The sequence below is a fragment of the Bacillus sp. GW823-FHT06A10 genome (assembly GCF_058795375.1).
The window spans coordinates 2,069,032-2,125,460 of sequence record NZ_JBXAHT010000001.1; the positions used below are offsets into that span (position 1 = coordinate 2,069,032).

Here is a 56,429-nt window from a genome sequence, read left to right on the forward strand (position 1 = left end):
GAATTTAATGAAAGTAGAACATTTGCTAATTCTCCATTTAATACATCAATTTTGAAAATTTTGGTGATTCATCCTGTATCGCTAACCTCTAAAGCTGCAAAAAGGACTAAATTTTCATTAGTCCTTTTTCACATTTATATAAAATTGAATTTCTCCATTTATAGAGGAAACTCCATATTCAAAACCATGTCTTTCTAAAATACTTTTCACTATCGCTAGTCCTAATCCTGTACCTGATTTTTCTTTACTACGAGAAGATTCTAGTACGTAAAAAGGCTCCCAAATTTTCTCGGTATCTTTAATTTTATCCGTATGAATGCCATTTTTTATTTGAAAATATATACTTTTATTTCTATCTTCTAAAGTAATTATTATGCTTTGATTTGCTGTATATTTTATTGCATTAGAAATTAAATTTTGAAATACCATTCTCATTTTATTTAAATCTGCATAAACGATTGTATCACCCGTATTACAGTTTACTTGTAAGTCAATTGCTTTCGAATCCAGGTCAATCTGATGCTTATCTAATATACTCTGGACCAGTGGTTCAATGGAGAATTCTTCTTTTTGTAAAATATCTCTTTCTAGTTTAGAAAATCGTAATAGTTCTTCAATTAAGTTTGATATTTGATCTGTTTGTTTAATAATTGTATCTACATAAGTCCCATCATCTAATCCATCTTTAATCCCCATAGAGTATGCTTTTACTAATGCGATCGGTGTCTTTAATTCATGCGTTACATCACCCATAAATCGTTTTAAATGTTCATTACGATCAGTTAAGTCTTGATGTGCCTCATGTAGTTTTTCACTCATGATATTAATACTATTGGCCAACTCTCCTATTTCATCATTCGTTTTCACTTTCGTTCTTTTAAACTGCAAATGTGAAATATCCTGAGCCACATCACTTAGCTCCTTAAGTGGCGTCGTTATTATTTTTGAAAGTATCCACACAAGTAAAATAATAAGAAGGAGCGAGAAACATACGATGTATAAGTAAAATGTATTTAACGTATTTATAATTTCATTTGAATTCGCAATGGAAGTCCCAATTAAAATTATCGTATCATCTTTCGCAATATATTTAGCAAAAAAACTCGCTTTTACCTTTCCTTGATCGTACAGTTTATTCGATTGCCCTTCCGTCTTCACTTTCATAACTTCGTCTTTCGTAATCCAAAGCTTATTTAAAGTTACTTTCTTTTTCGTAAGTTGCATGCGTAACGCTTCGTTCATAGCATCTTCTGACTGATTAATTGGCGTATACGCAATTGTAACGTTATTTTCACTTTCAACTGTATGAATAACATCCTCTATATTTTCCACTGTTGTATTTTGTATCTGTGTTGTAAATTTATTTAAGTTTTCACGTGTTTTATAAATATTATAGTTCGGTAAGAGATTGTTAATGAATAATAATGAAATCATAAAGATGAGAATAACAGTTGCAGAAATACTTAAAAATAACTTTTTCCCAAGTTTATTCACTTTGTTCCTCCAAACTATAGCCCAGCCCGCGATGCGTCTTAATAATATTTTCTCCAATTTTTTTACGCAGCCTTCTTACATGTGTATCAACCGTTCTCTCTTCTCCAAAATAGTCAAATCCCCATACAATATCTAGCAATTTTTTACGAGTTAAAATCGTTCCTTTATGATTTAAAAAGCATTTTATTAATTCGAGCTCTGTTTTTGTAATTTCTAACTCTATATCATTTTTATATACTTTATTTTTGGCGAAATTTATCTTTACATCTTGTACTTGAATAATATCATCATGCTGAATAAGCTTTTTCGCTCGCGTAATTAGTACTCCTGGATGAAATGGTTTTTTCACGTACTCATCTGCCCCGCTTTGAAGTGCTGCTAATTCATCTTCACTTTCACTTTTCGCCGTAAGCATTAATACTTTTACGCTTGAATTCTTTTTTATTTCCTGACAGACAGTAATACCACTATGTTTTGGCATCATCCAATCCAAAATAGCTAAATCAATTTTTTCATCATAAAATATTTGAAGTGCTTCCTCTCCGTCTTTCGCTAATAAAACTTCGAAGCCTTCTTTTTCAAAATAAGCTTTTAAAATTCTTAACATATCTTGTTCGTCATCTGCAATTAAAACTTTCATATTTTTTCCTCCATTGCTTTTAAACAAAAACCAATTGTATCATACAACATCTTTGTTACATGAATGTGACAGAAAAATATTTAAAGCTTTTGAGGGGATAGTAATGGTGAGGTGTTGTATTATGATAAAAAAAATCGGGGTCATTTCTCTTCTTTTATTTCTATTATCAACAAATGCATTAGCAAATACAAATCAACAAATTGAAGTGTTTGATTGTCAAAAAGAAATGGTCATTCAAAAACAATCTTTAGATCCAATAGTCCAAAAAGAAGCAGTTCAATACGCTAAAGCAATTACTGGTCCATTTAAAAACTTAAATGTCGTTCCAAAAGATGGCTATATGATAAAAATCCCATTATCTAAGCCGGTTTCTATTACTAATCAATGGTTACACACTACAATAGACGAAGTACTTATACTGCTCCCACTAAATGAAAAGCCTTATATTATGCTTTATGATGATGAAAATAATCCGCATTTTTATTATGTAAAAGGTAAACCAGGATTATTATTGAAACAAATGAACGTTAAAACGTAATTGACTGAAAAGGAGTCACCTTATAAGCTAAATTTTAAAAGCTAAGGTGCTCTTTTTTATAATAACAATTTAGTAAATGAAATTATAAAAGTTGGTTTTTAATATAAGGATCGCAACTTCATATATCAGCGATTTTTAAGATATATCGATTTACCAACAAAAAACCTGTTCGTAGCTATTATTTGGATAGCAATCTCTATAATAGTTTGTAGTGACTCGATCCCTTATATAATCCCCCTTTTACAAATCCATTCGCAGTATAAAACACATCCCCTTGCTTCGTGTCAGTATGTAAAACAATCACTTCAAAATACTTTTCCGCATGACATAATAGTTGGTTTAATAATAAGTTCCCTAACCCTAAACGCCGATAATCCCTTGAAATATAAAATCTCCTTAACCGCCCAATCTTATTGTCTTTTGTGTACGGATCCTCATTTAAACCTCCAACTCCAATTAACATATCACCTTGAAAAATACCATATAAACATTCTCCAGTTTTATTGAATGTATTTATTTCGTTTTTATATTCACTTATTAGCCTTATAAGGAAATTAAAACCTTCTTCTTCACTGTCTTGAACGAGATGACTGAATTCATATCCCATTAAATTTTCTATTTGTTGAATATGTATATCTTTCAAGTCCATTCCCCCTAAGTACGAAAATATATAAAATGCTCGAGAATCATTTATTCTGAGCATTTTTATGGTTGTTACTTTATGTAATTTATAGCGTGCGTATTCTTCACTTCATATCTAAACCGATAATACAGTTGATTAATTTTATTATGAAAATATAAGAGCCTTGCTACAATCTAGTGTGTGATAAGGCTCTTTAAAGTTGTTTAATTCTTATCGAATTAAAGCATGTGTTTGTTTAAGTGTATACATTCACCATTTATAAATTCTCTCAAATATACTATAAGTTTATATATTTCTCATTCTTCTCTAACAGGTTCAAAATAAATTGTAATTTGTTAATCGATATGTTTGTGTAACCACTGTTCAAATATCTTTAACTGTTCTTCAGTATGAAAGTAATGTTCACCCGTCTCCATAACTTCTAATTCACAACGATGTTTTTTTGTAAAATAGTTAATAGTTTCAAATTCGCACAGTTCATCCTTGGCTCCGTACATAATATATGTATCTATATTCCATATATTAATAGGATGTTCTTTTACATAGCATAAATAATCCCAATATAACTTTTGACCAATAGGTGTCTCTATAATCATTTCTTTTTGCAAAAGCTCTGGTGTTACATTAAACCATTTCATCATATTTTCGATAATTCGTTCCATATTAACTACTGGTGATAAAAATAATGCCTTTTCTACCACATCATTTTGATAAGCTAAAAGGCTAAAATACGCTCCCATACTACATGCAAACACGTTTATTTCTTTCCAATGTTCTTTTGCATAATTCATAATTATAGATAATTCACTAACACAAATCTGTACTTTGCAAGGAGTATTATCATCTTTTCTTTCTCCATGCTCAGGTAAATCAAAGCTTAATACTTGATAACCTTTTTGTTTGGCTTCTTCAGCTAATATTTGAATAATTGTATCTTCCTTATTTGACATATTTCCATGTACTGCAATAAAAATTTTATCACTCTTATCTCCCCATAAAACCGCAGGAATATTACTAATTTTAAAATTATTTTTAATCATATTCCCTCCATAAACTAAGACATATAGGACTTGGCAAAAAACGCACACACTTTATTTACCTCTGTACAGCAGGTAATATCCCCTTCAACTCCATTAAATCATCTATTACTACATCAGCCTGAGCAAGTTCATCTTCTTGCGCAAAATCAAAATTACACCCAATTGCAAGTAAACCGTTGTCTTTCGCTGCATTTATATCAGATAGCCGGTCACCAACTACCGCTGCCTCTTTTATATCATATTTGTTCATAATACTTTTAACTAAGTCACCTTTATTTAGCGATTGTATTTGTTCAATACTAAACGTTTCAATCACCCACTTGTCTAAAGCATAATAAGTTACGATTGCTCGTAAATATTCTTTCAAACCATTACTAGCAATGTAAATGGAACAATTATTTTCTTTTATATATGTAAATATTTCTTTTACATTTGGATATAAAGCGCCTTTTCCGCTTTTTATGTTTTCAATAAGTCTCTCTAAAAAATATGCATCTGTTTGTTCTCTTATTTCAATAGAATGGTCTGGTAATAAAGCTTCCCAAACTTTCGGTAACGGCACACCCATAATTTCTCTATATTTATCAATTGGTGTTACTGTATCCCATAATTGTAATGATCTTAAGTGATCAAAAGTATCATCTAATGATAATTCTAAAATTTTATCTGTTTGAAATAACGTACCATCCATATCAAAAATTAATGCTTGTAACATCCCATTCTCTCCTTTTGAACTATAGTACAGTTTTACTCGTTATATTTTTAAGCATCTCAATAATAATTTCTGAGCAATAATTCGCAGCAGTTTTCGCGAAGTCATCATAAGAAATTTGAGCTTCATCATCTGCGCTGTCAGAAATACATCTTATAATGAGAAACGGTATATCATTTATATAGGCAACATGTCCAATTGCTGCCCCTTCCATTTCTGTACAATGAGGTGCGTATTCGTCTATTAATTTCGCCTTTAACTTTGAATCTTCAACAAAACATTCACCGCTGACAATTCTTCCTTCATGAACTGCAATCTGTAAACTACTACTAATACAAGCTTTACGTGCTAACTCTACCAATTCCTTACTTGCAATAAATTCCTCTTGGAACGGAAATAAGTTTTTCATTTGAGTTTTACTTACATCATGATGAGTAACATTCGTTGAAATAACTATATCGCCGACTTTTACATCTGAATGTAATCCGCCAGCAACGCCCGTATTAATGATAGAGTCTACATCAAATTTATGAATTAATGTTTGCGCGCATGCAGCTGCATTTACTTTCCCTACACCAGAACGTGTAATAATTACTTCTATTCCCATGAATTCTCCAATATAAAAAGGCATTCCCGCTATTGTCTGTTCCTCTTGTATAACTAGTTTTTCTAAAAGTAAATCTATTTCAATTTGCATTGCTCCAATAATGCCGATTCTGTTCATGTATGTAGTCTCCTCTTTATTTATAAGTCGGCCAATATATTATGTAATACACCATAATTTTCAGCTATCCAATTCATTTCATCTGCAAAGCGTGAAGGTGGTACACTATGCTGATCCATATTGGCATGGATCCACCAAGTACTCTCCATGTACCAAAGCATTTGAATTGCCCGAACAATATTCCCTACTGGAAAGTCTACTTCATTTCGGTACCCTTCTAAAAATGATGCAACAAGACTCTTATTTAATACTCCGTCACTTAATGCGCACGATATAACTACACGGCCAATATCTAACTCTACATAATCGTAATCCATGCGATCAAAATCAAGAATCGCTGATACTTTATCATTAAGAAACAAGAAATTATCTACCCATAAATCACGGTGCACCCATCCCCGTTGGCTATTATGAAATTGTTCTGTGTTTACCAATTGTGTTGCTTCTTGCTGTAATTTTATATAAGAGAGAATGTGCTCTTTTCCTAGCTTCTCTACTTCTCTCATTTTTTCTTCCCAATGTTTCAATCTCGCCTCTTTAGTAGGTGGAACAAATTTAGGATTTTCTCCTTTTATTAAAGAGCCATCATTTAACAAGTTATGCATATAACCTATCGTCTGACCAAGAGAGTGAATTTCCTTTTGATTCACTTTTCCTGGTGAAACTAAGCTACCTTCCTTATGTTCTAATACTATAAATCTTTCATCACTTTTTGATATATGCATTACATTATTTTTATAAATTAATACTCTTGGACAACTTACACCATTATTATGTAATCTTTGCTGTTGTTGTAATGCTTGTATTAAAAGGTCTGAGTTATACATTTTGTACCGTTCTTGATTATATTGCTTTAATACAAAATCCCCTGCATCCGTTTCGAGTTTCCACTTCAAATTTAGCCAACCACGATGAATAGGTATTGCATTTCGAATTTTAAATTCAAATAAAGTTTCACATTCTACTTTCAGCTCTTGAAAAATCATTGTAGCTTTTTCATTAGATAACGGCTCTATCATCTTACTTGTCCTTTCTTAGCTTGGCATTCCTTTCACTCTCTCTAACATAACCGACAATAAAAATTTCGGAAGTACAAGTTGCCTCTTCAATCTTTTCGGCTGTGAGAGTAACCTATACAGCCATTCAGTTCCAGTATCCCTCATCATTTTCGGTGCTCTTTTTACAGTACCAGATACTATATCAATCATGCCTCCGATACCAATAGATAGCGGAACGTTTAATGTTTGTATGTTTTCATAGATGAACTCTTCTTGTTTTGGTGAACCTAGTCCTACGAGTAGTAAATGCGGCTTGAATTGCTTAATTTTTATTTTTATTTTTTCTATTTCTTCACCATTTACAAATCCATGCTGTCCTTTAAACTGTGCTCCTGGGAACTGCTCATTTAATTTTTCTAATGCCTTTTTATTACTTTCTGGAGCGGCTCCAAAAAGAAAGACACGATATTCATTGTCGTTACAATATTTTATTAAATCGTGAGTTAAATCCGCCCCAGTAACACGTTCTTTCAAAGTTCCTTTTAATATTTTCGAGCCAATTATGACACCAATCCCGTCCGCTGTTATTAAATCCGCAGATAGTAATATCTTTTTAAACTGCTTTGATTTTTCCGTATTTTCCTTTGCAGACATAACAATTTCAGGATTTGCAGTTACTACAAACCTTGGTTTCTCTTGTTGTTCATGTATCCAACCTTTTAATAAACTTATAGCTTTTGCATATTCTAAAGTTGAAAAAGGTATACCTTTTATAAACTGTTGATCCACTATACTCTCCCCTTACATAAGCTGCAAATATTCATCAATGTCTTTAGAAATTTGAATAAAAGCCTTATTCCAAAATTCATAATTTCTTATATCTATTTCAAAATATTTTTTCATAAGCTCCTCTACTGGAGCCTTTCCTGTTTCTCTTAAAAACTCTTTATATTTCGGATGAAAAGTACTTTTACTTTCTTGAGCTATTTCTAATAAACTAAAACTTACTAAATATCCAAATGTGTATGGATAATTGTAAAAAGGAACATCTGCTATATAAAATTGAATATATTTCATCCATACAAACGGCTGGTATTCACTTAAAGAATTTCCATATGCTTCTTTTTGTGCCATTATAGATAATTTCTCAATTTCATCAGCACTTAATGGACCCTCTTTACATTTTTCATAAAATGTTTTTTCAAACTGATACGATGCTCGTATTGCCATTACATAATTAAAACTATTTCTTATTTTCCAGCTAAGCAATGCCTTTTTCATATCTTTACTATCAGTTGTTTCAATTAGATAATTTAAGAGTACCGTTTCAAAGAAAATAGATGCTGATTCAGCCGTACTCATCGGCAAATAATCATCTAAAAAAGATGTAGATTGTTCAAAACTCATATTATAAAAATGCCAAGCATGTCCTAATTCATGAGCGAGCACTCTTACACTATCTATACTCCCATCATAATGCATGGAGATTCTCGATTCTTTCTCACTGAAAAATGGAGCACAAAACCCACCTGGTGGTTTATTCTCTCTCGGTTCAGCATCTATCCATCCACTTTCTATCGCATTACGTGCAAATACTGCTAATTCTTCATCAATATTCTTACATGCATCATAAACGTTTTGTACTGCTACTGAAAAAGGAATAGTAACCTCATTACTTTCCTTTACTGTCATAAGTTCATGCCATGTAATCGAAGCTTTCCCTTTCTTATACACGCTTAAAGCACTTACTAATTTATCAAGGTTTTCTTCTGTCACATTCCACATTTGTAATAATACAGTTTCTGAAATGCCATTCGCATGAAAAGATTGTGTTAAAATCTCTCTATCTTCTATTTCATTACTCTTTATATTACGTAATCTCCCTATTTGATTTAATACAGTAGCAAAGATTTCTTTTTCTTTATTTAATGCATTTGTAAGTAACTCGAATAATTCTAATCTTTCCTTTTCATTATCACTATTCATTGCAATGTTATTTGCTTGTCCAAATGATAATTGTTTGTTATTGTGCGCTATTTCTATCCTATCCCGTAATTGTATGTACATATTTTCCCACGCATTAAGTTCATCTTTTATTAACTTAGTATTATCTGAAGTTTCCACTTCATTATGTTTTATTACTTGCTGTACTTCACTTTTTAGTTCCTTCACTTTCACAGTCAATTTAGTAAGGTCAGATGAAACACTTTCTTCAACCGATTGACAGTACAAATAGTATTCTGCTTTTTCAATAACTTGTATAAGCTTTGAAAGAATCTCTACATCTTTTGTTACAAAATATTGCTCTTTCAACTCCAAAATCGGAAATAGAATATCCTCATTCAAATACAGTCGATTTAAATCCCATCTAGCAATTTCTTGCATTTTTATAGCCGCCTCCTATTTTTACAAATAGTTACAGATATTTCTCCCTACACAATTATATATGAAATGACAAAATTTCGATATCATTAAATATTCAGATTCCTATAAATACATTCTTATTTATACTCTTTTCTTCTACCATTAAGTATCATTCCACATATAAAAAATACTCCCTCTACAAGATTGCATTTGATATAGGAAAACTTCAAAGGTTTTATCTTCATCAATACCATAACGACCGATTATCACAGATTAAAAAATAAAAAAGGATTGATCAAAAGATCAATCCTTTACTCTACTTCATTTAAGAAAAATAACGTTATAACGCCAGGTCCTGTATGTGCTCCGATTGCTGCACCAATTGTATTTACGATAAATACTTCACAGCCAAATCTTTCCGTAATTAATGCTTTTAATGCTTCAGCTGTTTCTAAATCGTCACCGTGAGTCATACCGATTGTTTGACCTTTAAGGTCTTTACCACGCTCTTCCATAATATCAACAATACGGCTTAATACTTTCTTTTTTCCTCGTACCTTTTCAAGTGGTACAAGTTTTCCTTCTTCCACGTTTAAGATCGGCTTAATGTTTAGTAAACCACCGATAAAACCAGCTACTTTACTTAAACGTCCACCTCTAACAAGGTACTGTAAGTCAGCTACAGTGAAGATGTGCTCCATATGGTTCATTAGAAAAGCGACACGGTTTAAAATATCTTCTTTTGATGCGCCATCTTTTGCCATTTTAGCAGCTTCTAAAACGACAAGACCTTGACCAAGCGAAGCACATTTCGTATCAATAATTTCTAAATCTAAATCTACATATGTTTCTTTTACTTCCTCTTTAATGACAACTGATGATTGATATGTACCAGACAGTTCAGATGAAAAAGCTAAATATATACAAGGATTACCTTCTTTTGCATAAGAAACAAATTTTTCTTGGAAAGTTTCAAGTGAAGGCAATGACGTTCTATAAACAGCGCCTTCTCTCATTTTTTGCAATAATGTAACTGACTCTAATGTTACTCCATCTAAATACTCTGTTTCTGCTTCATCATATACACGGAGTGGAATTAAATCAATATCATATGCTTGCAGCAATTCTACTGGTAAATCCGCCGCACTATCCGTAATGATTTTAACACCCATTTTTAAACCTCTATTCTGTTATAAATATAAAATAATAAAATAAAAATAGTACTTTTAAATTATATACGTAAAACTTAAATGAAGAAAGGAAAACACTTTATATTGTATGCACTATTCTTCAAAACTTGAACTATTAATGAAAATGATTCTATTTTAAACACCTTTTTCTTATTATTTTTCTATAACACGAATAATTTTATAAGTATTTTGTATCATTATATTTTGATTCTTTATCTTAATATAATCTTTTCAAATTCATACTGTTTAAAATTTAAAAGCCAAATCCAATAAAGGAAATGGCTTTTAAATTTTCATAAAATAACCAAAATTTATTTTCCATCACATTGTTCTCATTATTATTTTGGCGATGTTAAATATTAGTCCAGTTATGATTAATATTTATAGCCTGTACTATAATTAAAACAGTGAATATTCACCTGTAAGAATCACTAGATAAAAAACAAGTTAAACATTTTATAAAATATTTAATTTTACTAGTAAAGCTAATAAAATTTGGAGAAGAATTTGAACATTTACTGCTATGTCTGTATCCGTAGTCGTAACTGTAACATTTCTAGAATTTCTAATAACAGTTTCTTGTTTATTAATTTGTTTAATAGATGATTTTTGAAACAATTCTTGTGCTACACGGTCAGCTTTTTCACTGTCTGCTATAGAAACACTTATTATAACCACAATAGCTGCTTGTAATGCTGCTTGAATAGATAAAGCAGCTTTTGTATCTGTAGTAGTAACTTCTACATCTGCTGAATCTACAATTGTAATAGATTCTTCAGAAATTTGGTACGTTTTACTTTCTTGCGCAGCTGCTTCTGAAACGCTAGCATTTTTAAAAGACGGATGAGGATTTGAGGAATCTAATGCACTCCACTTTTTATTTTCATCTGAATGACATGTTTTGTCCATACGTTCACCCCCTTTCAATCTAAATAATTATTAACTTGTGATTGTATTTCAGAAACAATACTTTTAATTTGCTGCTTTTTTTCTGGTGATAAATTTTTTAGTTTTTCTTCATTGATTCCATGCCTATTAAAAATATCTGAGAGTAAAAGGTCTATAATTATATTCTTTTGATCCTTATCAAACTTAAAGGAAGAAAATTTATTTAAATCATCCATTTACAATGTTCACTCCTATCAGTTTCCTATAAAAATTTCAAATAACTACCAGCATTATATGCATTTAAATAAAAATTGCTTGGACAAGTAACTTAATCTTCTATTTTCACTTCTTTTTACTAATAAAATCAAAAAGCTGTCTTCTAATAAGAAGACAGCCTTCCTTTACTTCACATATATAAGTTTTATTCAATGTTAAATTATAAGTTCACCTTTGTTATTGTGTAGTTTTCCACACTTAATTTCCCATTAATCTTGAATATTAATTCAGTCATAATGAGAAGTCCAAGCTTGTACCACATATTACAACAAAAAAATATTTACTTAGAGTGAACCCTTATAGCTAAATATAAATGGGATAGACACTTTATAAAATATTTAATTTAACTAGTAACGCTAATAAAATTTGAAGGAGAATTTGAATATTCACTGCAATATCTGTATCAGTAGTTGTTACGGTTACGTTTCTGGAATTTTTAATAAATGTTTTTTGTCTATTAATTTGTTTAATAGATGATTTTTGAAACAATTCTTGTGTTATTTTATCTGCCTTTTCACTATCTGCTATAGAAATACTTACCACAACCACAATAGCTGCTTGTAATGCAGCTTGGATAGATAGCGCAGCTTTTGTATCTGTAGTAGTAACTTGTACATCTGCTGAATCTACTATTTCAATATATTCCTCAGAAATTTGATCGATTTCATCTGTTTGTATAGCTTTTTCTAAAAAATTTGCATTTTTACTAAATGAATAATAATTTAATGATTCGCAATCTTCTTTTTTTGATTCACAGTCCTCTTTTTTTGGCTCACAATCCTCTTTTTTTGGCTCAGGAACTCGTTTTTTCGGCTCAAACTCCCGGTTTAATGGATCCCGATTTTTCTTTCGTCTACAAACTTCACATTCACACATAAAATCACCCCTTTTAGTCTTAAAAATTAGCAATATTAAAATATTGACTAACTAATAGCATTTTATGTATTTTTTTAAAATTTGTTTGGACAAGTAACTTAATCTTCTACTTCTTTTTCTAATAAAAAAAGCTGCCTTCTAATAAGAAGACAACTTTCTTTGTGACTACTCTAGAATAGATTTCATACAATATAATTGTTCCTTCCTTATAACCTGAGTTCGTCACTTTAGTTATAAAAATGTGGGTATATCCTATAACCTTTTTTAGGGATCATCCATAATTTATTTCATAAAAAGTGCTTTGTTTTACTGAAAGGTGGTTGCGGAAACAACCGCCTTTTTATTCGGAACAAAATAAAACTTTTATATAAAAGGCCCATAATTAAATACACTAAACTTCATATGATATATTGCATCCTTTCTTTTTAGAATGAGTAGTCGTTACTGAAGGGCACTTTTCGAAGTGCTCTTATCTTTAATCTCCCTCTTTTTCAGGAAGAGTTTTTTACTAAATCCTAATATGATTTGTATCAATAAGGCTGGCGATTACCACATTTCCTTAATAGCTTCAATGAATACAGTAGCTACTAATTAAAATACCCCTATGATTTTCTCTACACTTAAACAATCGTGCGTTATCGAACACATGAACTATTTTTTATTTTGACTATGTAACACTAAATTCACAACATTATTATCCTATATTTGGTGAAGCCTACATTTCAATGCCAGCAATCCCAAACTTTTAACTAATAACTTAAACAAATGTGCTATCTCAAGGTTCTTTTGATATAGTATGTTATGTTCTATATAATGAAGAGAGCGCTAGTATTTCCAAGGAGGATGTATATGAGTATTCAATTGGCCACATCTAACGATTTAGAATGGGTTAATAATCAATATGACTCAATAGGATTTGTAAGAAGTGATTTAAAGAGAGATAAAGTTGCAATTATTACATATAACAATGAGTATGCAGGTGTTGGACGATTAGTCCAAATAGATGCAGATACTTTAGAAATGGGTGGAATTTTTATTCTGCCTCAATTTAGAGGGCTACAATTAGCTGGTGAGCTTGTTTCATTTTTAGTGGAAACTGCGAGAAAATCACAAATACAAGATGTATATTGTCTTCCTTTTGAGGAATTAGAAAACTTTTATAAGAAATATGGCTATACTGAAGTCGATACTACGAAAGAAGCAGTCCATCCAATTATTATAAAAAAATATAATTGGTGTTTGGAGAACTACGAAAAACACGTTCTACTATTTAAATTGTAAATGTAATAAAGCGAAACTTTAATCAGTGGGGGTTTTACTGCCCGTTAATGCGGGATAACAAAGTATATTCTCAATCGTTTTTCTATTAGTACTCCTAATCGGAACCTAAGGATTAATTAAAGATATTTTATCTCTCCTTTTATAAATGGCTGATTAAAACTTAATGTTCCGTCAATACTATAGGTAACATGATTGTATTTCTCCATTCTCCCTTGGAGAGGAGCAGTAAGCTTTTGCTAGCTGCTCCTTTATTTTTTCAAAAAGTCACATAAATATCTTTAATTCCAAACATTCAAAAGATAAAATGTGATAAGATTGTTATGAAGATATTTACCAACTAATAAATGCGCCCTAGACTTACGTACTAGGGCGCATTTATTTTTTAGTATGTAATTCCTTCACTCATCTATTATCCACAAAATAAGTATCATACGCTTTATCAAAAACATATCCTAACTTTTCTGCTAGGTTAGCAGATGTAGTATTCGCTGCGTCCCAGTTTGGATACTTTCCATTTTCTAAGCAATCCAATATAAGAGCTGCACTAACTACAGTTGCCAAACCTTTTCTTCTATGATTGTGATCAGTCGCAACTTCAATTTCAATTCCATCATTATAAATACTATACGAGGATGCACCGCATACAACTTCTCCGTTATATAAAATGCTATAACCTATACCACGGTTTATATAATCTTCTACCGACTGAAATTGACTTGTAAAATCTTCGGAGATCTTATGTAATGTAGGGCTATTTGCGATATGCTCATCTATTCTTTTTAACTCATATCCTTTTGGAAGTGTTGATATAAAAGATTGTAATTTTGAACGATTAAAAACTTCTGGATTTCGTTTGAATTTATAACGTAAAAACTTATCTATTTTTCTTTCATGGAATGTTTCTAGGCGTTGTTTCCACTCTTCACTATTTACGATAACTAAAATTCTTTCTGGAATATTACGTAATAACTCTTCTGTTTCTTGCACATTTGGGTCTCCAGCGTAAAATGTGAAAATTCCTACCGTAACTTGTGCTACTGTTGGATTTTCAAGATCATTTACCCAAGCAGTACCCATATGTCCTTGTAAATAAGAAAGTAAAACAACGTTATTGAAATCATCAAACATAGAAACTAGTTTTTTTCTTGTACGTATATTCGCTTCATATATCATTTACATTCCCGCCTTCTTTAAAATCAATCGTATTCTAAATATTTAAGATTCAATATATATAATTTTTAAATAAACCACTTACCATATAAGCAAACACCTATTAAACTAAAATTTTATATAATTATAAATTATTCACAAATATAAAATTATTATAACATCTAATAAAAAAAGAGTATCTCACTTTTTAAACTTTAGAATATACATCGTGTATGTATAAACCCTCAACATAATGTATGAGGATTTATCAAAAAATGCGTTATAACTCCTTCTTAGAAATAAAAGATTCCGTCTCACCATTCTTATATACCTTAGTCAATTTAACAACCGATTTGTACGTGTTATCGTCATCCTTTATCATTTTTTTCAGCTCTTCTATTTCGATATTACCAGTTCCACTCTCTACTTTTAAACAATTTGAAATGTTTAAGTATCCACTAGATGCGAAAAGAATAATGAATGTAATATCAGGAAAATTAATGAATAGTATTCCAAACTTCAAAGGGTTCGCAGCAGTATCCGATAAAACTAATCGAAAATCTAACAGTTCAGGTACTTGAACAAAATCCTTAGAAACAATTGCTTCACCTACGATTGCAACTTGCTTTACTATATTCCCAAGTTCATCTGTAAATTCAGTACATATAGGTGCATCAATTGTTTTCGCTTGTAAAGATAAATTTAATTCTGGATCATGAAAATCGAAAAAGATTGTGCTCCCCTCTGTTAAACATTGCGGGCACACATTTCCTAGCAAGCTAAAGTCCTCTTCAATATATTTAACTTTCGATTTGCAACTACAAACTTTTCCTATTCGAATTGCATCAATTTTTGAGCAATCTACAAATATAACCTCACTGTCTTCTTGTACAAATGATACAATCCCTTTCATCACATTAAACGAAAGAAAATAGGATACAACGATTTCGTTTCCTGCTATTACAATACTTTCAACTTTAGTATACGGTTCTAGACTTTGTAAAAATTCACATATACTATTTTGGCAACATCCACAATCACGTTTCGGCTCACAATCCACTTACACTCCATCCCTTCTTTATATAGAATAGCTAATACATATATATGAAAGGAAAACAAAAAAGCTTGGACAATATAACTTTAACGTAGGAATATCGTTACCTATTCATAATATTAGTAAGGGAATTACACCAATAATGAGTAATAACACATAATTTTTACTATAAATACATATAACAATTTCATCTTTCATGAAAAAAACGTTATAATGAAGTGTAGCCTCTACGATTACGTTATAAAGGAGATTAAAACAATGGCTAAAATTAAAGTATACCAAGTAAAAGAAGAAAATATGGAAGCAGTAAAAAACATCATTGATGTTGAGGAACAAAACCCAACTGCTGAAAACTTACAAAATCTATACGCATGTGTATTAGAAACTGAAGATATGGCATTGCCTGAATCATACATTGAAGAAGATATCTTAATTGATTCTATGGAAGTTATGGTTAACGCTTCTCAAAGCAAAGTAAGAGACTTAGGTGCATACGATGTAATCGAAGTTCAAAACAAAGGTAAGAAAACACAAATTTTATTACTTGCAGACGAAGAATACGAAATTATCGAAGGCTAATCTAACACCATACATATGAAAAAGCTCCTTTCCAATTGGAAAGGAGCTTTTTCATTACGCTTTTGATGTTTCGCTCTTTTTATTCTTTTGTTGTTTCTTAATTACCATGCGCTCATTTCCCATAAAGAAAATGAATATGAATGCTAATCCAGCTGGTACCAATGCCCACATGAACGTTTGAACAATTGAACTAGAAAGAGCATCAATAATCTTATCTAATATTTGCGGAGGGATTTGAGATCTTGCCGATTCTGATAAAATGGCTCTTGAATCCCCTAATGTGTTTGTATTCATTCCCCCGCTCATACCTTTAAATGCTTCTTCTAATTGATCTTGGAAACCTGTTCTTTGAATCATTCCGAAGATTGTAATACCAAGTGTCATACCTAATGAACGAATGAAATTACTCGTCGAAGTCGCAGATCCGCGCTGTTCCATACCGAAGTTGTGAATAGCTGCCATACTTAGTACAGAGAATGAGAAACCGACTCCAAATCCGATAATGATCATATACACTGTTAATAATGCACGACTTGTTTCTGGCGTTAATGTGCTTAATAAAAATAGTCCAATTAGCATAATAACCGCAGAAATGATCATAATGTTTCGGTAGCTAAGCTTTGTCGTTAAAAAACCACCTAACTGCGCTGTTACGACTGAGCCTAACATCATTGGTAAAAGTAATAATCCTGAGTTTGTTGCAGTGCCACCGTATACACCTTGAATAAATAATGGAATGTATACAGTTGCTGACATAAATGCAGCTCCGTAACATAAAGCAATAATTGTACTCATTCCGAACAAACGTTGTTTAAACATCTCAAATGAAATGATCGGTTCTTCTACTTTACGTTCAATAAAAATGAATGCAATAATTAAAATAACGAATCCACCAAATAAACTTAAAATAAAGTTAGAATCCCAATCATACTTTTGTCCGCCAAGTTCAAGCGCAAACATTAAAGAAACTACTGCACCAACTAAAGTAATTGCGCCAAACCAATCAATTTTTTGCTTTCTATGAACTCGTGACTCTTTATAAAAGAATGTAATAAAAATAAGTGCTAAAACGCCAAGCGGTAAGTTAATATAAAATACCCAGTGCCAGCTTATGTAATCTGTAATATACGCACCAAGCAACGGACCAAAAATACTCGATAAACCAAATACTGCTCCGAATAAACCACCCATTTTCCCGCGCTTTTCAGGAGGGAAAATATCAAAAACGATAGTAAACGCGATCGGCACTAATGCCCCGCCGCCAATACCTTGAATGGCACGATAAATCCCTAACTGTGTAATATTTTCAGCAGTACCACAAAGCGCCGAACCAATCATAAAGACGATTAAACCGAAAATAAAGAACCTCTTTCTACCATACATATCTGATAGTTTTCCGAATATCGGCATACCTGCCATTTCTGCGACCATATAGGCAGAAACGACCCATACAAAGTTTTCAAGGCCTCCTAAATCACCAACGATTGTTCCCATCGATGTTACGACAATGGTATTATCCATTGATGCCATTAAAATACCTAGCAATAAGCCCGCTACAACAAAGCCGAGCTTATTATTCTTTTCAACCATAACCTTGCTCTCCCTCGTACTACTTATATTTGTTTATGTTCCTTTACGACTGCATTACCTTTTTGATTAAAACTAGTATGATATTCTACAACACTAATTTCACATCCGGGACCAATTGTAACATTATTTCCCCTTACTACTTCAGCAATCGTATGCTCTAAATAAATCTCATCTCCTTCAATGATAGACGTTTGGAGGCTTCCAGCATGATTTGTAAATGGAATAAATCTCGCTTTTTTACGAACGGTAATCTTCTTACCGCCAATTTCTCTTACTTTGCTACCTTCATAACGAAGTGAAATTTCAATATTTTCAGCATTAAGTAATCCATCACTTTCAAGGCCACCAGTTAGTGACAGTTCTTCAACTTCAATATCTCCTTTTACATTTAAAGCGCCTTTCACATCTACGAAATCACCAGTTAATTTCCCCTTAACTTCTATCATACCTCGTACTTTTATTTTTTCAATATGAGCATCACTATGCATTTGTGTATTTCCGTATACTTTTACATATTCCGCATCTACATTTCCTTGTACTTCACTATCTCCATACACGACATAACTTTTCACTTTCATATTACCGCACACTTCACTCGTGCCGTACGTTTTAAATTCATTACAGCTCATGTCATTAGAAATCGTTCCTTCACCGCGAATCTTCACTTTATTATAATCTCCGCCTGCTGAACTACCAGAACCATTAACAGTAAGACTATGTTGATGTTCCATATCATTTTCTCCCTTCCATTAAATCTGCTTCATTTCTTTTACATTTGCGCTTTTATCAACAGTAAGAACACCCGTATATTCGATCAGTTCAATCTCACAGTTCGGTCCTACCGTAACATTATTTCCTCTTACCGTTCTTATGTGAGCATAATCAATATCGATATTGTCACCTTCTAATAGTTCAGCCTCTAATTGCATACCAAATACTGATTTAAACAGCCTACTAAAAGTACTTAGTCTATGTTTTACTTTAATCGTTTGACCACCAATTTCTTTCGCTCGACATGTACCGTGAATATTAATATTTATTTCATCAGCGCTTAGTAATCCACCAATTGTAAATTGTCCTTCTGAAGAAAACGTATCCACTTCACAATTACCATCAATTGTCGCTTGACCATTGACTTTAAATTCTTCACCAGTGACATTTCCACCTACCGTACCTTTTCCTGCAATTTTCAAACTGTTTGCCTTCACATCTTGCGTAATTGTTGCTTTTCCATCAATTCGCATCGTTTCAGCATGAACTGTACCGTCGATTTTACCTGATCCACTAATTCTTGCATTGCTACTTTTCAAATTTCCAGTAACGGCACCGTAACCGTTACATTCAAATTGGTCACATTCAACATTTCCATTCACAGTACCTTTTCCGTTTAGTTGCACTTTATGAAACTCGCCACCATTCGATGAACCGTAACCATTTATAATCAAATTATCTGTACGCATACTTTCTCCTCCACTACAACAATTTCGTTTTTAATGCTTCGGTATATTTCATAATCGCTTCGCGTAAAACGATTTTAGTGCCTTTTTCAAAAATTAAATCTTCCACGTTTGAAACTAATAAACATGTAGAAATCCCTAACTTTCGTACAATGATTAAATCACAATTTTTATGTTTAATTGCTTCATAATTTTCACGTAAAACTTGCAAGACCATTTTTCCTTCTTCTAAACTAATATCTCCCGATTGTAATAATTCTTCTAACATGTACACATAAAGAATATCTACAAATTGAAACTCTGCTGTTTTATTCGTTTGTTCTATGAAAAATTGTAAAACTGGTTCTGATGCAATCCCCTTACGTAAAATGTCTTCCTTTGTTAAAAGAATTTCTCTCACACTCGGTGAAAACATATTCGCTAGTTCATCAAGTGATAAATCCTCTTTCATCGTTTGGATTTTATCAATACGCTCTAATATCTTTTCTTTCGGAAAAAATGTCTCTTGACCCGTGAATGTTGACTTTCGTACAAACCAATCTTCCGGTATTAAATTTTTTCTTTTCCACCTATATAACTGTCCGTATGAAATGCCAGTTAGTTCTAATAAATCTTTTTTTGAAATCAAATCTGTACTCAACTGTATAACACTCCTTCCTGATAACAATGTAACATAACACTGTTACGCTGTAAATAGACTTTTATCACAAGTAGCGTAACAATGTGTAAAACAAACCTATTCCTACATACAAAAAAGACTCTTACACATCTTATGAAAATGCGCAAAAGCCCTTATATATCAAGATTTAAACCAAATATTATAAAAATCAATCCAACCTTGTGAATTAATCATTATATTTTGGACTTTTTCATGTGTACTTACCTCTTGTTTATTACGATACAAAGGAATAATATGAATTTGACGTAACAAAGTATCCTCAATATCGCGTAACAATGTAACTCTTTTCTCTAATTCTTCTTGTTTAAAATAAATAGACAACTTTTCATAAAAGTCAATGTTGCTTTGTCCATGAATAAAACTATTTTTTGTAAGAAACATATATAATAGACTATCTTCTATTCGTTCGCTTATTGTGGCACTATCATGCATCATATCAGCCTTTTGTATCGTACTTACTTCCAATAGCTCTTCTATATCAAGAAAATTATTTTCTACACGAATCCCGTACTTCGCACACTCTTTTTGTATCCATTGTGCATCTTCAACATGATCTCGTCCTGTAAATGTGTAGAGCTGTAGCACTTCATTATGATAAGTACTCCTTTTAATTAAACTTTCTACATCTTCCTCAATCTCTACAATGCTTTCACCTGCTAATATTAGTTTCTTTGCCACTTCTCCACGTTCTCCGCCGAGTTCTTGAACGATTGTATAACCATGAATGATTTTATATAACGCTTTCCGAAATAACTCATCTTGCATTGGTCCTTCTTTCGTAAGATTACATGTTATATATGTCACGTTCGACTCAAGCCGAGACAATTCTTTATTATGTTTTTCTTTATCTTTATACTGCGCCTTTACTAAAATATCGTATGTACTTACACCTTGTTCTACATTCCACAACTCAACACGATCTAAAAAAGGTCTTTCACGAAAATATAAAGGATGACCTTCTAAAATGAACAGATTTTCATTACTTTTATATAATTGAAAAGACCCTGTTCCAATTAGCTCTCCTGCTTCATCTTCACTCACGATAGAACACTGTTCTGCACTTATCATATGTAAAAACATTTTATTTTCCGTTTGTAATTGAATTTCGACAACGTAGTCATCCACTGAACGGATACTTTCAACGTGTTGTAACATCCATGCATGTGCATTATTTTCCAGATTCATAAATCGATTCAATGAGTATATAACATCATGTGCAGTAAGTTGTTTTCCATTATGAAAGTGAACTCCTTTTCGTAAATAAAACGTCCATATTTTTTCAGCGTCATTATATTCCCAGTGAAATGCAAGTCTTGGCTCTATAATGTTTGTATTACCGTCTACATACACGAGTGTGTCGAATATATGTTTTACCATATGACATTCTGAACGCATTGTAGCGTATACAGGATCTAATGTGATATCTAAATTCATTTGTACTTGCAACCGGAGTACATCTCTTCTCCCTTCAGATGTCATTTCAATCTTATGACCAAATATTGAATCTACCCAGCAGTGATATTCTCCCTTTACTGACGGAAAATGTGAGCTATAGCGTTCCACAAATATGCTTCCGCTTTTCACATCCCCTTTTTTCGTTATTTCTTTTCCTCTATCTAAAATTAAAGACATCGGGTGCTTTTGAAATATTAACTTGGAACGATTTCCCCTGCCGCGACCTGGAAACCACTTGATCCAATTTAACTCATCTAATTTTTTTATAATTAATTTACTATTACGCTCTGTACAAAATAATGTTTCAGATATATTTTGCACTGTTACTTCCAATCGTTCTCCCTCTTTTTTCCCTTTTCCATAAGCAATCCATAGTTCAATATATTGATCTAAAATAAACATCATAATCCCCCTAAAAGGTGAAAAATACTCCCTATTGTTTCTACCCTTTTTCCAATTCTTCTTTCATCTTATCATTTCAATATAGAAAGGAGGAATTAATATTGAATTATCTCTTACTTCGTTACAATAAACCTATTTTTATTAGACTGTGTGGTGAATTATTAACCCGAACGACTGAATCTATGCTAGCTATCATTATGATTATTTACGTTAATAAAATGTTAAACGGCAATGTAATAATAACTATGCTGATTTTCGGATTACAGCCACTTTCAGACATTTTATTTACACTTATTGCTGGAGGAATTACTGATAAATATGGCCGGAAAAAGATTATGTTACTCGGCTTATTGCTACAAAGTGTTGCAATCGGTAGTTTCGTTTTCGCTCAATCCGTTTTTATATTTGCACTGTTATATGTCATTAATGGCATTGGCCGTTCCTTATATATTCCGGCTCAACGTGCACAAATTGCTGATTTAACAAAAAAAGAGCAGCAAGCAGAAATTTTTGCTCTCCTACAAACGATGGGAGCAGTTGGATCCGTGATCGGCCCTTTAATCGGTGCAAGTTTTTATAATACTCACCCAGAATATTTATTTATCGTGCAAAGTGTAACCCTTACGATATATGCCGTTGTTGTTTGGACCCAGCTCCCAGAAACCGTTCCGACTATAAGTAAGACGAAACAAACAATTGAGGCAAGTTCACCAAAGCAATTTGTTTTTAAACATTACGCCATATTCGGTCTTATGTTTTCTACACTTCCTATTAGCTTTTTTTATGCACAAACTGAGACGAATTATCGTATTTTTGCAGAACATGTATTTCCTAATCTCGTATTCATACTCGCATTTATTTCAACATGCAAAGCCATTTTGGAAATCATTCTACAAATCTTCCTCGTAAAATGGTCTGAACGATTTTCTATGGCGAAAATCATCCTTATTTCTTACGCCTGCTATACGATAGCTGCAGTTGGCTTTAGTTATTCAACGACGATATTGTCGTTATTCTTCACCTTACTCTTTTTAGTCATTGGAGAAAGTATTGCTCTAAACCATTTATTGCGATTCGTTTCAGAAATTGCACCTCATGATAAACGTGGTTTATATTTTTCAATTTACGGTATACACTGGGATATATCTCGAACGTGTGGACCTGTTATTGGTGCAGTTTTATTAAGTAAATTAAATGGAAGTATGCTGTTTTATATTTGTGCTAGTTTCTTATTAATTGGAGGTATTGTTCAAGCACTGTTTGTTCAAAATTTAGAACGTAAAAAAATTATGAACCAGCCTACACATAATTTATAGGTTACTACTTTTTCAGTAGATCAATATTTCTTATTGGATGAATATTAAAAAACAAAAGTGAAGTATTTCGCATATGAAAGTATGTTTTATATGGCAGGAGACGTTCCTTATTTACAACTAAAAACACCTCACTTCAATAAAGTGAGGTGTTTTTGAAATCACTTAATTTCTTATCCTGCCATTTTATTAATACTATCCTCTGGTGAAAATACAGAAATATGATCTACCTTACCATTCGATTTTGGAATGACAAATTTCAGCTCATACTGGTTATTTACTTTGTATACATATATTTTATCTTCACCATTCTCTTTAACTGAAGATGGTTTTCCCAATGCTTTTTCAATTTCTTGTAATGTAATCAATTTTAGTTCTGCATGATATGAGCGTACATCAAAAACTTGTGACCCTTTATTAAATCCGAAAACAACATTTTTATTTGTAAAAGTTGCGTACATACCATTCCCTGTATATTCGGTTTTATTTGCTTGCCCCCACGCTTTTTCAATTTCTTCAATATCCCCTGTATGGGCTCCAAATGGCACATTAGGTACCTTTCCTTCTTTTGCTAGTTCAAACAAATCTTTAACGTGGTTAATTGATTTTTGATTAAGTGTTCTATTTTTCGAATCTGGCTCAGGTGATGGTTTTGTTGTTTTTTCATTACTTGGTTTTGCTTCAGGATTTTTCTGTTCTTCTGAAGAATTGCTTTGCTCATTTTTATTATTTTCCAAGGTTGGATTTGTTTCCTTTTTTTCGTCTGTCCCATTACATGCTGCTAGCGTAAACATACATGCTATAGCCAAAAACAACATAACTATTTTCAAATACCCTTTCATCATTTTCCCCCCCTATTGCATCTTATTCATTTCGATAACCAACCCATTACACTACTTTTCAAATTATGTTTGTTCCAAAAAGTCAGTGCTTCATTCTCTCCAAAGGCTTGTACAAAATATGTTACAAAAGCTGTTCCTAAAAAGTAACCAAGTCTGTTATATCCGAAGTAACTACCTCCTGATAAACGGAACCATTCTTTCTCTTTTTCATCTGTCCATCCTTCAACATAATCTTGTAAAAAACGTTTCTTTATTTTCTCTTCATTTTCTTTATAATATTGTAGCCATAGATCACCGTCACTATTATATGAGTAGTAAACAGACTCATTTAAATCTTTAACGATTTTTTTTGATAAATAAGTTGCAACACCTTCACGATACAAACTTACCGACGCATCGGTCCATTCAGCCCTAGTCCAATCCATTCCAGTATTTTGTAGCATAACATTATGATATATATGACCTATTTCGTGAGCAGCAATAACACGAAGATGATTCAAATCTGGAGATAATTTTTCTGCCGCAAAAAATATGTCTCCAATGATTTCCCTTTCTACAAATGCATTTGAACCAAATCCTCCAACGAATACATGGAATTTCATATTTACATCAAAGTTATATTTATTACGATATTCATTTGTTACCTCTTGAATAATGATTGGTAATGATTCTGCAATAATATGAATATCTTCTATTTTTGCGGGATATTGTTTAATGGCATTAGAAAGACGTTCTTTCGTTTTAGGACAATGATACTTAAAGTATTCTTCAAATATCTCTGAATGCGAAGTAAAGTAGCGATTAAGGAGTTCTAATTCTAAATCGTCACTTTCCCATAATTTCAAAAAACTTGGAATTATATTGTTAATCACTGTATTCATCTCCTTATTTAAACCTTCTCTTCTCAATGATAATATCCTCTATCTATAGCTGAAAATATGCCGTCACAACAGCTCCTTGAAACAGAAAAAAACCAGTAGGAAGTGATTACTCTTTTCCTACTGGTTGAAATGAAATTAAACGGTAAATCTTAGTTTCTTAAAAAATGTAGCGATAGTGCTTTTTACAGTTTCAAAATTATAAGCAAATGTATTATCTCCACTTAATGATGAAATACATGTTAAACCTGCAGCTTTAATAAAAGCTTTTACATCTACAAGCATAGAATTAGCCTCCATGAATTTAATTACAATCATTATAACAGGTGTTTTACGATACTAACATGAAAGTAATAAATAATCCTACTTAATAAATAAATTTCTATTATTAATTTATCCCGCTATTTGCCGGGCAGTAAGATCCCCACTTCGAAGCAAAGAAGTTAGATGGGGGTAAGGGCTGCCCGTAAAAGCCCGATTGGTAGGGCTAATAATCAGTGGGGATGAACCACCCACTGATTAAAGCTTCACTTTATTTAGCTCAAAGTACACCATTTCAATGTCATATAAAAAAGCTGCCCAAAAGGACAGCTTTAAATATGTATATTACACTTCGATTGACTTACCGTCTTCAACAATATGATAAAGTAAGTGAGCTAAATGATGAATTGGACCATATTCTTCCTCTTCCTCATCTGTTTCACCTTGGTATTCCAGATCATTTAAGTATAGTGCTAAAAATTGATAGTATAGTTTTAAATCAAATCCATAACACGCAGTTGGTTCTTCATGATCTCCTTCATATTGTAACATTAAGTATTGATCATTTCCTTCTGCATCTTCTGCATCAAAGAATACGAAGAAGCCAACGTTTGTATCTAAATCAAATAAATGACGAGTACCTTTTTCAGTTGCTTTATTGAAGTCCTCTTCACTTAATTTATGTACTGTTGTCGCTTTAGCATTATCTTCTTGATGGAAATTTACTGTGAATGTTTTCAATGCTGACACCTCCTGATTGTATAATACTAGCATAACATATAAAAAGGACTGCTTACAAATGTAAACAGTCCTTACATTCATTTTCGCATTGCTCGTAATAAGAAGCTTACGATGAAAATTAAAATGATCGCACCGATTAAAGCTGGAATAATTGCATATCCGCCAATGACTGGACCAAAACTACCAAGTAATTTCGAACCAACCCAAGAACCGATAATACCAGCAATAATATTACCAATTACACCACCTGGTACATCCCTTCCAGTAATTAAGCTTGCAAACCATCCTAATAAACCACCAACGATTAAAGACCAAATCATATAATAACCTCCTTTATATTTAACCAATCAAAATATAATTAGAAACAATTGCTTACCATTAGTTATGTGACATTTTTCATAAGTTATTCATACTGCTCAACTATAAGATTTTTGAGAATAATACACACCGATAAACTATTTTTCGAACTAACGATTTATCCGACTTTTTATTACACACATTAAGGACAATCTGGCTTCAATATTGTTCGCATAAACTCTTCTTTAAAAGCAGGATAGTTAAAACCAACAGCAATTCTTTGAATCGGCCGATCATCAAACCTTGTTGGTTCAGCTATTTTTCTAAAGTCTGCTACACTTTGGCCCCTAGTCACATCATTTGTCGTACTAATCCACACTGCCGATTTTTTATATTCGAAAATACTATCGTTTATAAACGAGACAAACGGTAGTAAATCGTGTATGGGACTTCCACCAATACCTGGATATTCTTTTTTATAAAAATTCTCATAATAAAAATCAATCATTGGTTTAATGAGTTTCGCCTGTCCAGTTCCTTGTTTATCTATTATATTGGCCATTTCAGGCGTAATAAGCGCACCCTGTGTTACATTTAACGGGTATATAGTAGCGTTTTTCGCATATTTCATAACAATATTTGCTGCAATTGGATCACCATAAAAATTCGCTTCAGATACTGGTGTAACATTACCTGGAAATAGGAAAGCGCCGCCCATTATATAATACGAACAAATACGATCCATTATATTTGGATACAATAAAAATAACGTAGCAAGCGTCGTTAGTCTTCCTGTCGCCACAATTATAATATCTTCTGGACAAGGTTCGATTAATTTGATTAATTCACAAAAATTTTCTCGTTTACAAATTCTCATTTCAGGTGGAATAATAGGACCTAAACCATGATCCCCATGGATTTCAGGGAAAAACAAAGGTTCTTCAGCTGTCATCGGCCTACTCGCACCTTCAATAATTTTCACTTGTGTAGCATAGTACCTTTCTAAAAAATAAACATTTTCCGTAACGATATCTCGTGATACATTCCCGTACTCTGCAACAATACCTAGAATATCTAATTTACATGTTTTATTTGCATAAATTAACGCTACGGCGTCATCAATACCAAAGTCTCCAAAAAAGATGATTTTCTTATTAACTATTCTCACCCCTCTTCAGCATAATCTACTATTATTATTATGTGAAAAAGACAAGGCGGTGAAACAGTGCAAACTAAAAAAGCCGCCTATTTATTGGCGACTTCAATCTTTTTATAAGACAAATATGCTAGTACATTTTTACTTGAATCGTATTTCGGGTTATTTCCTTTTCTTGGCTCTCTCATATGTGTCTTTTCAAATCCAGGAATGTCTGGCATTTTCCCCATAAATTCAAGCATTTCTTCCTCAGTACCTTCAATGCGTACACGAATCATAATAACTATTCCTCAATTCACAGTTTCTCTGTACTAAGTATATCGTACTTCAGAAAGACTGCAACACATTTATCTTTTTAATGTTGTACTTTTTTTACATATAAACATAGCCATTTCAGTATAGAACGAATCTACTTTATTATTTTTAAGTTGAATATTAAAATATTCCTTCATTTCGTTTGGTGCTTTCATCATACATTCTGTTAATTTTTCACGCTTTTGTACAGGGACATCCATCATATTACACCACCAGTCAAAATCAAACCTCTTATCAAAAGTAAGACATGACTGCATTTGCAAACCGTTTTTTTCTAATAAAGTAAGCCATTCTGTCTTTTTTAGAGCTCGTTCATGACTTGGGTCCCGCTTCTTTTCTATAAAATTATAAAATGTATCATATTCATTATTTTCTGGCGAAACATTATCTATTAAGATGAATAATCCATTATCCTCCAACGTACGATTTACTTCATAAATAAATTGAGCCGGATTCGTAAAATGATGGGCTGCAATCCGGCATGTAATTGTATCAAAAAAATGGTCTGCAAATGGTAAATTCTCTGCATTTCCTGCTACAAAAGATACATTTTCATGACCATTCTGCTTTATAAAAACTTTTGCTTTTTCTAACATCTGTTCTGTTAAATCAAGTGCAACTACTTCTTCAAACATAGGTGCTAACATATTTGCCACATGCCCGCCACCAGTAGCAACATCAAGAAGACGATTATTATGACGAGACTCAACTTGTTGAACTACATATTGTAAATCCAGTCCTTTAGCATGTATTTTACTATTTACATATTTATCTGCATTGCTGCCAAACTGTTTTTTCACAAGCTCTTCTTTACTCATATTATCATCTTCTTTCTATTGTTATTTACATATACGACTCATATAATTACTACAATTCTCTTAATGTATTTTCAAATCCTCTTTTCATCTCACTTCTTATCATATTTACCTTTCATTAAAATAATATAATTTTCCACTTTATTATTAAACAAAAAAAAGACTATGGGAACTTCCCCCCTAACCTGAATAAATATTTACTACATTTTTATTTCTTCGTATATATCTATATAATATAAATCCTCTTTCAACTTCATAATAACATCTACTTCGTTATAAGTAGCCTCACGAGCATGTAAACCAAATTGATCCATACCAATCCATATCCACCCAGGTGTAAGATATAAAACATCTATATTAAAATAATCTAACTTAGTAAGCTCGGCTGTAATAAATTTATCTTTATTAGCGATTTGTTTATCTATTAAACCGTATTCTTTCCCATTTTCAAATAGCGATATAAATTTCCCTACAATCGGATGTTCACGAACAATAAAATGATATTCTTTTTCCTCTATATTTACCACAATCAAACGAGAAACAGATAAATCAGGCCCTGAATTCGACATATTTGTTTATTCACCTCCTTATATAGGCTTCTTAAATATGATAACAAATGAATATTCAAATTAAATTAATATAATGTAAAAAATAAAAAAGCTGATTTCCCTTTAGAAATCAGCCTTTATAATTTGATCAACTTTATTCTTTTACAAATTATTATAATGTTTCTTTTTCCTCATCATTTCCAGAAACTAAATTTCCTATAGCATCCGCTGTTACTTCCACTACAAATTCACAAATACCAGCTACAACTTCTCCAATTATTTCATCCATCTTTTTACCCCCTTATTTTATGTAACCTATTTGCATTATAGAAGAAACTGGTAAATACAAACTATCGAAAAAGGTGACATAAACCTTACAGAATTGTAAGCTCTTTCATCCCTTTACTTATCCCCTTTGAAACTCCAAGTATTTTTAGCAGACATATAGGCCATCATAATATGAAGCAAGTAATAATCTAGTGTCAGGAGGCGTTTAATATGTATTACGTAAAATTAATTAAAGGTCAATCTTTCTACGCTTTTGATCATCGTTTCTTAGTGTCTGAAGAAGAAGAGGTTTCAGAGAAAATTTATAATTACTTACGACGTAATGAATTTTTTGAAGTACGTAAAGAAGAATATTCTGCTTAATTACAAAAAGCATTAAGAAAAATATCATCTTATTGTGATATATTCTTAATGCTTTTATGTGAATTTCTTCTTTTCAATAATTATTGTTGACTCTATTAAATAATCTAGTATTTGTCCAAACTAATTATTCACTATTTTCATATTCTAGTATATGAGGAGGTGAAGAATATGACTCATATCATTGATTACCAAGCTACTCAGCCTATAAGTAAAACTGGTGAAACAACTTTTGCAATCCCAGCTTCTCCAAATAAAGCAATTTTAGCAAATTTGAAATTGCGAATTTCAAGTAGAGATTCACGTAATAATCGAGTAGAATTAATCGCTACAATTGGTGTAGAAGGTATAACTGAGACTTCACAAGTTTTATTCCGAATTTTCCGTGATAATATTGAAATTTTTAATGCGCAAGTAGGTATTGAATCTACAGATTCTGAACAATTCTACGTACAAACATTTCAAGCTATAGATCAAAACGTTAGCAGTGGAACACACGAATATTCATTAACTGTAGAAAACCTTACTAGTGGTGCAAGCGCAGAAGTTGTTGGCCCACTATCTTTTAGCGCTTTAGCTATTGGACAAGAGCGTAAATGTTGCTAAGTGAATCTAATATTTAATTTTGTACTTGAGAAAAGCGAGGCGTAGTTATACGTTCTTGCTTTTTTATATGTACCCTTACTTTCTATTAGCTTTAATCATAAATTTTTTATGTTTTAATTCACTTATTTCATCAATTAACGCATCAAATTTTTGACAAATCAAAAAGATTGAAATCCAATTATGAAACACGTAATATAGACTCTGACTCTAAAAAAGTTCGTATAAAAATACTACATAAATAAGGAGGTTTTATATACGAGTTTTTCATTTTAAAAGACGGAGAGGTTTTATGTTATGTGGCGTAATAAAAACGTTTGGATTGTTTTAATTGGGGAGTTTATTGCAGGTCTAGGATTATGGCTTGGTATTCTTGGCAACCTTGAATTTATGCAAAAATATGTCCCTTCTGATTTCATGAAATCAGTTATATTATTTATCGGACTATTAGCCGGTGTTCTAGTTGGACCTATGGCTGGCCGTGTCATCGATCAGTATGAAAAGAAAAAAGTTCTTCTTTACGCTGGGTTTGGTCGAGTTTTAAGTGTTATTTTCATGTTTTTTGCTATTCAATTTGAAAGTATCGCATTTATGATTGCATTTATGGTTGCTCTTCAAATTTCAGCAGCATTTTATTTCCCTGCATTACAATCTGTAATTCCACTCATCGTACGTGAGCATGAGTTATTACAAATGAATGGTGTACATATGAATGTTGGTACAATCGCTCGTATTGCAGGTACTTCACTAGGTGGAATTCTTTTAGTTGTGATGAGTTTACAGTACATGTATGCCTTCTCAATGGCAGCATACGCCTTATTATTCCTCTCGACTTTCTTCCTACAATTCGAAGACAAGAAATCAACAACACCAAGTAAACAAGCTGCAAAAGATAATAGCTTTATGGAAGTATTTCGTATTTTAAAAGGAATTCCTATTGCTTTTACAGCACTTATATTAAGTATTATCCCTCTATTATTTATAGCTGGGTTTAATTTAATGGTTATTAACATTAGCGAAATGCAACATGATCCTACGATTAAAGGGTTCATATATACAATTGAAGGTGTCGCATTTATGTTAGGTGCCTTCGTAATTAAACGTCTATCTGATCATTTCAAACCTGAAAAATTACTATATTTCTTCGCAGTTTGTACTGCTTTTGCACACCTTTCATTGTTCTTTAGCGATATAAAATGGATGGCTCTTACATCATTTGGTTTGTTTGGGTTTAGCGTTGGCTGCTTCTTCCCTATTATGTCGACAATTTTCCAAACGAAAGTTGAAAAAAGTTATCACGGTCGCCTCTTCTCATTCCGTAATATGTTTGAGAGGGTTATGTTCCAAATCGTCTTACTTGGCACAGGGTTCTTCTTAGATACAATTGGGTTACAATATATGGTTCTCATCTTCGGAGTCGTTTCATTATTGATTATTTCTATTTCCCTTTCTAAGCAGAAACATTATGAAAAACAGCATTCGCAATCTGCGAATTTATAAAATAAACAAAGAAGTATGGATATAATATTGAATCCATACTTCTTTGTTTTATAATACGCCTATTTATTACGTTTATTGAAATTATCTAAAGGAGTAGCCCTCTTTTATTTCGAATAGATTATAAAGAGTACTCTTTATAAAAGGAGTGGTAAAATGTCTGATGGCATCCAAGTATTTATTGTCCTGCTCTTTGCAATTGCTCTGTTTAGCATCCTAAACTTTTTAGCCATTTCCTTATCTGGACATAGTTTTAAAAAAAGAATCGTGGCAGGTTTCATATTTTTACTACTGACTCCCATTATCTTTTTGACTATCGCAACATTTGCTTCTATATTCGATAAAGCAGGATTTGGCGCAGGTACGTTAGCCTTTATGATCGCAAGCGTATATATAATAAATGGAATAGTGCTTCTGCTTTCCTCTTTATATATCCTCAAAAAAGACATAACATAGGCTATAGTACTAGCATGAATCTGACTTTACACTAGATTCATGCTTATTTAATTTCTCCTAAATTTTTATATGAAATTAAATAATTCTTTAAAAAAATTTAAACTTTATTTATTATAATATCCCTATCGTATTCGCACGTTTATTCAAATTTAAAAGAAAGGAGCACAAAATGAAAAAGGTTCTACTTACAATTCCTATACTAATCATCCTACTTAGTGGATGCAGCAATAACGATATATACGGTTCTTGGGAAGTCGTTGACAATAAAAATGGTGAATGCCCTGTATATTATAAATTTGAAACAGTTGTCAAAAAAGAAAATAAAGAGGAAATTGTGCAAAATTTAGTAGAAATGCAAACCACAAAGAATAAAGACGATTTATATAAAGGCTCATTTGTCAAAAATTCTAATGTATATCACATTGATTATGGTAATTCATTTACATCAGAGCAAACTTTAAAAGTTGCCGACGGTACATTAAATGTATACTTTTTGACAGCTGAAAAATTATGCACGTATAAAAAGAAATGATTACATTTCAGAGGAAACGCAGAAAATATTTTCTGCGTTATTTCACTTTAGAAATCTTCCACAAATACTTAATAAAAACTATAAAATAACTTAAGTTATATAAAATGAATCCTATAATAGACATTTCAATTAACACGTCTACGCTATTTACATCGATACTTTTCAAAATAGGCTAATCCTTCCTCTAAATTTGTCAATCGTTTTAATTTTCATAAAAAAATGATAAAATATAAACATGTGTTTTCAGAATAATTAAAAACGCAGAATGAAAGCACTGTTTTAGGAGGGGTTTTGATGACTTACACGTTAGCAACTAGAATGAAAGCATTCCAATCTTCTATATTTAGTGAATTAGGAGCCTATAAAAAAGAAAAAATTGCAGCAGGTCATAACATGATTGATTTGAGCATCGGAAATCCTGATATGCCGCCCGCTGATTTTGTAAGAGAAACAATGGTACATACAGCGAGTGAGAAAGAGAGCTACGGGTATACATTATCAGGTATTCAAGAATTTCACGAAGCTGTAACTGAATATTACAACAACACTCATAACGTTTTATTAAATGCGGATAAAGAAGTTTTATTATTAATGGGTTCACAAGACGGGCTCGTTCATTTACCTATGGTTTATGCAAATCCAGGTGATATTATATTAGTTCCTGATCCAGGATATACAGCTTATGAAACAGGTATTCAAATGGCTGGTGCAACATCTTACTACATGCCTTTAAAGAAAGAGAATGATTTCTTACCAGACTTAGGAGTCATCCCTGAAGAAATTGCCGATCAAGCGAAGATGATGATTTTAAACTTCCCAGGGAATCCCGTTCCAGCAATGGCTCATGAAGATTTCTTTAAAGAAGTAATCGCATTCGCGAAAAAGCATAATATTATCGTTGTCCATGATTTTGCTTATGCTGAATTTTATTTCGATGGTAATAAGCCAATTAGCTTCCTCTCTGTACATGGTGCTAAAGAAGTTGGTGTAGAAATCAATTCTTTGTCAAAAAGTTATAGTTTAGCAGGTAGCCGTATTGGATATATGATTGGAAACGAAGAAATTGTTCGTGCACTTACTCAATTTAAATCTAATACCGATTACGGTGTATTTTTACCAATTCAAAAAGCGGCATCTGCAGCACTAAGAAATGGCGCTGTATTTTGTGAGAAAAACCGCGATATTTATCAAGAACGGAGAGATACTTTAGTCGATGGATTCCGAACATTTGGCTGGAATGTCGATAAGCCAGCTGGTAGTATGTTTGTCTGGGCTGAAATTCCACAAGGATGGACTTCTCTAGACTTCGCTTATGCATTAATGGATCGTGCGAATGTCGTTGTTACACCTGGTCATGCATTTGGACCTCACGGAGAAGGCTTCGTACGTATTGCACTCGTTCAAGATAAAGAAGTGTTGCAACAAGTTGTTGAAAACATTAGAAATAGCGGCATTTTCACTCTTGAAAAAGTAAATGAATTAGTTAAAAATTAGTTCCCACTCCCCTGCTTAAATTTAGCAGGGGTATTATTAATTGGAGGTACTTTCATATGCATATTAAAGACACTCTTCCCCATCGTTATCCATTTTTAATGACTGATAAAGTAACAAATGTAAAACAAGGTGAATCCGTTACAGGATATAAACTCATTACAAATAACGAATGGTTTATAAATGATAATCAAAAACATATGCCTCATATGTTAATTGTAGAAGCACTTGCTCAGCTTAGTGCATTTGTACATACAAGTGATTCTGAAGGACTAGGATTCCTCTCCTCTTTAGATGGAGTTGAATTCCAAGGAAAAGCATATCCCGGTGATAAACTTGATTTACATTATGAACTAACGCGCAATCGCCGAGGTTTTGTTCTTGGTAAAGGTATTGCAACTGTAAACGACCAGCCTATTGTAACTATAGAAAAACTATTAATATATCAAGCAGATTAAATTGTTCCTTATATCAGTTGGGAATATCTATTCTCAACCAATTAAAAATAAATAGGAAAACATATTACGTAGTTAGGAGCAGAAAAATGGAACGCACTATCGGTATCGATGCTGGAGGCACATTAACGAAAATAGCTTATTTTAACGAAAAAAGGCTATTAACTTTTGAAAAATTTTATTCGCATGAACAACATAAAATAATAGATTGGATTAAAAACAACAATGGCATAAAACAAATATGTATTACGGGTGGTAAATCGAAACTATTACAGCAACTGCTTACAGGTTCATATAAAATAATAGAGCTAAACGAATTTGAAGCTACTCTTGCAGGTGTCCAATACATATTAAAAGAAGAAAAACATGCTATACGCAATTTTATTTTAACCAATATCGGTACAGGTACTTCTATCCATTACGTTTATAATGAACAATATATTCGCGCTGGTGGAACCGGAGTTGGCGGTGGGACTATTATGGGACTTTCAAAATTGTTAACAAATATAGATCATTTTGAAGATGTAATCCCTCTAACAAAAGTAGGATCTAGAAAAGAACTAGATATTACGGTTGGAGATATTTATGGTGGTATTCTTTCCCCTATCGATAATAACTTAACTGCTAGTAACTTCGGAAAAGCAGCCATTACAGAATCAAATAATAGTAGCTCCGATATACTAGCTACTGTACAAGGACTTGTCGGTGAAGTCGTTACTGCATTAAGCCTTCAATTCGCTGAAACAAAAAACATTGAACATATTATTTATATTGGTTCGACTTTATGTAATAACGTACAACTTCAACATATTATTAGTAGCTACACCGAATATCAAAATAAAACACCAATCTTTTTACAAGATGGTGGTAATAGCGGTGCAATTGGTGCATTACTTCATGCTACGAAATAAAAAGCTGACTTTTGTCAGCTTTTTAGAAATGGCACTTCAAATTCAATAATTGATTCCCCGTTCTCTCCAATTCGCTCCACGCTTATTCTATCAATCACACAATTTAACTTCCCATGAAAACTAGGAATCTCCTTCACTACTTCAGCAGCTAACGCGACACTTTCTTTTCTTCCAACTGTTACATGCGGGATGTACGGAATGTCTTCTTTCAAAAATTGTAATAAAGGTCCTGTATATAGAATATTATGTAGTTCCTCTATTTGTTCTTTCCCCTTTTCAACTCGTAAAAACAAATATTCTCTTTCACTTGTAATTTGATTCTTAAATTCAATTTCTATATTCTGTATCGGTTTTGATACATTTATAATATGTAATTTCAGCTCATCATTTGAAATCGAACTTTCAAATGGGAATACAATTGTAATATGCGGTGGAATTAATCCAAATAAAGGATCATGTTTTTGCCTAATGTCCTCGATTTCGCTAATGAACATGTTGTTTAGAAAAAGTAAAATTGTACGCATTTTTATCCCCTCAACTTTTCCTCATTATAATATGTATCATATTCTATGACAGCCTGCCCTTCAACAACTTGTTTTGCTTACCTGTAAAAATAAAAAAACTTCTCAAATGAGAAGTTTTCATATAGCATGATTATTATTTTCCAGCCAAACTTTCCTAAACTTTATATAACAGGCAATTCTCCAAGGAAAAATATACGATACTGCAACAACGTAAAATAATAAACCAATCGTTTGTTGATCTAAATCAATGATAAATTGTCTTGAACCATATCTTAAAAAGACAAGTGCAATAAAAGTAATTAAAAAAGCTGCACTTTTTTTCGTATAAATATTCCCATCATCTCTTCGTTCATAATTTGTTAATACTATAAGCGGTACAGCAAAAAGTACACCAATGAATACCGCTATAATTACTTGTAATATAGCTGGATGTACGGGACCTAAAAACCATACAATACCTGGTGTTAAAAATAGTAATGGCCATAAAATACGTTTTCCCGATCCCTTTATTGGCTTATGCATGGAGCGATAACGACGCCAAAATATTAGTAGTGCAATGCATAAAAAGACGGTTATTAGTGAGGACGTGTCTCCCATATATTTTCCTTCTCCCTAAAAGAATAATCTATCACTATTTTAAACTGTTCGTTCAAATGATACTTTACGAATAAATATACTACTAGTTATGATATAAAGAATTGTTAATCCAATTGAAATAACAATAAAATAAGGGATATCTATTAAAGATACATCATTTGTAAATAACAATCCTTTTATCCCTACTTCTCCATACAGCACACTATTTGTTGAAAGGAAAAGCGACCCACCAATCATGAGACCAATCCATTGAAATCTTTGCTTAAAAATTACTACTACTTGAAAGAAACATGCTATCGTAACATAAAATAAAAATTGTAAAATAAACTGTTGTATTAATTGCTCTCCAAAGTTAACATTTACTAAGTTATATTTTATATCTTGTAAAAACAGTATTTGAAGGAATGAAAACAATGCGGATTGCAACACGATATAACAAATCGCTCCGATAAAATATTGTATTCTCGTTATACCAAATGAAACTGCTAAACGAAATACATCATCTTGAACAATGAAAACACTCCCTACTATAAAAATCATAATTGCAATTGAAGGATTATTGATAATTTCGGGTAAATAACCAACTTTCGCTTCATTTAAATGAGCAGCATATAAAGCTCCTTTTATTAATAAAGCTACAATCCAAAATATTAAAATTGCTTTATAATGAAAATTTATATGTAACCTCAATTGTTTCATTAACGTCGTCATTCCACTTCACCACCAGTCATGTGAATAAATAGTTTTTGTAATGTAATTCTATCAATTACTAAACCTTCTTTTTCAAGAGAGTAACAATCTTCATTAGAAAGTTCTTCCCATATAACAGCAATACCTTTATTCCCATAAATTTCTTTATTTATAACTTTTTTATTAATCAAGAACTCCTCCACTTTACCTTTTTGCCCTGAAATAATATGACCTTGTTGCAATAAATCTTCCACTGTTGATTGAACAACAAGTGCACCTTCTTTTATGATAATTACTTCTTCAATAACATGGGTTACTTCTTCTACCAGATGTGTTGATAATATAATTGTTCTGGGATACTCCCCGTAATCTTCTAGTAGTAAACTATAAAATAACTCACGATGTGCTGCGTCTAATCCCGTAGTTGGTTCATCAAAAATAGTAATTGTCGCTCTGCTTGCTAACCCTTTAATAATTCCTACAACTGTTTGCATGCCATGAGATAGTTTATGGTATTTCTCTGTTATATTAAGCTGAAATTTACCCGCCAGTTCTTCAGCAAACTTCTGATCCCAATTTTTATAAAACATGTTACATATCTTAAAAATTTCTTTTACTCTATAACTTAAATGAGACTCTTCTTTTACTCTAACGAAACAAATATTTTGCATCGCTTTACTATTTTCAAAAACATCTTCACCAAATATTGATACACTTCCACTACTTGAAGTAATTTGTCCTGCTAGTAAATTTAATAAAGTCGTTTTCCCTGCTCCGTTCCTTCCAAGCAAACCATATATTTTATTCTCTTCCAATGAAATCGTTACTTCATTTACAGCTATTTTCTTTTTATACTTTTTCGTTACATCTTTCGTTTCAAGTGCAATCATCCCTCTTTCCCCTCCTTCGTAATCTTTTGAATCATATCCATCAATTCATCTTTTGATATTTCTAGTACTTTCGCTTCTTCCCACACTTTAGGTAAATATTCAGTCATAAAAGTATTTTGTCTTTTTTTTAGTACAACTTCTTTTGCTCCTTTTGCAACAAACATCCCGATCCCTCTCTTTTTATATAAAATCCCCTCATCCACTAATACATTCACCCCTTTAGCTGCGGTAGCCGGATTTATTTGTAACATCTTCGCAAATTGATTTGTCGATGGAACTTGTTCTTCTTCAAGCAATATGTCTTTTAAAATATCAGATTCAATCGTTTCTGCAATTTGTATGTATATTAATTTATTTTGTTCTAGAGTCGGCTTCACATTTTCACCACCTTAGGTTCATAGGTTCATTACTTATGTAATTAACCATATCACATAGAATTATTTTTTTCCATAAATTTCTTTTACAAAAAAAGAGAGTCATTCAATTAAGAATGTCTCTCTTTCTAAAAATTCGAAGTTTCAACTCTTGTTCTCAAATTCTTTTCATTTATACCATTTTGACAAAAATTAAACTGTTGTCCCTCAATACATTTTGTACGATCTACTACTTGCCCTAAATGATAGCTTGTATGCTCAACCAAATGTAATAGACTTTGAAGATCAATATGCCTTTTTTCTTCCCAGACCTGTATATATGCTTTGCCCCACTCATCAAATATTTCTTCAACAGTTTTTAACAAAGCTTCAGATCTTATTTGTTTCACTGGAAAATATTCTTCAATTCCATTTTCAAAAACTATATTTGGATCCTTATAACGCCTTGTATTTCTCTGTAAATGTTCACAAATATGTAGTACGATTCCACCAATTGAATTAACAGAGGTCTCTTTTTTCCACAAATCTTCTTCACTAACGAGCCTAATTGCCTGTACTAATTTAGGTAAATAATGATCCTGCATTCTATGATAAGAAATTTTGTATACTAACTCCATCTTCTCCCCTCCATTATTTCAACTGGCTCACTGGATATTTAGCAAATAAAGATTTCCGAAAATCTTTATCTTCCACAAGCATTTTAATTTTTTCATTATTATCGTTAAGAAACTTTACTACTTTCTTTTTATCCCATATATCATCTTCTTTTGGAAAATCATCAAATTTTCCATGCAAGATTGATAGGATTTCCTCCCTTTTCATCATAAATTTTATATTCTCTACCTGAAACTCGTAACTGTTTGCATTTGGCACTAAAACTACAAGATAAATAATGTTAAAGAGAAAATTCTTCTTCATCGTATCTTTCTCATCAAACCAATACGTCTCAATCATTTCTTCTGTAAGAGCCCCACTCTCTTTTGCGCCATAGTTCACTTTTATATTTTCATTTTCTAAACTTATACTTTGAACTGTTCCACCACCGGGTAAATGATTAATAATTGCAACCACATCTGAATTATTACCAACGTATGTCCCAGTATATTTCTTAAAATCATCTGAACTAACATCATATATATCTTTTATTCTTTCTCCATTAGAACAAGCCGTAATAAATAAAAAAATTGTTAGCATAACGATTATGTTATGATGCATATATTTCATTTAGCATCCCCCATTTTTATCGATATTTCGTTAATTACAATATTTACTTTCAAATCCCTTTTTAAATATACGCATTTTAATCAAAATTAAAAATTTTCATTTTTTATGTTTACAATTATCCATTAATTGTATATACTTACTAACGTAAGAAAAAAATTCTAAAAGGAGGTCGAAGGAAATGATGAAATTACAATTACATGCATTAACTTTAGCGTTAACTGCACCTGTGTTTTCTGGACAATTAAATATGAATTCGACCACCCTAATGGAGAATTGAAAATCGTACTTTATTTCATTTAATTCATAAATTCGCCACAGGAGGTCGTATACTTTCCTGTGGCTTTTTCACGCCCAGCCATAGGAGAACTGTATCTTCCTGTGGTTTTTTTGCGCGGTTTTTTAGTCTCTTACATTATTTTTCTAAGAAAGGAGCAACATTCAATGACTATTAGCGTATTGTTTTTAAGTATTACGATTCAAAGAAATACAATTTCCAAAGGGGAAATTCTTCATAATGAGCAAATTGAAACAGCTATGAATGATGTTAAGGAGCGCCAAGCACTTTACTGTGATCACCTGTAATTCCTTTTCGAAAGGAGGAATTCATTTATGACTTTTCATATTTTCTTTTTTACGACTGTGCTTCAAAAAAATACTTTATCTGAAACTGAAATCAATCGTAAACAACAGTTAAAACAACTGACTGATAAAATAACTGACATTAAAAGTTCATACTACACTCAAATGTATTAAAAATATATTTTAAAGGGGCAATATATTCATGAAATTTAAAGCATTCTTTTTAACAATCACCATTCAAAAACGTAAGCTTTCACAGAAAGAGATTTTACGTGAGCAACACATCCAAAGCATTATGGACGAAGTAAAAGAGCGACAATCTTCTTATTACACTCGTCTTTTCTAAATCACTTATAAAGGGGTCATAAATCTAATGAAATTTAAAGCATTCTTTTTAACTATCACTATTCAAAAACGTAAACTTTCACAGAAAGAGATTTTACGTGAGCAATACATTCAAAATATTATGGACGAAGTAAAAGAGCGACAATCTTCTTATTACACTCGTCTTTTCTAAATCACTTATAAAGGGGTCATTATCCAATGAAATTTAAAGTATTCTTTTTAACCATTATCATTCAAAAAAATACATTTTCCGAGTCTGAAATGTTTCATGAGCGACAAATTAATCAGGCTATGGATCATGTAAAAGAAAGACAAAGTCATTACTGTAGTCATCTGTAATTTCTTATTACACTCGTTTTTTCTAAATCACTTATAAAGGGGCAATTATCTAATGAAATTTAAAGTATTCTTTTTAACCATTACCATTCAAAAAAATAAATTTTCTGAGTCTGAAATGTTTCATGAACGACAAATTAATCAGGCTATAGATCATGTAAAAGAAAGACAAAGTCATTACTGTAGTCATCTGTAATTCCAATTCGAAAGGAGGAATTCACATATGAAGTTTCACCTTTTCTTTTTAACGATTACAATTCAAAAAGAAACAATATCTCAAAATGAATTAAAACAAGAAAGACAATATAAACAAGTTATTGATGAAATTCGAGATCGTAGAAGCAAATACTACACTCACCTTTAATCGTTTAACTATATAGAATTGAAAGGAGTCGATTATGATGTTGATAGCACGCTGTAAGGAAATGATTTGGATAGTTCAGAGGGATTCCACATAGTTTTATAGAGCTTATATCACACAAGTTTATCACTGAATTTGATGTATAAAAAATATATAATAAAATCAAATCAACCCACTTTTAATTATTTATTTATAAACAAAAGATACACCACTTAAAAAGCGGTGTATCTTTCTCAGGTTTCACTATTTCCGATTACTTCTCTTTGTCTTAAACAATCTCACTAAGTTCGAAACAACAGTTTTTGTTACTGCATAAACTGGTACTGCTAAAATCATTCCGATGATTCCAGCAAAATTACCTACCCCTAAAATTAGGATAATAATTGTTAATGGGTGAATGTTTAATTTCGAGCTCATAATACGCGGTGAAATAATATTACTTTCAAACTGTTGTACAATTGTTACGATAATAATTACGTATAAGGCTTGCATCGGAGAAACGAACAGTCCTACAATAACAGCTGGTGCTGCCCCAATAAATGGCCCTAAGTTAGGAATGATGTTTGTAAATGCTGCAATAATTCCTAAAACGAAAGCGTACGGTAAATCGATAATTAAATAACCGATAAAAGTAAACGCACCTACAAATATACAAACGAGCGCTTGCCCTTGAATATATGCAGATAATGTTTCGTTCGTTTCCTTAATGATACGAAGCCCCTCTTCACGGTAAGACTCAGGTAATAAACTTACCGCTTTTCCTGGAAAGGCATGTCCATCTTTAAACATGTAAAATAAAATGAACGGTACTGTAAATACAACTAATGCAACGTTCGTGATAATACCAAATAAAGCCGTTGCACTCGACGTAATTGTATTTGGAATATCTTTTAAGTATTCAATCGCATTTTTTTCAATTGTTTCAATGGAAACGTAGTTTTGTGTAGATAACCATTCAAACAACCTATGATGTGATAATTCTTGTATGTATACTTTCCCCTCTTTTATGTAGCCTGGCATATTTTTTACTAAGTCCATTAGCTGTTGTGAAATCGTAGGAACAACTACTCCAACGCCAACCGCAGTTAATGTTATGATAAAAAGATATAACAGTAATATCGCTAAATTTCTAGGTACTTTTTTATTCTCCAAAAAGATTAATACAGGATTAAATATGAAGTATAAAAAAAGCGCGATTAAGATTGGGAAAAACAATGTTGATATGAAGATACCAATCGGTTGAAATAAAAATGATATTTTTGTGCAAATAAATATGATTCCTACAACCATTAGCACTTCTAATGTCCAAAAGTGCACTTTTGATTTCAAAAAAACGGCCTCCTTTAAACTAGCACTTCTCTTCATTGTACCAAAATAAGTATGAATTTCACATAATATTTTCCTTTACAATATTCCAAAATACCAATAAATACACTACAATGAGATTACATACAAATTTGCAGGTAAAGGTGATAAAAATGACACAATGCATCATTTGCAGAAAAGATACGAAAGAACTTAGTGAACAATATGTCATTCCAGAAATATTATGTGGATATTATTTCACAAACTCAATTTGTGATACTTGTCATGAACAAATGACAACAGATATTGATCGTCCTTTAATTAGGCATAAATTGAGTCAATTTAAGATTGAACAAATGAAAAGACAAATTGATTCCCCACTCTATACGAATGAGCACGGTGAGGAACTTGCGGCTGCTGAGACTGATGTTGTCGAAGTAAGCGACGAGATTCTTTATTCTAATGCATTAATTATGAAACTATGTAAAAAGCACGATATTTCCTTACATAATGAAATTTGGAAGGAGGAACGTGTAACGAAAGTAGCGAGTTCTATTCAACGTGAATTACTATTAGATAACCGTAAATATAAAATGAGTGTATTAAAAATGGCTTATACATTCGCTGTACAAACAGTTGATGGCTACTTTGAAGATCAAGATGCAATTGATATTTCTACCATTCTCTCAAATGCAGATTTCGTGGAACTAAAAGAAAAAAGCATTGTACGTGATTTAAGCAAAAGTTCTTTATGGAATACGCTAAATACAAGTAGTGAAAATCATTACTTTATTTTACTTAGCGATAAAGACGGCCTGTTTTGCTTCATTCGTTTGTTTGACATCTTTGATGTTGTCGTTCATTTATCAGAAAAAAGATTTGACCTTCCATCGCCGATTGTCGGTGTAAATAATGTGAATACGCAGAAATTTTATGTCCAAAGTTTAAAACAGTATATGGATGGGCTGTTTAAAGAAAAAGCACCTACTATATAACAGGAACCAGAACATACGGTCTCCTTTCTTGATGAAAAGACACTGTGTTATAATGAGTATGAAAAGAACAATACAATCACATAAACCAATTATAAATTGTATATAAATAAAAAAGACTAGTGTGCGGCTACACACTAGTCCACGTAACTTAGCAGATTGGATTGTTCATTTATCCTATTTGTTTCTTACAAACAAAACAACCCACATTCTATAAGCATAGGTGGGTTGTTATTTTTTGAGCTTGTCTATTAAAACGACGACGAACGTTAACAATGCAACGAGAAACAGTCCACCTTGCAGTAGCAACGCTATTTCACTCACGTATTATCACCCCCCTCCTACTCGGAGAAGTGATAATTGAACAACCAACCGCACCTTAAGTTACCCTTTAATTTTACCATATTTTCTAATAATTTACGATGAAAACCCGCAAGCGAATAACTTGCGGGTTTTTTATCCCGTATTAACAGGCAGTGAACAAAATAAAGCAATAAATATGTGAAACTTTATTTCTCACTATTTTTTTAATGCATATGCATCAGCAATCATTTCACCAACAATTTTATTTTCTTCTTTCTTCTCGTCTTTCAATAATGGGAATAACAATTCTGCGACCTCATACGCTTCTTCTAAATGCGGATATCCTGATAAAACAAACGTATCAATTCCTAACGATTCATATTCTTTTATCCTTTCTGCTACTGTATGCGGATCGCCTACAAGTGCAGTACCTGCCCCACCTCTTACAAGTCCGATTCCAGCCCATAAATTAGGGCTTATCTCTAACGACTCTCTCGTACCTTTATTTAAATGTGTCATCCTCTTTTGACCAACCGAATCATATCTTGCAAATGTCTTTTGAGCAAGCTCAATTGTTTCATTATCCACATATTGAATTAAACGTTCTGCCTCTTCCCACGCTTCTTCTTCTGTTTCTCTTACAATTACGTGTAATCTAATGCCAAATCGTACTGTACGCCCCTTCTCTTCTGCAAGTTTTCTTACTTCTTCTATTTTCTCTTTCACTTGCTCTGGTGGCTCTCCCCACGTTAAATATACATCACTATGTTCAGCTGCTACTTCTTTTCCAGCAGCTGATGATCCTCCGAAATATATAGGAGGATATGGTGTTTGAACTGGCGGGAATACAACTTTACTATCTGTAACTTGAATATGTTTTCCTTCTAAAGAGATCGTTTCACCTTGCAATGTCGATTTCCAAACTTTTAAAAATTCATCCGCTGCTTCGTATCTTTCATCATGCTCAAGATATAATCCATCTCCTTGTAGTTCAACTGGATCTCCTCCAGCTACTACATTAATAAGTAGTCTCCCATCTGAAATTCTATCAAATGTAGATGCCATCCTCGCTGCAACTGTAGGTGACATTAGTCCTGGTCTCACTGCTACTAAGAATTTTAGTTTTTCTGTTTCAGCAGCAAGAGCTGAAGCTAACACCCAAGGGTCTTCACATCCTTGACCAGTTGGAAGTAAAACACCCGTATATCCTAAATAATCAGCTGCCGCAGCAACTTGCTTATAATAACCATATTCAGCTGCTCTTCCTCGTTTTGTCGTTCCTAAATATCGACCATCTCCATAAGCCGGAATAAACCATAATAATTCCATACCTTTACACATCCCTTATTTATTTTGAAACGTATACTAACAAATTCTATATAAATTACCCCTAATAATTTATATGTTAATTCCCAGTCTCACCTTTAAAATTATCTCGCCATCTTAAAAACTTCACTTCTAGTAAACGTACTAGAGAGTCAGAAAACTTCCCAACAAATGCAAAGATAATTATGCCGACAAATACGATATCTGTATTTGAAAATTGCCTTGCATCCATAATCATATAACCAATACCTTCTGTAGATCCCATAAGTTCTGCTACTACTAAACTCACCCATGCAACACCTAACGATAACCTTGCTCCTAGTAAAAGGTTAGGCAATGCAGATGGTAAAATTAGTTTCGTAATTAGTTTTCTTTTGCTAAACTCTAACACTCTCGCAACATCAAATAACTTTGAATCCACACCTCTAATACCTAAAAATGCGTTTACGTATAAAGGAAAAAATGCACCATCTGCAATTAATAACACTTTCGATGTTTCACCAAAACCGAACCATAATACAAAAAGCGGCGCAACAGCTAAATGAGGTACAGTTCTTAACATTTGCACAGATGGGTCTAAATATTGCTCACTTCTCGTTGAAAATCCAACAATTGTTCCTAAAATGATTCCTAAGCCCCCACCAATAAAGAAACCAGCCGCAGCCCTGAATACACTAATACTTAAATGGCCGAATAACTCTCCTGTTTTAATAAGCTCTTGGAAAGCTAGAAAAATATCTAATGGTGTTGGTAAAACTGTTTTAGAAACAAGACCGAATACGCCAGCCAACTGCCAAATTATTAATATAATAACCGGTATAGTAATCGCCCTTACTAAAACTTTTACATTTAACTTTCGTACCTTCTTTATGCCATTTTTCTTAATCGTTATACTCGCTGGTTTCATAACAGCTTTCGTATTTTCCACTTTACAAAACCTCTTTTCACTTCGCTTTCAATGCTTTTTCTACGAAAGAATTATCTACAACTTTTTCCGTCTTAATTTCTTTCTTTATAGAACCGAGCTTATATTGAAAATCCGCTGTCTTTTGTTGTTCTGCTATTATTTCCTTCGTTACCGGAACTAAAATTGGTTTGTCGTGATTAAACACTTCTTTTACAATCTCTTCATCTATCTTTTTTACAGAAGTGTACACTTTTATTGCTTCATCTAAGTTAGCCTCTTGCCATACACGTGCTTTCTCATAAACTTTGAGGAATTTCTCAACTAATTCTGGATGTTCTTTCGCAAATTTTGTCCTCGTAATTAAAAATTCTGGTGAAGAGACATTTAATGTTTCACCGTCTGCAATCACCTTCGCACCTTTATTTAACGTATGTAATGATATGAAAGGGTCCCAAATCGTCCATGCATCTACTGATCCTGATTCGAATGCAGGCTGCGCTTCATCTGGTTGTAATTGAATGACATTTACATCTTTTGCATCAATACCTTCTTTATCAAGCGCTCTATATAATAAATTAAAGGCACTACTTCCTTTTGCTACTGCAATTTTTTTACCTTTTAAATCTTTTACACTCGCAATCTTGCTATCTTTTTGAACGAGAATTCCAGTTCCTTTTCTCGCATAACTTGTATTGGCGATTTCGGTAAATCCAATACCTGCTGCTTGCGCTGAAATGACTGGAGAATTCCCTACTTCACCAAAGTCTAACCGGTTTGATGCGATTGCTTCAAAATAAGGAGGTCCACTTTGGAACTCTGTCCATTTCACTTTAACTCCTTCTTTTTTAAACTCCTCTTCAAACCATCCCTTTTTCTTTGCTAGTAATAGCGGGCTTAATCCTTGCTGTATACCAATTTGTATTGTTACATCTTCTTTCTTACTACTTACTGTACTTTTTTCACATCCTAATAAAAATACTGATATAGCTAAAGCAAAAGAAAGAATTTTAAATTTTTTATACATATAAAATCACCCTTTTCCTATATACTTGTTTGAATCAACCCTCCATATTCAAACTGCTGTAATACTTTCGTTCGAAGTTGTTGGAACGATTGAGAAGTTTTATTTCGCGGATAAGGCAAATTATTTTCAATCACTTTATGTATTTTCCCTGGTTTTGCACTCATAATGATAATTCGGTTTGAAAGATATATCGCTTCGTCTATATCATGTGTAACGAATATCATTGTTGTTTTCTTCTGCTCCCAAATATTCAGCAATACTTCTTGTAAATGACTTCGAGTAAAAGCATCCAGCGCTCCAAAAGGTTCATCAAGTAATAATACATTCGGATCTCTTAATAACGCTCTCGCTATCGCAACACGTTGTGACATCCCGCCTGAAATTTCTTTCGGATACGATTTTTCAAAGCCATCTAACCGAACGATTTCAACCCATTCTCTCACCTTATCTTTCACATACTTATCTTTTAACGACAAATCTGCCGCTATATTTTCTTCAACTGTTAACCATGGAAAAAGCCTATGCTCTTGAAAAATAAAACCTTGTTTCTTGCTCGTTTTTAAGATAGGCTCCCCGTCAATAATAACTTCACCTTCAAAATCATTATCTAGACCTGCAACAATTTTTAGTAATGTACTTTTTCCGCACCCACTCGGACCAATTACTGTAACAAAATCCCCTTTCTCTAATTGAAAATTAATATTCTCTAATACTTGAACAGTACCAGTTTGTTTCAAAAAATATTTTGATACCCCATCAATTGAAACAGTCATTTCTTCTCCTCCTTAAAATGATTCATATAAATGAACAGATTCAGTATTTGTGCAATAAAAAAACCAAAGGCATTTTATCAACAGATAAAATGCCTTTGGTTTCTCCAATCAGCAATACGTTATGGAATTAAGTACATATTATACAAATATTTCCGATAAGTCAACTAGGTTTTAGCGAACATTATTTATTTTTAAAGATATCAGCAGTCCCTTTTATTATTTTTGGAAGGAACGTTTTAATTGTATCCGTTAATAAATGAAGAGCTTCGTTCACATAACCACCTTCGAAATTTCCTAATGGTTCTGGTAATTCATCCTCATCTAATAGGAAGTATTCTCCATTTGGAAGTACCATAATATCGATGATTAAATCTTCGAAGGAAACCACTTCTCCTTTTATTTGTGTGTTTTTTACGATATTAAAATAGGAACCTAAATACTTCCCTTTTATATCTCTCCATACGTATAAATTGTACGGACGATCTTTCCAATAATATGCGATTGTATAACTTCCTTTTGGGATTGTTAACTTAGTATCTTTTGCAGTCATTGTAAATGAATACTGCACCTCGTGAAATAAAACGATACTTTGTGATTGCTTTTCAAGTAATAAACAATTGTGATCTACTATTGTTGAGTTATACCGGATTTTTCTTTCTATAATTTCACTTTTCGATGTAAGTAACTTATTCATTATTTTGTTTCCCCTCATACTAGTTCTATCCTCAATTATATACTTCTTTATATAATGATTTATACAAGTACACAAGAAAAACTCCTTCTTATTTAGAAAGAGTTTTTCACTATCCATGTTTCATATTTTTTCACTTCTAACGGAAACTCATTTGTTTTTATGTAACTAACAGCACTATTACTCATGTTTTAACTTTTCCTTAACCGCATCATAAAATTTTCGTTCTTCATCAACATTTAAGTGCACACGACTTACTGTTTTAGAAAATCCATATAACAACTGTGCTTTCACTGGCTCTTTTAATGTTATTTCAAAAGTAGCAGGTTCTTTTATGAACTCCATAACAGTTGCATCCAATACCTGTTTCCCTTCTTTTGCCGTTAGCAATTCATCCTTGTAAAACGCAATATTATCAATTTGTGTAAATGGTATAACAATTTTCTTTCCTAATCCAATTTGAATGATTACTTGTTCTTCTGTTACGATAAGTGGATTTTTACGCATCGCTTGTATTTCAGCTATAAAATAAATCATCGCGTATACATTTAAAATAAGTAAAATCCATGCTATTACTGGATTCCACTGGTGTAGCAAATAATGAAAACCAATACTTTCTATTAAGGTCGCATGGATGATCATGATATATACACCTATTGCACCAGTCTTTTTGTGATATGAGTATACGTATTCACCTTCTGGTACTTTTTCACGCCACGATAAAAATGCATAATAGATTAACTTACACTCCGTTACAATGATATCTATTAATTTATTTCTTTTCATAGTAGCGTCAAACGCAGCATCAATTGCATAAGAAAATGAAGAGTACTCACTTTTATATTCTTTATATTTTTTTATTATGGTAGGAAGCTTTCTAACAATTTTATATAGAAGGAATAACTCTAAACATACAAAAGCAATTTCTCCTGCAACTATAATATAAGAAACGTATGAAAAATCTTGTAAATAGTCACTTGGAATAATAAATCTTGCAAAAATATAACCAGCTATTACAACAGGAACTATATACGTTAACGAGTACCTTTTTCGAATAATGAAGAAATACGTGATGATTGGAATGACAAACATGCAATCTAATAATGACCCAAGTACAACTTCTTTCGGCGCAGCTGGTACTATTGGAAGAGCATACAATAAATAGTTTGATAGCATAATTAAAGAGACGAGTCCAATCCAAATACCTTTTCGCCTTCGCGATAGTGTAACATTCATACGTTCACTCCTTTATTTAAAAACCTCATTTAAGTGGTCTTTATAAAATGAAATGGCACGTTCAAATTCTTTTACTTCCTCTACTTTCACGACAGTTTCAAGTAATAATTTCATCGCTGACTCGTGATCGTTTACGTTATATTTTGCTAATGATAAAAATACTTTCATCGGATCGTTCTCTGGGAATTTTTTCACCCCAGCTTCTAATACTGTAATTGCCTTTTCATATTCCCCTATACAACGATATGTACTTCCTAGACCAATATAAGCACCGCAAAGGGATTCGCCATCAAGTCCATTTGCGATTGCCTGCTCATAATACGGAACTGCTTCTGTTTCTAGCCCCATTACATCATGTATCCACGCACACTGATACAGTACTTCTGCATCCTTTGTAAAGTTTGTTAATCCTATAAGCATCTCTTTAGACTGCGCATATTTCTTTTCGTTTCTAAGTTTAATAGCTTGCTTTAATAAATGTTCCATAGAATCCACTCCTCACCAATTATTCTGTGTATAGCTCTTGATTGATATACGCTTCACATTCGTGTAAAAGTAAAATTCCCACCAATTAAAGTTTCGCTTACTTATTACTATGCGGATTCATTCTTATCTAAAAACTTAATTTTAAAAAGCAGTGACACGATTACATAATACCTCTAAGCTTTTGACAATTTCTTTCGCTGTTTCATCTTTCCCATTACACAACTTCCCTTTACCATCTTGTCCAATTACATAATGCACAGCTCCGCGCGAATATAAAGAATGTGGTGAATTCGCAATCATTACATTCGCCCTTGCTTCTTTCATTCTATTTTTCGCTCTTTCAAACAGTTCTTCTTCATTTAAATCACTTTCAAGTTTAAAACCAATAAGTACTGTTTCTGGGTCCCATTCTTTTATTTGTTTTAATACTTTTGGAGCCTTTTGAAAGTGAATAATCGGTGCAATATCACTTGAAATTTTTCCGTTCATATTAAGAACATTACCATCTTGATCACAGATCTTCTCCACAATCCAATCTGATCCAGCCGCTGCCATAATAACCGCATCAACCTTTTCATGTGTGATGATACTTTTCATTTTATCTTGTAAATCAACAATCCCTTCAAATGGATGTAATTCTAACCCTCTATGTACATCGCTCGGTTTCTCCGCAAAATAACCGTGTAAATATATAACATGTGCCCCTTTAGCTAGAAGTTCTTCTGCGATTATCCTTCCGATTGTACCTTTAGCCATATTCGTATGCCCGCGTACTTGATCCCATTTTTCTAGACAACCACCGCTCGTAATTAATACCTTTTTCCCTTTCATTGTAACCATCCCTTACTAATTTTTCTTACGAAACCATTCTGTTCCAAAGTCAACTATATCACGCTGTTTCATTAGACGACACGTTGCATTCCCTATCTTCCCATTTTTTACAGTTCCTTTTCGCTCAAACTCAACACCAATTTCTACAAACTTCTCAGATTCGTAATCCATTTCAACAAACTCTTTCCACACTCTTTCACCGTTTTCTATAATAGGTGCTCCTACTTGTATTAACTCACATGCACCAGTACGCACCTCGGATAAATGAACAGACGTATTTGAATCATATCCAACACCAATTAATAATACGTACCCGTCTAAATCGTATATTTTTCTTAATGGAGATTCTTCTCCAAAGCTCATTGATAATGAATGGTTCATTGTTATTTCTACTGCATGTTTTCCCCATGCAGCAAAACTTCCTAACGGATGATTACTACGTACTACATTCGGATATGTACGAAAACATTCAACTATTTCACCCATTCCCCTTGTTGGGGTTATACGTGAATCAAATGCAGGGACGTTATCTCGGATAATTTGCCACCAGTCTTCCGGTACAGGTGGTCTTGACCAATGTTTCGGATCAGACAAATCCGAAGATTGCGTTGGCATTATTATCGTTCCTTCTTCCGTAACAACTTTCATTAATGCTTCTACTACAGCAACCGCACCACCAGATATCCATCCGATAGAACTTAGTGATGAATGAACGATAATTGTCATTCCTTTTTCGATTCCTAATGCTTTTAAATCTTTTGTTATTGTTTCGATTGTATTTGGAAATTGTGTGCTTGCTACTATTTCATTCATTTTCATATTGGTTCCCTCACTAGCCACGTAAATTTAAACTTTTATATAAATATATTATCATATTTTTCTTAATTTTTAACTTAATCATATTCATTACTACAAAAATATATATATGGGTGTACTGAAGCCTCAAAACTCTATTAAAATCGTAGATAATGATGAGCGAGAGTTTTTTCAAATGAAGAAAAATGTAAATCTTATTTTTTCAAGCTATACTCCATATGCATATTTTTATACTATTTTTCCAAATAACAATGAAATCTTTCGATTCCCGTATATTTTTCTCCTAAACTTTTAACTTGAAAACCAATTCTTTTATAAAATTCTACCGCCCCATCATCTGTCTCTGCTTCTATATAAGTCAATTGATATATCCTTACCACTTCTTTAATCATTTGCAGTGCAATTCCTTTTTGACGATAATCTGAAGCCACTGCTATATGACATACTCGTGCTTTAGTTGCTCCGATTACTTCAATACCTATACAAGCTTTTTCTTCATATTTGTACAAAGTCCCTTTATTACTTTGATAAAATATTACTGCCTTCTTTAAGCTTATTTCATTTGGACCGACGGCATATTGTAGCACATTTAATATTGAATCTTTTTCAATTTGTTCAACACGCTGTAAATTCATATTTTCATCCCTTTCTATGAAAAAAGACTAACTCTTAATAAAAAGAGCTAATCTCATTACGCCGTTATTTTTTCTTCTTTTTTTACAACGACAGCCACATAACTATGAAGTATCATTCCAATAATAACGAGACTCATACCAACCCAAGATAAAGATGACGGAATTGGTGCAGATAACCAGATCAGCTCTCCTACTAGCGCAAATAAAACTTCACCAGACTGCGTCGCTTCCACTGTTGCTAGTTTTTGTGGATCATCTTTCACAAGATCTGTTGCAAAGAAAAATAATATTGTCGCGATTAACCCAGAACTAACTGCTACAATAAAACATTGAAAAACTTGGTTACTTGACGGTAATCCGCTAGTTGATACTTCGTAACCAGATAATAAAAACCAAAATGGTAAACTTGCTAATGTCATACCGAGTACTCGCTGAAATACATCTAATTCCCCTTTACAAACTTGCATCATTTTTCGATTTCCAAGAGGATACGCAAATGCTGCAATAAGTACAGGAACTACACATAAAACGGTTTCACGAATACCTAATGAAGAAGCATGTTCTACTTGCATGAGAACAACACCGAATAAAATAATACCCGACATAACTAATTCCTTCATCGGAAGTTTTTTATGTAGTGGATCCACCGCAAAAAATGGTGTTAACAAAATCCCTGCAACGATTGTAATTTGCCATGTTGATGCAACGAGCCAACCTGGTCCGAACGCTCCAGCAAAACTAAGCGGTGCATAAAAGAGACCAAATCCAACGATACTCCATACTAACCATTCTTTCGGATTGTTTTTCATATATTGAAAGAGTTGCTTTAAGTTTCCTCTATACATAACAATAAGTAATAGCATTGGAACCATAAAATAATACCGTAATGATGCACTCCAAATCCAGCTTCCACCTTCTAAGTCCATTGCCCGGTTTAAAACAAAGGTAAAGGCAAAGAAAAATGATGCCAGTATCCCTATAACAATTGCTTTCATTGTAAAACCCCTTGTATTTAATTTTTAATCTCTATAACATATATTTTAGTATACGCGATGAAAAATCTACATACAAACTTACATTTCACTTTCCATTCACTTGCAATGAAAAGGATAATAATACATTCATTTATTATACTTAATATAAAAACATTAAACAGAAATAATTTTAAAAATAAGTTACTTCTATGGATGTGATAACACTGAAAATATACAGAGCCTCTATACAATCTATTTTATTTGTACTTTCTTTCGGAGTTGTTTTCCTTCTAATAAGTGTTTTATCTTTAATGGAAGAATTTGATTTACTAGGAATTATTTCAATATTTTTCTCCTTATGGAAAACACGTGCAAACGATATAGGTTCCTATTGGGATGATGAAGGAATTGTAGTAGATTTGCATGGGAATAAAGTGTATTGGTATGAAATCAAGGATATTACATACCAAAATTTTCAAGGGTCAAAATCTACCTTAATCTCGACCCACTATACTCACCATGAAAATATACGAATCCGCCATAAAAGATGGCTACCAACTATTGCACATTCAATTTACTGGTTTTCTATTGAAAAACCAAAAGATTATCATAAAAATTTAATGATAGCTTGGGAAGAAAAGCAAACAAATAAAAATAAACGCCTCCTTTAATTATTATTTAGGGGCGTTTGTTCATTCAAAAATTAAAGAATATGTAGTTTATATTCTCTATATAATTTCCTCAATCGACTTATATGTGCTTGATGATACCGATTATGATCTGCTATATGCCAAACTCCCCATCTTATAGTCGCATTTTCCCCTTTTTCATACAAAACTTCATCTCTTAAAAGAACAACACCATATGTTCATCATCACTATACACACCATTCATTTTTATAGCCCTTTTTTCAATTCCGTACGTTTTAAATCCCATTGATTCATATAATCGTTTGGCTGGTTCGTTCGTTGACACAACCCCTAAATTCAATTGCTCTAGCTTCATCTCTTTTGCCCTTTCAATTGCTTTACGTATTAAATCACGTGCAAGACCACTTCTTCGGTTTTCAGTATCTACATACATTGCAACGATATGCCCTTTATGCTTATATGCGTCCTTTTCTTCTGTTAATAAAGTAACAACCCCAACTAAACGATTTTCATTATTAAAAGCACCAAATGTAAAACTACTGTTGGATGAAAGATTACTAGCAACGCGTTCAAGAGGGTTTTCTTGACGTACTGCTTCTTCATAAGTCGTTACAAATGCTTCTGGATTTACTTGTAGTGCTTGTAAACGTAACTCCCAATATTGTTTTGCATCCGCTTTTGTAAGTAATCGAATCATTTTATCTTCCCCTTTTTAATTGACATAATATTTTTATAGGTTATTATTTTTTAATTCATACTCTTCTTTTAATATACTGTAACGATAGCGATGAATGAACTTTCCCTGTCTCAATCGATCATTTCTCATTAACCCTTCGCATACAAATCCGGCATTTTCATAACTCTTTTTAGCTTGTGTATTATCTTCATCTACACGTAACCAAATTTTCTCCAATTCAAACTGGGAAAAACCTATTTGTAACATGCTGTTTAGAGCTGCCATTCCAAATCCTTTACCCCAATAGTCTTTATTTCCAATCGCAATTCCTAGTTCTGCATTTTTATTTGTTTTATCAAAATTTTTAAGGTCTACCCATCCAATATGTATACCTTTCTCAGTAACGATCGCCCTTTGTTCATAACCATTTTTTCGGCTTATACAAGCTTCAATCCAGATTCTCGTATCTCCACGAGTGAACGGAGGATATTGGTCTGGTACGACTAAATGCTTTGTTACATCGCTATCTAACGACCATTGATAGCGATCTTCTACATCATCTAGTGTCAATTCTCTTAATTGAACATATGGTACATTCATTTTTCTCTCCCCTTTTTATTTACCAATAGAAAATCCTTCGAACACTCTTCCACCATACTGTTCTAACGTCATTTCTATAAAATGAATTAATTCATTTTTCTCTCCCGTTTTATAAAAATGATCAAAAGCCGCTACAAATTTGTTTGCATATTGCTCATCATATCTTCTTAGCACTCTAATAAACCATTTTGAACTCCCAAGCCACCTACCATTTACTCTTAATACATATTCATGTACTAAATCCGCTAATAAATTAGCGATAAACAATTCTTCTTCTCTTTTTGTTGCACCAATAAAGTCATCTAAAGTATCCGTAATAAAATATCGCTTCTGCTTAATCGTTTCTTCGGTCCATTTAGCTGGTCCTTTATGTAGTAAATCATTCGCTTCTTTTTTTAATTTCTCAACAATTTCCTTTTCCCCTTTTAATACAACCCCTTCTGAAACTAATTGTGGTAACGACGGTCTCCCTCGATCACAATCCATTTTGAAAAAG

General features: G+C 32.4%; 73 protein-coding genes and 1 pseudogene (1 of these 74 running past the window's edge). 21 read left to right on the forward strand and 53 right to left on the reverse strand.

Annotated features, from left to right (window positions below; all coding sequences use genetic code 11):
• Window positions 1-117 precede the first annotated feature (117 nt).
• Window positions 118-1,494, reverse strand: a complete 1,377-nt coding sequence (locus AC1Q8M_RS10520) for a sensor histidine kinase (protein ID WP_001037239.1) — start codon at window positions 1,492-1,494, stop codon at window positions 118-120.
• Window positions 1,487-2,134 (reverse strand): response regulator transcription factor, encoded by a 648-nt coding sequence (locus AC1Q8M_RS10525; protein ID WP_000865979.1) that lies wholly within the window; start codon window positions 2,132-2,134, stop codon window positions 1,487-1,489. The genes AC1Q8M_RS10520 and AC1Q8M_RS10525 overlap by 8 nt, the downstream gene beginning before the upstream one ends.
• 121 nt (window positions 2,135-2,255) lie before the next feature.
• On the opposite strand from AC1Q8M_RS10525, the gene AC1Q8M_RS10530 reads away from it, so the two are divergent.
• Entirely contained in the window at window positions 2,256-2,672 is a 417-nt protein-coding gene (locus AC1Q8M_RS10530) for a hypothetical protein (protein ID WP_000591776.1), read from the forward strand.
• A gap of 196 nt (window positions 2,673-2,868) precedes the next feature.
• Here AC1Q8M_RS10530 and AC1Q8M_RS10535 read toward each other — a convergent pair whose 3' ends face one another.
• From AC1Q8M_RS10535 to AC1Q8M_RS10585, 11 genes are all read right to left on the reverse strand, one after another.
• Window positions 2,869-3,315, reverse strand: a complete 447-nt coding sequence (locus AC1Q8M_RS10535; RefSeq protein WP_000651687.1) for a GNAT family N-acetyltransferase — start codon at window positions 3,313-3,315, stop codon at window positions 2,869-2,871.
• Between the two features lie 335 nt (window positions 3,316-3,650).
• A complete protein-coding gene (locus AC1Q8M_RS10540) occupies window positions 3,651-4,355 on the reverse strand; it encodes an alpha/beta hydrolase (RefSeq protein ID WP_025118010.1) in 705 nt (234 codons plus the stop codon).
• A 55-nt stretch (window positions 4,356-4,410) separates the two neighbouring features.
• A complete protein-coding gene (locus tag AC1Q8M_RS10545) occupies window positions 4,411-5,070 on the reverse strand; it encodes an HAD family hydrolase (protein ID WP_098361033.1) in 660 nt (219 codons plus the stop codon).
• A gap of 19 nt (window positions 5,071-5,089) precedes the next feature.
• A complete protein-coding gene (locus AC1Q8M_RS10550; protein ID WP_025118011.1) occupies window positions 5,090-5,791 on the reverse strand; it encodes a 5'-methylthioadenosine/adenosylhomocysteine nucleosidase in 702 nt (233 codons plus the stop codon).
• A gap of 20 nt (window positions 5,792-5,811) precedes the next feature.
• The gene (locus AC1Q8M_RS10555; protein ID WP_000572384.1) at window positions 5,812-6,810 is read right to left on the reverse strand and encodes a phosphotransferase; all 999 of its coding nucleotides are present in this window, start codon (window positions 6,808-6,810) and stop codon (window positions 5,812-5,814) included.
• A gap of 15 nt (window positions 6,811-6,825) precedes the next feature.
• The gene (locus AC1Q8M_RS10560) at window positions 6,826-7,578 is read right to left on the reverse strand and encodes a WecB/TagA/CpsF family glycosyltransferase (RefSeq protein ID WP_098361032.1); all 753 of its coding nucleotides are present in this window, start codon (window positions 7,576-7,578) and stop codon (window positions 6,826-6,828) included.
• A gap of 12 nt (window positions 7,579-7,590) precedes the next feature.
• The gene (locus AC1Q8M_RS10565) at window positions 7,591-9,174 is read right to left on the reverse strand and encodes a M3 family metallopeptidase (protein ID WP_016512675.1); all 1,584 of its coding nucleotides are present in this window, start codon (window positions 9,172-9,174) and stop codon (window positions 7,591-7,593) included.
• 290 nt (window positions 9,175-9,464) lie between these two features.
• Entirely contained in the window at window positions 9,465-10,325 is an 861-nt protein-coding gene (locus AC1Q8M_RS10570; RefSeq protein ID WP_000538280.1) for a DegV family protein, read from the reverse strand.
• Window positions 10,326-10,799: 474 nt separating this feature from the next.
• Window positions 10,800-11,252, reverse strand: a complete 453-nt coding sequence (locus AC1Q8M_RS10575) for a spore coat protein (RefSeq protein WP_000361677.1) — start codon at window positions 11,250-11,252, stop codon at window positions 10,800-10,802.
• A 14-nt stretch (window positions 11,253-11,266) separates the two neighbouring features.
• Complete coding sequence (locus tag AC1Q8M_RS10580; protein ID WP_000342253.1) at window positions 11,267-11,467, reverse strand: spore coat protein W; 201 nt, start codon at window positions 11,465-11,467, stop codon at window positions 11,267-11,269.
• 367 nt (window positions 11,468-11,834) lie between these two features.
• Window positions 11,835-12,383: a spore coat protein gene (locus AC1Q8M_RS10585; protein WP_072938750.1), complete on the reverse strand. Its 549-nt coding sequence runs from the start codon at window positions 12,381-12,383 to the stop codon at window positions 11,835-11,837.
• An 849-nt stretch (window positions 12,384-13,232) separates the two neighbouring features.
• Here AC1Q8M_RS10585 and AC1Q8M_RS10590 point away from each other — a divergent pair.
• Window positions 13,233-13,664, forward strand: a complete 432-nt coding sequence (locus tag AC1Q8M_RS10590) for a GNAT family N-acetyltransferase (protein WP_000027160.1) — start codon at window positions 13,233-13,235, stop codon at window positions 13,662-13,664.
• A 402-nt stretch (window positions 13,665-14,066) separates the two neighbouring features.
• On the opposite strand, the gene AC1Q8M_RS10595 is transcribed toward AC1Q8M_RS10590, so the two are convergent.
• Together AC1Q8M_RS10595 and AC1Q8M_RS10600 are read right to left on the reverse strand one after the other, a co-directional pair.
• The gene (locus AC1Q8M_RS10595) at window positions 14,067-14,837 is read right to left on the reverse strand and encodes a GNAT family N-acetyltransferase (RefSeq protein WP_000638744.1); all 771 of its coding nucleotides are present in this window, start codon (window positions 14,835-14,837) and stop codon (window positions 14,067-14,069) included.
• Between the two features lie 256 nt (window positions 14,838-15,093).
• On the reverse strand, window positions 15,094-15,873 hold the full coding sequence (locus AC1Q8M_RS10600) for a BC_2878 family exosporium-associated protein (protein ID WP_071714224.1): 780 nt from the start codon (window positions 15,871-15,873) through the stop codon (window positions 15,094-15,096).
• Window positions 15,874-16,125: 252 nt separating this feature from the next.
• Here AC1Q8M_RS10600 and AC1Q8M_RS10605 point away from each other — a divergent pair, with 252 nt between their 5' ends.
• On the forward strand, window positions 16,126-16,446 hold the full coding sequence (locus tag AC1Q8M_RS10605; protein ID WP_001062742.1) for a hypothetical protein: 321 nt from the start codon (window positions 16,126-16,128) through the stop codon (window positions 16,444-16,446).
• Between the two features lie 54 nt (window positions 16,447-16,500).
• On the opposite strand, the gene AC1Q8M_RS10610 is transcribed toward AC1Q8M_RS10605, so the two are convergent.
• The 5 genes from AC1Q8M_RS10610 to AC1Q8M_RS10630 all read right to left on the reverse strand — a co-directional run bounded on the left by AC1Q8M_RS10610 (window position 16,501) and on the right by AC1Q8M_RS10630 (window position 22,029).
• Window positions 16,501-18,036 (reverse strand): MDR family MFS transporter, encoded by a 1,536-nt coding sequence (locus tag AC1Q8M_RS10610; protein WP_000229650.1) that lies wholly within the window; start codon window positions 18,034-18,036, stop codon window positions 16,501-16,503.
• Window positions 18,037-18,059: 23 nt separating this feature from the next.
• Window positions 18,060-18,767, reverse strand: a complete 708-nt coding sequence (locus AC1Q8M_RS10615; RefSeq protein WP_000401031.1) for a polymer-forming cytoskeletal protein — start codon at window positions 18,765-18,767, stop codon at window positions 18,060-18,062.
• 18 nt (window positions 18,768-18,785) lie between these two features.
• Window positions 18,786-19,496: a bactofilin family protein gene (locus tag AC1Q8M_RS10620; RefSeq protein WP_001258371.1), complete on the reverse strand. Its 711-nt coding sequence runs from the start codon at window positions 19,494-19,496 to the stop codon at window positions 18,786-18,788.
• 13 nt (window positions 19,497-19,509) lie between these two features.
• Window positions 19,510-20,133, reverse strand: a complete 624-nt coding sequence (locus AC1Q8M_RS10625; protein WP_000102245.1) for a YhbD family protein — start codon at window positions 20,131-20,133, stop codon at window positions 19,510-19,512.
• A 159-nt stretch (window positions 20,134-20,292) separates the two neighbouring features.
• Window positions 20,293-22,029: an ABC transporter substrate-binding protein gene (locus AC1Q8M_RS10630; protein ID WP_061660912.1), complete on the reverse strand. Its 1,737-nt coding sequence runs from the start codon at window positions 22,027-22,029 to the stop codon at window positions 20,293-20,295.
• A 101-nt stretch (window positions 22,030-22,130) separates the two neighbouring features.
• Here AC1Q8M_RS10630 and AC1Q8M_RS10635 point away from each other — a divergent pair, with 101 nt between their 5' ends.
• Complete coding sequence (locus tag AC1Q8M_RS10635; protein WP_001108450.1) at window positions 22,131-23,345, forward strand: MDR family MFS transporter; 1,215 nt, start codon at window positions 22,131-22,133, stop codon at window positions 23,343-23,345.
• 170 nt (window positions 23,346-23,515) lie between these two features.
• Here AC1Q8M_RS10635 and AC1Q8M_RS10640 read toward each other — a convergent pair whose 3' ends face one another.
• The 9 genes from AC1Q8M_RS10640 to AC1Q8M_RS10680 all read right to left on the reverse strand — a co-directional run bounded on the left by AC1Q8M_RS10640 (window position 23,516) and on the right by AC1Q8M_RS10680 (window position 29,216).
• On the reverse strand, window positions 23,516-24,187 hold the full coding sequence (locus AC1Q8M_RS10640; protein WP_141532433.1) for a YjgB family protein: 672 nt from the start codon (window positions 24,185-24,187) through the stop codon (window positions 23,516-23,518).
• 23 nt (window positions 24,188-24,210) lie between these two features.
• Complete coding sequence (locus AC1Q8M_RS10645; protein WP_029948217.1) at window positions 24,211-25,065, reverse strand: aminopeptidase; 855 nt, start codon at window positions 25,063-25,065, stop codon at window positions 24,211-24,213.
• 135 nt (window positions 25,066-25,200) lie between these two features.
• On the reverse strand, window positions 25,201-25,347 hold the full coding sequence (locus AC1Q8M_RS10650; RefSeq protein WP_000959551.1) for a hypothetical protein: 147 nt from the start codon (window positions 25,345-25,347) through the stop codon (window positions 25,201-25,203).
• Window positions 25,348-25,668: 321 nt separating this feature from the next.
• A complete protein-coding gene (locus AC1Q8M_RS10655; RefSeq protein ID WP_025118014.1) occupies window positions 25,669-26,064 on the reverse strand; it encodes a hypothetical protein in 396 nt (131 codons plus the stop codon).
• Between the two features lie 77 nt (window positions 26,065-26,141).
• Window positions 26,142-26,384 carry a GlsB/YeaQ/YmgE family stress response membrane protein gene (locus tag AC1Q8M_RS10660; RefSeq protein ID WP_025118015.1) on the reverse strand — a complete coding sequence of 81 codons (243 nt, stop codon included), beginning with the start codon at window positions 26,382-26,384 and terminating at the stop codon, window positions 26,142-26,144.
• 179 nt (window positions 26,385-26,563) lie between these two features.
• A complete protein-coding gene (locus AC1Q8M_RS10665; protein ID WP_001223685.1) occupies window positions 26,564-27,529 on the reverse strand; it encodes a nucleoside hydrolase in 966 nt (321 codons plus the stop codon).
• A 77-nt stretch (window positions 27,530-27,606) separates the two neighbouring features.
• Window positions 27,607-27,795 (reverse strand): DUF3970 family protein, encoded by a 189-nt coding sequence (locus AC1Q8M_RS10670; protein ID WP_000621885.1) that lies wholly within the window; start codon window positions 27,793-27,795, stop codon window positions 27,607-27,609.
• Between the two features lie 69 nt (window positions 27,796-27,864).
• Window positions 27,865-28,650 carry a class I SAM-dependent methyltransferase gene (locus tag AC1Q8M_RS10675; protein ID WP_098855439.1) on the reverse strand — a complete coding sequence of 262 codons (786 nt, stop codon included), beginning with the start codon at window positions 28,648-28,650 and terminating at the stop codon, window positions 27,865-27,867.
• 197 nt (window positions 28,651-28,847) lie between these two features.
• A complete protein-coding gene (locus AC1Q8M_RS10680; RefSeq protein ID WP_000071476.1) occupies window positions 28,848-29,216 on the reverse strand; it encodes a hypothetical protein in 369 nt (122 codons plus the stop codon).
• A 477-nt stretch (window positions 29,217-29,693) separates the two neighbouring features.
• On the opposite strand from AC1Q8M_RS10680, the gene AC1Q8M_RS10685 reads away from it, so the two are divergent.
• The 8 genes from AC1Q8M_RS10685 (at window position 29,694) to coaW (ending at window position 35,788) form a co-directional block, all read left to right on the forward strand.
• Window positions 29,694-29,846, forward strand: coding sequence for a YqbF domain-containing protein (locus AC1Q8M_RS10685; RefSeq protein WP_000291905.1), 153 nt, complete (start codon window positions 29,694-29,696; stop codon window positions 29,844-29,846).
• Between the two features lie 168 nt (window positions 29,847-30,014).
• The gene (gene exsC / locus AC1Q8M_RS10690) at window positions 30,015-30,449 is read left to right on the forward strand and encodes an exosporium protein ExsC (protein ID WP_000148797.1); all 435 of its coding nucleotides are present in this window, start codon (window positions 30,015-30,017) and stop codon (window positions 30,447-30,449) included.
• 294 nt (window positions 30,450-30,743) lie between these two features.
• The gene (locus AC1Q8M_RS10695; protein WP_000269261.1) at window positions 30,744-31,946 is read left to right on the forward strand and encodes an MFS transporter; all 1,203 of its coding nucleotides are present in this window, start codon (window positions 30,744-30,746) and stop codon (window positions 31,944-31,946) included.
• Between the two features lie 153 nt (window positions 31,947-32,099).
• Complete coding sequence (locus tag AC1Q8M_RS10700; RefSeq protein WP_001279472.1) at window positions 32,100-32,399, forward strand: hypothetical protein; 300 nt, start codon at window positions 32,100-32,102, stop codon at window positions 32,397-32,399.
• Between the two features lie 169 nt (window positions 32,400-32,568).
• The gene (locus tag AC1Q8M_RS10705) at window positions 32,569-32,931 is read left to right on the forward strand and encodes a hypothetical protein (RefSeq protein WP_000757024.1); all 363 of its coding nucleotides are present in this window, start codon (window positions 32,569-32,571) and stop codon (window positions 32,929-32,931) included.
• 294 nt (window positions 32,932-33,225) lie between these two features.
• A complete protein-coding gene (locus AC1Q8M_RS10710; RefSeq protein WP_000222704.1) occupies window positions 33,226-34,425 on the forward strand; it encodes an LL-diaminopimelate aminotransferase in 1,200 nt (399 codons plus the stop codon).
• Window positions 34,426-34,481: 56 nt separating this feature from the next.
• Window positions 34,482-34,880 (forward strand): 3-hydroxyacyl-ACP dehydratase FabZ family protein, encoded by a 399-nt coding sequence (locus AC1Q8M_RS10715; RefSeq protein WP_000547673.1) that lies wholly within the window; start codon window positions 34,482-34,484, stop codon window positions 34,878-34,880.
• An 86-nt stretch (window positions 34,881-34,966) separates the two neighbouring features.
• Window positions 34,967-35,788, forward strand: a complete 822-nt coding sequence (coaW, locus tag AC1Q8M_RS10720) for a type II pantothenate kinase (protein ID WP_000442499.1) — start codon at window positions 34,967-34,969, stop codon at window positions 35,786-35,788.
• A gap of 14 nt (window positions 35,789-35,802) precedes the next feature.
• Here the strand turns inward: coaW and AC1Q8M_RS10725 are convergent, their stop codons facing one another.
• The 7 genes from AC1Q8M_RS10725 to AC1Q8M_RS10755 all read right to left on the reverse strand — a co-directional run bounded on the left by AC1Q8M_RS10725 (window position 35,803) and on the right by AC1Q8M_RS10755 (window position 40,087).
• Window positions 35,803-36,312, reverse strand: coding sequence for a 2'-5' RNA ligase family protein (locus AC1Q8M_RS10725; protein WP_001259198.1), 510 nt, complete (start codon window positions 36,310-36,312; stop codon window positions 35,803-35,805).
• 117 nt (window positions 36,313-36,429) lie between these two features.
• Window positions 36,430-36,909, reverse strand: coding sequence for a CcdC family protein (locus AC1Q8M_RS10730; protein ID WP_098361029.1), 480 nt, complete (start codon window positions 36,907-36,909; stop codon window positions 36,430-36,432).
• Between the two features lie 39 nt (window positions 36,910-36,948).
• On the reverse strand, window positions 36,949-37,620 hold the full coding sequence (locus tag AC1Q8M_RS10735) for a DUF4052 domain-containing protein (protein ID WP_000209601.1): 672 nt from the start codon (window positions 37,618-37,620) through the stop codon (window positions 36,949-36,951).
• The gene (locus AC1Q8M_RS10740; RefSeq protein WP_098033219.1) at window positions 37,617-38,489 is read right to left on the reverse strand and encodes an ABC transporter ATP-binding protein; all 873 of its coding nucleotides are present in this window, start codon (window positions 38,487-38,489) and stop codon (window positions 37,617-37,619) included. Before AC1Q8M_RS10740 ends, AC1Q8M_RS10735 begins: the two co-directional genes overlap by 4 nt.
• A complete protein-coding gene (locus tag AC1Q8M_RS10745) occupies window positions 38,486-38,866 on the reverse strand; it encodes a GntR family transcriptional regulator (protein WP_000805185.1) in 381 nt (126 codons plus the stop codon). Before AC1Q8M_RS10745 ends, AC1Q8M_RS10740 begins: the two co-directional genes overlap by 4 nt.
• Before the next feature lie 125 nt (window positions 38,867-38,991).
• Entirely contained in the window at window positions 38,992-39,480 is a 489-nt protein-coding gene (locus AC1Q8M_RS10750) for a DinB family protein (RefSeq protein ID WP_000424636.1), read from the reverse strand.
• Window positions 39,481-39,493: 13 nt separating this feature from the next.
• The gene (locus tag AC1Q8M_RS10755) at window positions 39,494-40,087 is read right to left on the reverse strand and encodes a DUF4825 domain-containing protein (RefSeq protein WP_086409237.1); all 594 of its coding nucleotides are present in this window, start codon (window positions 40,085-40,087) and stop codon (window positions 39,494-39,496) included.
• A gap of 441 nt (window positions 40,088-40,528) precedes the next feature.
• Between AC1Q8M_RS10755 and AC1Q8M_RS10760 the strand changes: the two genes are divergently transcribed.
• Genes AC1Q8M_RS10760 through AC1Q8M_RS10790 form a run of 7 tightly spaced genes read left to right on the forward strand, consistent with a single transcriptional unit; the run spans window position 40,529 to window position 41,711 of the window.
• Window positions 40,529-40,669, forward strand: coding sequence for a YrzI family small protein (locus AC1Q8M_RS10760; protein WP_098400321.1), 141 nt, complete (start codon window positions 40,529-40,531; stop codon window positions 40,667-40,669).
• A gap of 27 nt (window positions 40,670-40,696) precedes the next feature.
• Window positions 40,697-40,840, forward strand: a complete 144-nt coding sequence (locus tag AC1Q8M_RS10765; RefSeq protein WP_000142729.1) for a YrzI family small protein — start codon at window positions 40,697-40,699, stop codon at window positions 40,838-40,840.
• A gap of 28 nt (window positions 40,841-40,868) precedes the next feature.
• Window positions 40,869-41,012 carry a YrzI family small protein gene (locus AC1Q8M_RS10770; protein WP_000668965.1) on the forward strand — a complete coding sequence of 48 codons (144 nt, stop codon included), beginning with the start codon at window positions 40,869-40,871 and terminating at the stop codon, window positions 41,010-41,012.
• 27 nt (window positions 41,013-41,039) lie between these two features.
• A complete protein-coding gene (locus AC1Q8M_RS10775) occupies window positions 41,040-41,183 on the forward strand; it encodes a YrzI family small protein (protein WP_000668968.1) in 144 nt (47 codons plus the stop codon).
• 26 nt (window positions 41,184-41,209) lie between these two features.
• Window positions 41,210-41,350: a YrzI family small protein gene (locus AC1Q8M_RS10780; protein ID WP_000669797.1), complete on the forward strand. Its 141-nt coding sequence runs from the start codon at window positions 41,210-41,212 to the stop codon at window positions 41,348-41,350.
• 52 nt (window positions 41,351-41,402) lie between these two features.
• Window positions 41,403-41,543, forward strand: a complete 141-nt coding sequence (locus tag AC1Q8M_RS10785; protein ID WP_000669802.1) for a YrzI family small protein — start codon at window positions 41,403-41,405, stop codon at window positions 41,541-41,543.
• Window positions 41,544-41,570: 27 nt separating this feature from the next.
• The gene (locus AC1Q8M_RS10790) at window positions 41,571-41,711 is read left to right on the forward strand and encodes a YrzI family small protein (protein ID WP_000668497.1); all 141 of its coding nucleotides are present in this window, start codon (window positions 41,571-41,573) and stop codon (window positions 41,709-41,711) included.
• Between the two features lie 240 nt (window positions 41,712-41,951).
• Here AC1Q8M_RS10790 and AC1Q8M_RS10795 read toward each other — a convergent pair whose 3' ends face one another.
• Window positions 41,952-43,037, reverse strand: a complete 1,086-nt coding sequence (locus tag AC1Q8M_RS10795; RefSeq protein WP_000837892.1) for an AI-2E family transporter — start codon at window positions 43,035-43,037, stop codon at window positions 41,952-41,954.
• Window positions 43,038-43,186: 149 nt separating this feature from the next.
• Here AC1Q8M_RS10795 and AC1Q8M_RS10800 point away from each other — a divergent pair, with 149 nt between their 5' ends.
• Window positions 43,187-44,008 carry an HNH endonuclease gene (locus AC1Q8M_RS10800; RefSeq protein ID WP_000189684.1) on the forward strand — a complete coding sequence of 274 codons (822 nt, stop codon included), beginning with the start codon at window positions 43,187-43,189 and terminating at the stop codon, window positions 44,006-44,008.
• 228 nt (window positions 44,009-44,236) lie between these two features.
• Here the strand turns inward: AC1Q8M_RS10800 and AC1Q8M_RS10805 are convergent, their stop codons facing one another.
• The 12 genes from AC1Q8M_RS10805 to AC1Q8M_RS10860 all read right to left on the reverse strand — a co-directional run bounded on the left by AC1Q8M_RS10805 (window position 44,237) and on the right by AC1Q8M_RS10860 (window position 54,028).
• Complete coding sequence (locus AC1Q8M_RS10805) at window positions 44,237-44,329, reverse strand: putative holin-like toxin (RefSeq protein ID WP_001289320.1); 93 nt, start codon at window positions 44,327-44,329, stop codon at window positions 44,237-44,239.
• Between the two features lie 195 nt (window positions 44,330-44,524).
• Complete coding sequence (ssuD, locus tag AC1Q8M_RS10810) at window positions 44,525-45,637, reverse strand: FMNH2-dependent alkanesulfonate monooxygenase (RefSeq protein ID WP_000422252.1); 1,113 nt, start codon at window positions 45,635-45,637, stop codon at window positions 44,525-44,527.
• Between the two features lie 76 nt (window positions 45,638-45,713).
• Complete coding sequence (locus tag AC1Q8M_RS10815; RefSeq protein WP_000432135.1) at window positions 45,714-46,562, reverse strand: ABC transporter permease; 849 nt, start codon at window positions 46,560-46,562, stop codon at window positions 45,714-45,716.
• 16 nt (window positions 46,563-46,578) lie between these two features.
• Window positions 46,579-47,565 carry an aliphatic sulfonate ABC transporter substrate-binding protein gene (locus tag AC1Q8M_RS10820; protein ID WP_098400287.1) on the reverse strand — a complete coding sequence of 329 codons (987 nt, stop codon included), beginning with the start codon at window positions 47,563-47,565 and terminating at the stop codon, window positions 46,579-46,581.
• A gap of 17 nt (window positions 47,566-47,582) precedes the next feature.
• On the reverse strand, window positions 47,583-48,338 hold the full coding sequence (locus tag AC1Q8M_RS10825) for an ABC transporter ATP-binding protein (RefSeq protein WP_000218578.1): 756 nt from the start codon (window positions 48,336-48,338) through the stop codon (window positions 47,583-47,585).
• A 181-nt stretch (window positions 48,339-48,519) separates the two neighbouring features.
• Entirely contained in the window at window positions 48,520-49,032 is a 513-nt protein-coding gene (locus tag AC1Q8M_RS10830; RefSeq protein ID WP_001037890.1) for a ribonuclease FAU-1 family protein, read from the reverse strand.
• Window positions 49,033-49,209: 177 nt separating this feature from the next.
• Complete coding sequence (locus AC1Q8M_RS10835) at window positions 49,210-50,265, reverse strand: hypothetical protein (RefSeq protein WP_001103387.1); 1,056 nt, start codon at window positions 50,263-50,265, stop codon at window positions 49,210-49,212.
• A 12-nt stretch (window positions 50,266-50,277) separates the two neighbouring features.
• On the reverse strand, window positions 50,278-50,751 hold the full coding sequence (locus tag AC1Q8M_RS10840; protein ID WP_000400637.1) for a tetratricopeptide repeat protein: 474 nt from the start codon (window positions 50,749-50,751) through the stop codon (window positions 50,278-50,280).
• Between the two features lie 141 nt (window positions 50,752-50,892).
• Entirely contained in the window at window positions 50,893-51,582 is a 690-nt protein-coding gene (locus AC1Q8M_RS10845) for a phosphopantothenoylcysteine decarboxylase domain-containing protein (RefSeq protein ID WP_000676727.1), read from the reverse strand.
• A gap of 15 nt (window positions 51,583-51,597) precedes the next feature.
• A complete protein-coding gene (locus AC1Q8M_RS10850; protein WP_000783341.1) occupies window positions 51,598-52,401 on the reverse strand; it encodes an AAC(3) family N-acetyltransferase in 804 nt (267 codons plus the stop codon).
• Between the two features lie 230 nt (window positions 52,402-52,631).
• Complete coding sequence (locus tag AC1Q8M_RS10855; RefSeq protein ID WP_001053320.1) at window positions 52,632-53,033, reverse strand: GNAT family N-acetyltransferase; 402 nt, start codon at window positions 53,031-53,033, stop codon at window positions 52,632-52,634.
• A 56-nt stretch (window positions 53,034-53,089) separates the two neighbouring features.
• Window positions 53,090-54,028, reverse strand: a complete 939-nt coding sequence (locus AC1Q8M_RS10860) for a DMT family transporter (RefSeq protein ID WP_098400288.1) — start codon at window positions 54,026-54,028, stop codon at window positions 53,090-53,092.
• 290 nt (window positions 54,029-54,318) lie between these two features.
• On the opposite strand from AC1Q8M_RS10860, the gene AC1Q8M_RS10865 reads away from it, so the two are divergent.
• On the forward strand, window positions 54,319-54,678 hold the full coding sequence (locus tag AC1Q8M_RS10865) for a hypothetical protein (protein ID WP_000390803.1): 360 nt from the start codon (window positions 54,319-54,321) through the stop codon (window positions 54,676-54,678).
• Window positions 54,679-54,710: 32 nt separating this feature from the next.
• Here the strand turns inward: AC1Q8M_RS10865 and AC1Q8M_RS10870 are convergent.
• From AC1Q8M_RS10870 to AC1Q8M_RS10885, 4 genes and pseudogenes are all read right to left on the reverse strand, one after another.
• Window positions 54,711-54,857 (reverse strand): annotated as a pseudogene (locus tag AC1Q8M_RS10870) (DinB family protein); the annotation flags it as partial.
• On the reverse strand, window positions 54,854-55,354 hold the full coding sequence (locus AC1Q8M_RS10875; protein WP_000620322.1) for a GNAT family N-acetyltransferase: 501 nt from the start codon (window positions 55,352-55,354) through the stop codon (window positions 54,854-54,856). The pseudogene AC1Q8M_RS10870 and the gene AC1Q8M_RS10875, both read right to left, overlap by 4 nt.
• A gap of 33 nt (window positions 55,355-55,387) precedes the next feature.
• Window positions 55,388-55,933: a GNAT family N-acetyltransferase gene (locus AC1Q8M_RS10880; protein WP_075720278.1), complete on the reverse strand. Its 546-nt coding sequence runs from the start codon at window positions 55,931-55,933 to the stop codon at window positions 55,388-55,390.
• 15 nt (window positions 55,934-55,948) lie between these two features.
• Window positions 55,949-56,429, reverse strand: partial view of a nucleotidyltransferase domain-containing protein gene (locus AC1Q8M_RS10885; RefSeq protein ID WP_075720276.1) — the 3' portion only. It continues 221 nt past the right edge of the window; only the last 481 of its 702 coding nucleotides appear in the window; its start codon lies beyond the right edge, outside the window — the gene reads right to left on this strand; the stop codon is at window positions 55,949-55,951.

Coding starts and splice junctions, on each gene's coding strand:
- AC1Q8M_RS10525 (WP_000865979.1), bottom strand. CDS start 2,134: ATGAAAGTTTTAATTGCAGATGACGAACAAGATATGTTAAGAATTTTA.
- AC1Q8M_RS10530 (WP_000591776.1), top strand. CDS start 2,256: ATGATAAAAAAAATCGGGGTCATTTCTCTTCTTTTATTTCTATTATCA.
- AC1Q8M_RS10540 (WP_025118010.1), bottom strand. CDS start 4,355: ATGATTAAAAATAATTTTAAAATTAGTAATATTCCTGCGGTTTTATGG.
- AC1Q8M_RS10545 (WP_098361033.1), bottom strand. CDS start 5,070: ATGTTACAAGCATTAATTTTTGATATGGATGGTACGTTATTTCAAACA.
- AC1Q8M_RS10550 (WP_025118011.1), bottom strand. CDS start 5,791: ATGAACAGAATCGGCATTATTGGAGCAATGCAAATTGAAATAGATTTA.
- AC1Q8M_RS10555 (WP_000572384.1), bottom strand. CDS start 6,810: ATGATAGAGCCGTTATCTAATGAAAAAGCTACAATGATTTTTCAAGAG.
- AC1Q8M_RS10565 (WP_016512675.1), bottom strand. CDS start 9,174: ATGCAAGAAATTGCTAGATGGGATTTAAATCGACTGTATTTGAATGAG.
- AC1Q8M_RS10570 (WP_000538280.1), bottom strand. CDS start 10,325: ATGGGTGTTAAAATCATTACGGATAGTGCGGCGGATTTACCAGTAGAA.
- AC1Q8M_RS10575 (WP_000361677.1), bottom strand. CDS start 11,252: ATGGACAAAACATGTCATTCAGATGAAAATAAAAAGTGGAGTGCATTA.
- AC1Q8M_RS10580 (WP_000342253.1), bottom strand. CDS start 11,467: ATGGATGATTTAAATAAATTTTCTTCCTTTAAGTTTGATAAGGATCAA.
- AC1Q8M_RS10585 (WP_072938750.1), bottom strand. CDS start 12,383: ATGTGTGAATGTGAAGTTTGTAGACGAAAGAAAAATCGGGATCCATTA.
- AC1Q8M_RS10590 (WP_000027160.1), top strand. CDS start 13,233: ATGAGTATTCAATTGGCCACATCTAACGATTTAGAATGGGTTAATAAT.
- AC1Q8M_RS10595 (WP_000638744.1), bottom strand. CDS start 14,837: ATGATATATGAAGCGAATATACGTACAAGAAAAAAACTAGTTTCTATG.
- AC1Q8M_RS10605 (WP_001062742.1), top strand. CDS start 16,126: ATGGCTAAAATTAAAGTATACCAAGTAAAAGAAGAAAATATGGAAGCA.
- AC1Q8M_RS10610 (WP_000229650.1), bottom strand. CDS start 18,036: ATGGTTGAAAAGAATAATAAGCTCGGCTTTGTTGTAGCGGGCTTATTG.
- AC1Q8M_RS10615 (WP_000401031.1), bottom strand. CDS start 18,767: ATGGAACATCAACATAGTCTTACTGTTAATGGTTCTGGTAGTTCAGCA.
- AC1Q8M_RS10620 (WP_001258371.1), bottom strand. CDS start 19,496: ATGCGTACAGATAATTTGATTATAAATGGTTACGGTTCATCGAATGGT.
- AC1Q8M_RS10630 (WP_061660912.1), bottom strand. CDS start 22,029: ATGTTTATTTTAGATCAATATATTGAACTATGGATTGCTTATGGAAAA.
- AC1Q8M_RS10640 (WP_141532433.1), bottom strand. CDS start 24,187: ATGATGAAAGGGTATTTGAAAATAGTTATGTTGTTTTTGGCTATAGCA.
- AC1Q8M_RS10645 (WP_029948217.1), bottom strand. CDS start 25,065: ATGAATACAGTGATTAACAATATAATTCCAAGTTTTTTGAAATTATGG.
- AC1Q8M_RS10650 (WP_000959551.1), bottom strand. CDS start 25,347: ATGCTTGTAGATGTAAAAGCTTTTATTAAAGCTGCAGGTTTAACATGT.
- AC1Q8M_RS10660 (WP_025118015.1), bottom strand. CDS start 26,384: ATGATTTGGTCTTTAATCGTTGGTGGTTTATTAGGATGGTTTGCAAGC.
- AC1Q8M_RS10670 (WP_000621885.1), bottom strand. CDS start 27,795: ATGATTCGTGTACGCATTGAAGGTACTGAGGAAGAAATGCTTGAATTT.
- AC1Q8M_RS10675 (WP_098855439.1), bottom strand. CDS start 28,650: ATGAGTAAAGAAGAGCTTGTGAAAAAACAGTTTGGCAGCAATGCAGAT.
- AC1Q8M_RS10680 (WP_000071476.1), bottom strand. CDS start 29,216: ATGTCGAATTCAGGGCCTGATTTATCTGTTTCTCGTTTGATTGTGGTA.
- AC1Q8M_RS10685 (WP_000291905.1), top strand. CDS start 29,694: ATGTATTACGTAAAATTAATTAAAGGTCAATCTTTCTACGCTTTTGAT.
- exsC (WP_000148797.1), top strand. CDS start 30,015: ATGACTCATATCATTGATTACCAAGCTACTCAGCCTATAAGTAAAACT.
- AC1Q8M_RS10695 (WP_000269261.1), top strand. CDS start 30,744: ATGTGGCGTAATAAAAACGTTTGGATTGTTTTAATTGGGGAGTTTATT.
- AC1Q8M_RS10700 (WP_001279472.1), top strand. CDS start 32,100: ATGTCTGATGGCATCCAAGTATTTATTGTCCTGCTCTTTGCAATTGCT.
- AC1Q8M_RS10705 (WP_000757024.1), top strand. CDS start 32,569: ATGAAAAAGGTTCTACTTACAATTCCTATACTAATCATCCTACTTAGT.
- AC1Q8M_RS10710 (WP_000222704.1), top strand. CDS start 33,226: ATGACTTACACGTTAGCAACTAGAATGAAAGCATTCCAATCTTCTATA.
- AC1Q8M_RS10715 (WP_000547673.1), top strand. CDS start 34,482: ATGCATATTAAAGACACTCTTCCCCATCGTTATCCATTTTTAATGACT.
- coaW (WP_000442499.1), top strand. CDS start 34,967: ATGGAACGCACTATCGGTATCGATGCTGGAGGCACATTAACGAAAATA.
- AC1Q8M_RS10725 (WP_001259198.1), bottom strand. CDS start 36,312: ATGCGTACAATTTTACTTTTTCTAAACAACATGTTCATTAGCGAAATC.
- AC1Q8M_RS10730 (WP_098361029.1), bottom strand. CDS start 36,909: ATGGGAGACACGTCCTCACTAATAACCGTCTTTTTATGCATTGCACTA.
- AC1Q8M_RS10735 (WP_000209601.1), bottom strand. CDS start 37,620: ATGACGACGTTAATGAAACAATTGAGGTTACATATAAATTTTCATTAT.
- AC1Q8M_RS10740 (WP_098033219.1), bottom strand. CDS start 38,489: ATGATTGCACTTGAAACGAAAGATGTAACGAAAAAGTATAAAAAGAAA.
- AC1Q8M_RS10750 (WP_000424636.1), bottom strand. CDS start 39,480: ATGGAGTTAGTATACAAAATTTCTTATCATAGAATGCAGGATCATTAT.
- AC1Q8M_RS10755 (WP_086409237.1), bottom strand. CDS start 40,087: ATGAAATATATGCATCATAACATAATCGTTATGCTAACAATTTTTTTA.
- AC1Q8M_RS10760 (WP_098400321.1), top strand. CDS start 40,529: ATGACTATTAGCGTATTGTTTTTAAGTATTACGATTCAAAGAAATACA.
- AC1Q8M_RS10765 (WP_000142729.1), top strand. CDS start 40,697: ATGACTTTTCATATTTTCTTTTTTACGACTGTGCTTCAAAAAAATACT.
- AC1Q8M_RS10770 (WP_000668965.1), top strand. CDS start 40,869: ATGAAATTTAAAGCATTCTTTTTAACAATCACCATTCAAAAACGTAAG.
- AC1Q8M_RS10775 (WP_000668968.1), top strand. CDS start 41,040: ATGAAATTTAAAGCATTCTTTTTAACTATCACTATTCAAAAACGTAAA.
- AC1Q8M_RS10780 (WP_000669797.1), top strand. CDS start 41,210: ATGAAATTTAAAGTATTCTTTTTAACCATTATCATTCAAAAAAATACA.
- AC1Q8M_RS10785 (WP_000669802.1), top strand. CDS start 41,403: ATGAAATTTAAAGTATTCTTTTTAACCATTACCATTCAAAAAAATAAA.
- AC1Q8M_RS10790 (WP_000668497.1), top strand. CDS start 41,571: ATGAAGTTTCACCTTTTCTTTTTAACGATTACAATTCAAAAAGAAACA.
- AC1Q8M_RS10800 (WP_000189684.1), top strand. CDS start 43,187: ATGACACAATGCATCATTTGCAGAAAAGATACGAAAGAACTTAGTGAA.
- ssuD (WP_000422252.1), bottom strand. CDS start 45,637: ATGGAATTATTATGGTTTATTCCGGCTTATGGAGATGGTCGATATTTA.
- AC1Q8M_RS10820 (WP_098400287.1), bottom strand. CDS start 47,565: ATGTATAAAAAATTTAAAATTCTTTCTTTTGCTTTAGCTATATCAGTA.
- AC1Q8M_RS10825 (WP_000218578.1), bottom strand. CDS start 48,338: ATGACTGTTTCAATTGATGGGGTATCAAAATATTTTTTGAAACAAACT.
- AC1Q8M_RS10830 (WP_001037890.1), bottom strand. CDS start 49,032: ATGAATAAGTTACTTACATCGAAAAGTGAAATTATAGAAAGAAAAATC.
- AC1Q8M_RS10835 (WP_001103387.1), bottom strand. CDS start 50,265: ATGAATGTTACACTATCGCGAAGGCGAAAAGGTATTTGGATTGGACTC.
- AC1Q8M_RS10840 (WP_000400637.1), bottom strand. CDS start 50,751: ATGGAACATTTATTAAAGCAAGCTATTAAACTTAGAAACGAAAAGAAA.
- AC1Q8M_RS10845 (WP_000676727.1), bottom strand. CDS start 51,582: ATGAAAGGGAAAAAGGTATTAATTACGAGCGGTGGTTGTCTAGAAAAA.
- AC1Q8M_RS10850 (WP_000783341.1), bottom strand. CDS start 52,401: ATGAAAATGAATGAAATAGTAGCAAGCACACAATTTCCAAATACAATC.
- AC1Q8M_RS10855 (WP_001053320.1), bottom strand. CDS start 53,033: ATGAATTTACAGCGTGTTGAACAAATTGAAAAAGATTCAATATTAAAT.
- AC1Q8M_RS10860 (WP_098400288.1), bottom strand. CDS start 54,028: ATGAAAGCAATTGTTATAGGGATACTGGCATCATTTTTCTTTGCCTTT.
- AC1Q8M_RS10865 (WP_000390803.1), top strand. CDS start 54,319: ATGGAAGAATTTGATTTACTAGGAATTATTTCAATATTTTTCTCCTTA.
- AC1Q8M_RS10875 (WP_000620322.1), bottom strand. CDS start 55,354: ATGATTCGATTACTTACAAAAGCGGATGCAAAACAATATTGGGAGTTA.
- AC1Q8M_RS10880 (WP_075720278.1), bottom strand. CDS start 55,933: ATGAATGTACCATATGTTCAATTAAGAGAATTGACACTAGATGATGTA.